General features: G+C 69.4%; 58 protein-coding genes and 1 pseudogene (2 of these 59 cut by a window edge). 33 read left to right on the top strand and 26 right to left on the bottom strand.

Going from position 1 to position 54,300, the window contains the following annotated elements:
• A protein-coding gene (locus tag ACWESM_RS22735; RefSeq protein ID WP_364430138.1) for a lipase family protein crosses the window boundary here: on the bottom strand, positions 1-1,226 show its 5' portion. The gene continues 184 nt to the left of window position 1, outside the view; only the first 1,226 of its 1,410 coding nucleotides appear in the window; its start codon is at positions 1,224-1,226; its stop codon lies off the left edge, out of view.
• A gap of 162 nt (positions 1,227-1,388) precedes the next feature.
• Here ACWESM_RS22735 and ACWESM_RS22730 point away from each other — a divergent pair, with 162 nt between their 5' ends.
• The 5 genes from ACWESM_RS22730 to ACWESM_RS22710 all read left to right on the top strand — a co-directional run bounded on the left by ACWESM_RS22730 (position 1,389) and on the right by ACWESM_RS22710 (position 7,232).
• Positions 1,389-2,048, top strand: coding sequence for a TetR/AcrR family transcriptional regulator (locus tag ACWESM_RS22730; RefSeq protein ID WP_364430135.1), 660 nt, complete (start codon positions 1,389-1,391; stop codon positions 2,046-2,048).
• Between the two features lie 55 nt (positions 2,049-2,103).
• Positions 2,104-4,137 carry a DHA2 family efflux MFS transporter permease subunit gene (locus ACWESM_RS22725; RefSeq protein ID WP_397279132.1) on the top strand — a complete coding sequence of 678 codons (2,034 nt, stop codon included), beginning with the start codon at positions 2,104-2,106 and terminating at the stop codon, positions 4,135-4,137.
• A gap of 63 nt (positions 4,138-4,200) precedes the next feature.
• Positions 4,201-4,845: a PadR family transcriptional regulator gene (locus ACWESM_RS22720; RefSeq protein ID WP_364430129.1), complete on the top strand. Its 645-nt coding sequence runs from the start codon at positions 4,201-4,203 to the stop codon at positions 4,843-4,845.
• A 182-nt stretch (positions 4,846-5,027) separates the two neighbouring features.
• Positions 5,028-6,230, top strand: a complete 1,203-nt coding sequence (locus ACWESM_RS22715; RefSeq protein WP_364430126.1) for an FAD-dependent oxidoreductase — start codon at positions 5,028-5,030, stop codon at positions 6,228-6,230.
• Between the two features lie 78 nt (positions 6,231-6,308).
• Positions 6,309-7,232 (top strand): LysR family transcriptional regulator, encoded by a 924-nt coding sequence (locus ACWESM_RS22710; protein ID WP_452493560.1) that lies wholly within the window; start codon positions 6,309-6,311, stop codon positions 7,230-7,232.
• 12 nt (positions 7,233-7,244) lie between these two features.
• Here the strand turns inward: ACWESM_RS22710 and ACWESM_RS22705 are convergent, their stop codons facing one another.
• Entirely contained in the window at positions 7,245-8,036 is a 792-nt protein-coding gene (locus ACWESM_RS22705; RefSeq protein WP_397279137.1) for a helix-turn-helix domain-containing protein, read from the bottom strand.
• An 86-nt stretch (positions 8,037-8,122) separates the two neighbouring features.
• Between ACWESM_RS22705 and ACWESM_RS22700 the strand changes: the two genes are divergently transcribed.
• Positions 8,123-8,566, top strand: a complete 444-nt coding sequence (locus ACWESM_RS22700; RefSeq protein ID WP_452493558.1) for a hypothetical protein — start codon at positions 8,123-8,125, stop codon at positions 8,564-8,566.
• The gene (locus tag ACWESM_RS22695; RefSeq protein WP_452493556.1) at positions 8,566-9,582 is read left to right on the top strand and encodes a zinc-dependent alcohol dehydrogenase family protein; all 1,017 of its coding nucleotides are present in this window, start codon (positions 8,566-8,568) and stop codon (positions 9,580-9,582) included. The genes ACWESM_RS22700 and ACWESM_RS22695 overlap by 1 nt, the downstream gene beginning before the upstream one ends.
• Positions 9,583-9,585: 3 nt before the next feature.
• On the opposite strand, the gene ACWESM_RS22690 is transcribed toward ACWESM_RS22695, so the two are convergent.
• Entirely contained in the window at positions 9,586-10,308 is a 723-nt protein-coding gene (locus ACWESM_RS22690) for an HNH endonuclease family protein (RefSeq protein ID WP_355075622.1), read from the bottom strand.
• 531 nt (positions 10,309-10,839) lie between these two features.
• On the opposite strand from ACWESM_RS22690, the gene ACWESM_RS22685 reads away from it, so the two are divergent.
• Both ACWESM_RS22685 and ACWESM_RS22680 read left to right on the top strand, forming a co-directional pair.
• A complete protein-coding gene (locus tag ACWESM_RS22685; RefSeq protein WP_452493554.1) occupies positions 10,840-11,862 on the top strand; it encodes a haloalkane dehalogenase in 1,023 nt (340 codons plus the stop codon).
• Positions 11,863-11,926: 64 nt separating this feature from the next.
• Complete coding sequence (locus tag ACWESM_RS22680; protein ID WP_452493552.1) at positions 11,927-12,787, top strand: RNA polymerase sigma factor; 861 nt, start codon at positions 11,927-11,929, stop codon at positions 12,785-12,787.
• A 17-nt stretch (positions 12,788-12,804) separates the two neighbouring features.
• On the opposite strand, the gene mmuM is transcribed toward ACWESM_RS22680, so the two are convergent.
• Both mmuM and ACWESM_RS22670 read right to left on the bottom strand, forming a co-directional pair.
• Positions 12,805-13,707 (bottom strand): homocysteine S-methyltransferase, encoded by a 903-nt coding sequence (mmuM, locus tag ACWESM_RS22675; protein WP_452493570.1) that lies wholly within the window; start codon positions 13,705-13,707, stop codon positions 12,805-12,807.
• Between the two features lie 49 nt (positions 13,708-13,756).
• Positions 13,757-14,419 (bottom strand): phosphate signaling complex PhoU family protein, encoded by a 663-nt coding sequence (locus tag ACWESM_RS22670; RefSeq protein WP_356966915.1) that lies wholly within the window; start codon positions 14,417-14,419, stop codon positions 13,757-13,759.
• A gap of 523 nt (positions 14,420-14,942) precedes the next feature.
• Between ACWESM_RS22670 and ACWESM_RS22665 the strand changes: the two genes are divergently transcribed.
• Together ACWESM_RS22665 and ACWESM_RS22660 are read left to right on the top strand one after the other, a co-directional pair.
• A complete protein-coding gene (locus ACWESM_RS22665) occupies positions 14,943-15,338 on the top strand; it encodes a nitroreductase/quinone reductase family protein (RefSeq protein WP_355075629.1) in 396 nt (131 codons plus the stop codon).
• Positions 15,339-15,407: 69 nt separating this feature from the next.
• Complete coding sequence (locus ACWESM_RS22660) at positions 15,408-16,499, top strand: calcium:proton antiporter (protein WP_364430106.1); 1,092 nt, start codon at positions 15,408-15,410, stop codon at positions 16,497-16,499.
• A gap of 119 nt (positions 16,500-16,618) precedes the next feature.
• On the opposite strand, the gene ACWESM_RS22655 is transcribed toward ACWESM_RS22660, so the two are convergent.
• Together ACWESM_RS22655 and ACWESM_RS22650 are read right to left on the bottom strand one after the other, a co-directional pair.
• Positions 16,619-16,999 (bottom strand): DUF5313 family protein, encoded by a 381-nt coding sequence (locus ACWESM_RS22655; RefSeq protein ID WP_452493549.1) that lies wholly within the window; start codon positions 16,997-16,999, stop codon positions 16,619-16,621.
• Entirely contained in the window at positions 16,996-17,487 is a 492-nt protein-coding gene (locus ACWESM_RS22650) for a MarR family winged helix-turn-helix transcriptional regulator (protein ID WP_356966920.1), read from the bottom strand. The genes ACWESM_RS22655 and ACWESM_RS22650 overlap by 4 nt, the downstream gene beginning before the upstream one ends.
• A 116-nt stretch (positions 17,488-17,603) precedes the next feature.
• Between ACWESM_RS22650 and ACWESM_RS22645 the strand changes: the two genes are divergently transcribed.
• The gene (locus ACWESM_RS22645; RefSeq protein WP_452493547.1) at positions 17,604-18,605 is read left to right on the top strand and encodes a DUF418 domain-containing protein; all 1,002 of its coding nucleotides are present in this window, start codon (positions 17,604-17,606) and stop codon (positions 18,603-18,605) included.
• A 2-nt stretch (positions 18,606-18,607) separates the two neighbouring features.
• Here the strand turns inward: ACWESM_RS22645 and ACWESM_RS22640 are convergent, their stop codons facing one another.
• The 5 genes from ACWESM_RS22640 to ACWESM_RS22620 all read right to left on the bottom strand — a co-directional run bounded on the left by ACWESM_RS22640 (position 18,608) and on the right by ACWESM_RS22620 (position 22,414).
• The gene (locus ACWESM_RS22640; RefSeq protein WP_452493546.1) at positions 18,608-19,810 is read right to left on the bottom strand and encodes an MAB_1171c family putative transporter; all 1,203 of its coding nucleotides are present in this window, start codon (positions 19,808-19,810) and stop codon (positions 18,608-18,610) included.
• 2 nt (positions 19,811-19,812) lie between these two features.
• On the bottom strand, positions 19,813-20,370 hold the full coding sequence (locus ACWESM_RS22635; protein WP_364430092.1) for a hypothetical protein: 558 nt from the start codon (positions 20,368-20,370) through the stop codon (positions 19,813-19,815).
• Between the two features lie 3 nt (positions 20,371-20,373).
• The gene (locus ACWESM_RS22630) at positions 20,374-20,817 is read right to left on the bottom strand and encodes a hypothetical protein (protein WP_355075641.1); all 444 of its coding nucleotides are present in this window, start codon (positions 20,815-20,817) and stop codon (positions 20,374-20,376) included.
• A 164-nt stretch (positions 20,818-20,981) separates the two neighbouring features.
• The gene (locus ACWESM_RS22625; RefSeq protein WP_364430088.1) at positions 20,982-22,148 is read right to left on the bottom strand and encodes a cytochrome P450; all 1,167 of its coding nucleotides are present in this window, start codon (positions 22,146-22,148) and stop codon (positions 20,982-20,984) included.
• A 71-nt stretch (positions 22,149-22,219) separates the two neighbouring features.
• Complete coding sequence (locus ACWESM_RS22620; protein ID WP_067802986.1) at positions 22,220-22,414, bottom strand: heavy-metal-associated domain-containing protein; 195 nt, start codon at positions 22,412-22,414, stop codon at positions 22,220-22,222.
• A 113-nt stretch (positions 22,415-22,527) separates the two neighbouring features.
• Here ACWESM_RS22620 and ACWESM_RS22615 point away from each other — a divergent pair, with 113 nt between their 5' ends.
• Genes ACWESM_RS22615 through ACWESM_RS22605 form a run of 3 tightly spaced genes read left to right on the top strand, consistent with a single transcriptional unit; the run spans position 22,528 to position 23,327 of the window.
• Positions 22,528-22,965 (top strand): hypothetical protein, encoded by a 438-nt coding sequence (locus ACWESM_RS22615; protein ID WP_356966932.1) that lies wholly within the window; start codon positions 22,528-22,530, stop codon positions 22,963-22,965.
• Positions 22,966-22,988: 23 nt separating this feature from the next.
• Positions 22,989-23,144, top strand: a complete 156-nt coding sequence (locus tag ACWESM_RS22610) for a DUF6131 family protein (protein WP_086006372.1) — start codon at positions 22,989-22,991, stop codon at positions 23,142-23,144.
• Between the two features lie 9 nt (positions 23,145-23,153).
• Positions 23,154-23,327 carry a CsbD family protein gene (locus ACWESM_RS22605; RefSeq protein WP_355075646.1) on the top strand — a complete coding sequence of 58 codons (174 nt, stop codon included), beginning with the start codon at positions 23,154-23,156 and terminating at the stop codon, positions 23,325-23,327.
• A 97-nt stretch (positions 23,328-23,424) separates the two neighbouring features.
• On the opposite strand, the gene ACWESM_RS22600 is transcribed toward ACWESM_RS22605, so the two are convergent.
• From ACWESM_RS22600 to ACWESM_RS22590, 3 genes are all read right to left on the bottom strand, one after another.
• Complete coding sequence (locus ACWESM_RS22600) at positions 23,425-24,153, bottom strand: VIT1/CCC1 transporter family protein (RefSeq protein WP_355075648.1); 729 nt, start codon at positions 24,151-24,153, stop codon at positions 23,425-23,427.
• 58 nt (positions 24,154-24,211) lie between these two features.
• The gene (locus ACWESM_RS22595; RefSeq protein WP_379254129.1) at positions 24,212-24,586 is read right to left on the bottom strand and encodes a hypothetical protein; all 375 of its coding nucleotides are present in this window, start codon (positions 24,584-24,586) and stop codon (positions 24,212-24,214) included.
• Positions 24,587-24,648: 62 nt separating this feature from the next.
• Positions 24,649-25,038, bottom strand: coding sequence for a PPOX class F420-dependent oxidoreductase (locus ACWESM_RS22590; RefSeq protein WP_355075652.1), 390 nt, complete (start codon positions 25,036-25,038; stop codon positions 24,649-24,651).
• A 156-nt stretch (positions 25,039-25,194) separates the two neighbouring features.
• On the opposite strand from ACWESM_RS22590, the gene ACWESM_RS22585 reads away from it, so the two are divergent.
• Complete coding sequence (locus ACWESM_RS22585) at positions 25,195-26,175, top strand: sigma-70 family RNA polymerase sigma factor (protein WP_452493542.1); 981 nt, start codon at positions 25,195-25,197, stop codon at positions 26,173-26,175.
• Between the two features lie 65 nt (positions 26,176-26,240).
• On the opposite strand, the gene ACWESM_RS22580 is transcribed toward ACWESM_RS22585, so the two are convergent.
• Both ACWESM_RS22580 and ACWESM_RS22575 read right to left on the bottom strand, forming a co-directional pair.
• Entirely contained in the window at positions 26,241-28,187 is a 1,947-nt protein-coding gene (locus tag ACWESM_RS22580) for a UvrD-helicase domain-containing protein (RefSeq protein WP_452493540.1), read from the bottom strand.
• 136 nt (positions 28,188-28,323) lie between these two features.
• Positions 28,324-29,397 (bottom strand): AraC family transcriptional regulator, encoded by a 1,074-nt coding sequence (locus ACWESM_RS22575; protein WP_364430070.1) that lies wholly within the window; start codon positions 29,395-29,397, stop codon positions 28,324-28,326.
• Between the two features lie 34 nt (positions 29,398-29,431).
• Between ACWESM_RS22575 and ACWESM_RS22570 the strand changes: the two genes are divergently transcribed.
• Positions 29,432-30,937 (top strand): flavin-containing monooxygenase, encoded by a 1,506-nt coding sequence (locus tag ACWESM_RS22570; RefSeq protein ID WP_452493537.1) that lies wholly within the window; start codon positions 29,432-29,434, stop codon positions 30,935-30,937.
• 20 nt (positions 30,938-30,957) lie between these two features.
• On the opposite strand, the gene ACWESM_RS22565 is transcribed toward ACWESM_RS22570, so the two are convergent.
• Positions 30,958-31,770, bottom strand: a complete 813-nt coding sequence (locus ACWESM_RS22565) for a DUF1460 domain-containing protein (protein WP_364430064.1) — start codon at positions 31,768-31,770, stop codon at positions 30,958-30,960.
• A gap of 165 nt (positions 31,771-31,935) precedes the next feature.
• Between ACWESM_RS22565 and ACWESM_RS22560 the strand changes: the two genes are divergently transcribed.
• A complete protein-coding gene (locus tag ACWESM_RS22560) occupies positions 31,936-32,313 on the top strand; it encodes a hemophore-related protein (RefSeq protein ID WP_364430061.1) in 378 nt (125 codons plus the stop codon).
• A 39-nt stretch (positions 32,314-32,352) separates the two neighbouring features.
• On the opposite strand, the gene ACWESM_RS22555 is transcribed toward ACWESM_RS22560, so the two are convergent.
• Positions 32,353-33,516: a sensor histidine kinase gene (locus tag ACWESM_RS22555; protein WP_364430058.1), complete on the bottom strand. Its 1,164-nt coding sequence runs from the start codon at positions 33,514-33,516 to the stop codon at positions 32,353-32,355.
• Positions 33,513-34,169, bottom strand: a complete 657-nt coding sequence (locus ACWESM_RS22550) for a response regulator transcription factor (RefSeq protein ID WP_355075668.1) — start codon at positions 34,167-34,169, stop codon at positions 33,513-33,515. Before ACWESM_RS22550 ends, ACWESM_RS22555 begins: the two co-directional genes overlap by 4 nt.
• 113 nt (positions 34,170-34,282) lie before the next feature.
• Between ACWESM_RS22550 and ACWESM_RS22545 the strand changes: the two genes are divergently transcribed.
• The gene (locus ACWESM_RS22545; protein WP_355075669.1) at positions 34,283-34,693 is read left to right on the top strand and encodes a nitroreductase family deazaflavin-dependent oxidoreductase; all 411 of its coding nucleotides are present in this window, start codon (positions 34,283-34,285) and stop codon (positions 34,691-34,693) included.
• 46 nt (positions 34,694-34,739) lie between these two features.
• On the opposite strand, the gene ACWESM_RS22540 is transcribed toward ACWESM_RS22545, so the two are convergent.
• From ACWESM_RS22540 to ACWESM_RS22530, 3 genes are read right to left on the bottom strand one after another with little or no spacing between them, the layout of a single operon-like run.
• On the bottom strand, positions 34,740-35,732 hold the full coding sequence (locus ACWESM_RS22540; protein ID WP_452493535.1) for a hypothetical protein: 993 nt from the start codon (positions 35,730-35,732) through the stop codon (positions 34,740-34,742).
• Positions 35,719-37,023 (bottom strand): hypothetical protein, encoded by a 1,305-nt coding sequence (locus ACWESM_RS22535; RefSeq protein WP_452493533.1) that lies wholly within the window; start codon positions 37,021-37,023, stop codon positions 35,719-35,721. The genes ACWESM_RS22540 and ACWESM_RS22535 overlap by 14 nt, the downstream gene beginning before the upstream one ends.
• The gene (locus tag ACWESM_RS22530; RefSeq protein WP_364430045.1) at positions 37,020-37,343 is read right to left on the bottom strand and encodes a hypothetical protein; all 324 of its coding nucleotides are present in this window, start codon (positions 37,341-37,343) and stop codon (positions 37,020-37,022) included. The genes ACWESM_RS22535 and ACWESM_RS22530 overlap by 4 nt, the downstream gene beginning before the upstream one ends.
• Positions 37,344-37,748: 405 nt before the next feature.
• Between ACWESM_RS22530 and ACWESM_RS22525 the strand changes: the two genes are divergently transcribed.
• The 4 genes from ACWESM_RS22525 to ACWESM_RS22510 all read left to right on the top strand — a co-directional run bounded on the left by ACWESM_RS22525 (position 37,749) and on the right by ACWESM_RS22510 (position 42,143).
• Positions 37,749-38,825: a sugar ABC transporter substrate-binding protein gene (locus ACWESM_RS22525; protein WP_355075677.1), complete on the top strand. Its 1,077-nt coding sequence runs from the start codon at positions 37,749-37,751 to the stop codon at positions 38,823-38,825.
• Between the two features lie 71 nt (positions 38,826-38,896).
• Positions 38,897-39,670 carry an ATP-binding cassette domain-containing protein gene (locus tag ACWESM_RS22520; protein WP_355075679.1) on the top strand — a complete coding sequence of 258 codons (774 nt, stop codon included), beginning with the start codon at positions 38,897-38,899 and terminating at the stop codon, positions 39,668-39,670.
• Positions 39,667-40,905, top strand: a complete 1,239-nt coding sequence (locus tag ACWESM_RS22515; protein ID WP_364430040.1) for a sugar ABC transporter permease — start codon at positions 39,667-39,669, stop codon at positions 40,903-40,905. The genes ACWESM_RS22520 and ACWESM_RS22515 overlap by 4 nt, the downstream gene beginning before the upstream one ends.
• Before the next feature lie 29 nt (positions 40,906-40,934).
• Positions 40,935-42,143: an ROK family transcriptional regulator gene (locus tag ACWESM_RS22510; RefSeq protein WP_356966961.1), complete on the top strand. Its 1,209-nt coding sequence runs from the start codon at positions 40,935-40,937 to the stop codon at positions 42,141-42,143.
• Positions 42,144-42,148: 5 nt separating this feature from the next.
• On the opposite strand, the gene ACWESM_RS22505 is transcribed toward ACWESM_RS22510, so the two are convergent.
• Positions 42,149-43,396 carry a phthiocerol/phthiodiolone dimycocerosyl transferase family protein gene (locus ACWESM_RS22505; protein ID WP_412806577.1) on the bottom strand — a complete coding sequence of 416 codons (1,248 nt, stop codon included), beginning with the start codon at positions 43,394-43,396 and terminating at the stop codon, positions 42,149-42,151.
• 226 nt (positions 43,397-43,622) lie between these two features.
• On the opposite strand from ACWESM_RS22505, the gene ACWESM_RS22500 reads away from it, so the two are divergent.
• The 7 genes from ACWESM_RS22500 (at position 43,623) to ACWESM_RS22470 (ending at position 49,101) form a co-directional block, all read left to right on the top strand.
• Entirely contained in the window at positions 43,623-44,309 is a 687-nt protein-coding gene (locus ACWESM_RS22500) for a crotonase/enoyl-CoA hydratase family protein (RefSeq protein ID WP_452493530.1), read from the top strand.
• 6 nt (positions 44,310-44,315) lie between these two features.
• Entirely contained in the window at positions 44,316-44,897 is a 582-nt protein-coding gene (locus tag ACWESM_RS22495) for a TetR/AcrR family transcriptional regulator (RefSeq protein WP_364430029.1), read from the top strand.
• A 288-nt stretch (positions 44,898-45,185) separates the two neighbouring features.
• The gene (locus tag ACWESM_RS22490; protein ID WP_364430026.1) at positions 45,186-46,538 is read left to right on the top strand and encodes a flavin monoamine oxidase family protein; all 1,353 of its coding nucleotides are present in this window, start codon (positions 45,186-45,188) and stop codon (positions 46,536-46,538) included.
• 58 nt (positions 46,539-46,596) lie between these two features.
• Entirely contained in the window at positions 46,597-47,046 is a 450-nt protein-coding gene (locus ACWESM_RS22485; RefSeq protein WP_355075693.1) for a universal stress protein, read from the top strand.
• A 60-nt stretch (positions 47,047-47,106) separates the two neighbouring features.
• On the top strand, positions 47,107-47,601 hold the full coding sequence (locus ACWESM_RS22480) for a fluoride efflux transporter FluC (protein ID WP_355075695.1): 495 nt from the start codon (positions 47,107-47,109) through the stop codon (positions 47,599-47,601).
• Positions 47,598-47,966, top strand: coding sequence for a fluoride efflux transporter CrcB (gene crcB / locus ACWESM_RS22475; protein ID WP_452493527.1), 369 nt, complete (start codon positions 47,598-47,600; stop codon positions 47,964-47,966). Before ACWESM_RS22480 ends, crcB begins: the two co-directional genes overlap by 4 nt.
• A gap of 133 nt (positions 47,967-48,099) precedes the next feature.
• Positions 48,100-49,101, top strand: a complete 1,002-nt coding sequence (locus ACWESM_RS22470; RefSeq protein WP_356966975.1) for a cation diffusion facilitator family transporter — start codon at positions 48,100-48,102, stop codon at positions 49,099-49,101.
• Between the two features lie 44 nt (positions 49,102-49,145).
• Here the strand turns inward: ACWESM_RS22470 and ACWESM_RS22465 are convergent, their stop codons facing one another.
• Entirely contained in the window at positions 49,146-50,564 is a 1,419-nt protein-coding gene (locus ACWESM_RS22465; protein WP_356966977.1) for an amidase, read from the bottom strand.
• A gap of 229 nt (positions 50,565-50,793) precedes the next feature.
• Here ACWESM_RS22465 and ACWESM_RS22460 point away from each other — a divergent pair.
• The 3 genes and pseudogenes from ACWESM_RS22460 to ACWESM_RS22450 all read left to right on the top strand — a co-directional run.
• Positions 50,794-51,903 (top strand): annotated as a pseudogene (locus ACWESM_RS22460) (FUSC family protein); the annotation flags it as partial.
• Between the two features lie 399 nt (positions 51,904-52,302).
• Complete coding sequence (locus ACWESM_RS22455; RefSeq protein WP_355075977.1) at positions 52,303-52,755, top strand: SRPBCC family protein; 453 nt, start codon at positions 52,303-52,305, stop codon at positions 52,753-52,755.
• 31 nt (positions 52,756-52,786) lie between these two features.
• Positions 52,787-53,440, top strand: coding sequence for an SDR family oxidoreductase (locus ACWESM_RS22450; RefSeq protein WP_397279175.1), 654 nt, complete (start codon positions 52,787-52,789; stop codon positions 53,438-53,440).
• Between the two features lies 1 nt (position 53,441).
• On the opposite strand, the gene ACWESM_RS22445 is transcribed toward ACWESM_RS22450, so the two are convergent.
• Positions 53,442-54,300, bottom strand: partial view of a cytochrome P450 gene (locus ACWESM_RS22445; RefSeq protein ID WP_452493524.1) — the 3' portion only. Its footprint extends 395 nt past the window's final position; 859 of the gene's 1,254 nt are visible here — the last part of the coding sequence; its start codon lies off the right edge, out of view; its stop codon occupies positions 53,442-53,444.

The following is a 54,300-nucleotide window of genomic DNA, read 5'->3' as shown; positions in this document are numbered from 1 at the left end:
ATCGGGTCCAGGGTCAGGTGCTCGCTGAAGTGGTCGCGGATGTACTCGACCCGCGCGCCCGGGTCCTCGGCATAGGTTCCGACGAGCTCGTTGACCGGTCCGACCGGGATCAGCCAGTCGGCATTGGCCTGGTACATCAGCATCGGCATGTCCGGCACGGCCTTGCCGAGCTTCGTCTTGTGCAGCACGTCGGCGACAGCGGGGTCGGTGAAGGGATTCTTCGCCAGCATCCCGAGGTTGTCGGCGAACGGGAACAGCGCGGCCTGGTAGCTGGCGCAGAGTTGTTCCTTGCCCGCGATCATGAGCTTGCCCAGGCCGTTCGCGTTCTCGTCGAGGAATTTCCGCAGCTCGGGATATTCGCGCGAGACGCCGAGCGCGCCCGCGAAGATCAGCCCGGCGGAGAGATTGCCGTTGGCCATCCGCAATGCGGCCGACAGGTCGGCGGGGATGCCGCCCTCCGCGGTGCCGACCACGTTGAGTTCGGGTGCGTAGTCGCGCTTCAGTTCGGCGGCCCAGCCGGTGGCGATCGCGCCGCCGGAGTAGCCCATCATCCCGACCCTGGTCCCGGTCCCGGACAGTTGCATCGGTGCGAAGTTCTCCGCGGCGCGAATGCCGTCGAGCGTGATCCGGCCCGCCAAAGGACCTGCGGCGTAAGCCGAGTCGGGCCCCTGGTGGTCGGGGATCACCGCGGCCCAGCCTTGGGCCAGTGCGGCCTGCACCTCGAGGAACTGGGCCGCCACCAGGGTGGAGCCGGTCAAGGTCGCGGGGATGGAACCCATCTGGAGTTGATACGACGGCATGCAGTAGTTGCCGGTCGAGTCTTCGGCGATCTGGTAGGAGAACAGCGGCCGGTCGGCGACGTAGCCGCGCGGCTTGATCACCGTGGCCACGGCGGGGATGGCCTCGCCGCGGGAGTTGGTGGAGCGGTAGGACAACTGCCAGGCGTCCACGTTCACCGGGAGCAGCGACAGGTTCGCCAGATTCACCTGGCGTGCGGCGATGATCTGGCCGGGGGACAAGTCGGTGTAGGTCTGCGCGGGCGGGCGATAGAACGCCGGGTCGAAGCCCGGCGGCAGCGGCGGCAGGGGGAACGGCAGTGCGGGCTGGACCACCGGATCGTCCGGCGCGGGCTCGGCGGCTGCCGAGGCGGGGAGGAAGGGCAGTCCCACCGCCACCACGGCGAGCGCCGCGAGCAGCTTCGGTGCGTGCTTGCGCGAAATGACCACGCGAGAACCTTTTCGTTCTGTGAGCCACATTTGTGAGCCCCATCGGTTTCAGACTGGACCCGAGTATGCGGCGTCATGACCCGGATCACAAGTACGAATCGGGCGGCGGCCAAGGCATGCGGGGTAGTTCGTGGTCGCCGGGATTTCGCTACGGTGAGAGATATGACGGCGACAGTGGGCAGGCAATACGGCGGGCGTGCCGTCGTGGAGCGGAAAGCCGAGCGGCGCCAGCGGTTCCTCGACGCGGCCACCCGGATCTTCGCCGAGCGCGGTTACGCCGATTGCTCGCTGGCCGACGTATGCGCCGCCGCGGGTCTGTCCAAGCGTCAGTTCTACGAGGAGTTCCAGACCAGGGAGGACGTTCTGGTCGCCGCGTACGACCGGATCCAGGACGAGGCCGCCGCGGCCGTGGTCGCGCGGATGGACGCGCTCGACCCGCGGTTCGACCTGCGCGCCGCGATGACCGCCGTGGTGACCGCTTATCTCGAGTCGATCGGCGCCGATCCCTACCGCGCCAAGGTCGCCTTCATCGAAGTGGTGGGCGTGAGCGAACGGATGGAGCGCCACCGCCGCGAACGCAGGCACGCGTGGGCTTCCGTGCTGGAAACCCACGTGGTTCCGGTGGTTGCTCCCGGTTCGCGGGTGCGCGGCACGCCGGGGTGGGGGGCGAGCGCCTTGATCGGCGCGATCAACGGGCTGGCGCACGAGTGGGTGCTCGCCGATCCGCGTCCGTCGGTGGCCGAACTCGTCGATCTGCTCGTGCCCATCGCGATGTCGCTCATCGAGCGGCCGGAGGAAGCGCCGGAGGGCGAACCCGGCTGATTCGCTGCCGTGTCGCTGGATATCCATCGACGCGGCAAAAGCCCATACTGGGCTGATGGCCGGTTCGGTTGCTGTCGCCGCGGACCCTGTTGCCCCGATGGGCAGGGCCAAGACAAACATCGTATTCGGCACCATCGTGCTCGGCATGCTCATGGCGGCGCTGGACCAGACCATTGTGTCCACCGCGCTGCCCACCATCGTCGCCGACCTCGGCGGGGCGGGGCACATGGCGTGGGTGGTCACCTCGTACCTGCTCGCCGAGGCGGTGGCGACCGCCCTCGCCGGAAAGCTCGGCGATCTGTTCGGCCGCAAGCTGGTGTTCCAGATCAGTGCGGTGATCTTCATCGTCGGCTCGATGGTCGCAGGCCTGGCGAACGGCATGCTGGTGCTGGTCCTCGCTCGCGGGATCCAGGGCTTCGGCGCGGGCGGACTGATGGTCACGTCGATGGCGCTGATCGCAGACATCATCCCGTTGCGGCAGCGGGGTAAGTACCAGGGCGCGCTGGGTGCGGTATTCGGCGTGACCACGGTGATCGGTCCGACGCTGGGCGGCCTGTTCACCGACCACGCCAGCTGGCGCTGGTGCTTCTACGTCAACGTGCCGGTCGCGGTGGTGATGATCGCGTTGGCGGCCCGCACCATCCCACGGGTGCGCGCGGCGGCCAGGCCGATCATCGATTACCTCGGCATCGGCTTGGTGGCGCTGGGCGTCTCCTGCCTGATCCTCGGCCTGGAATGGGGCGGGCAGCAGTACGCGTGGGGCTCGCCGACGATCGTCGGCCTGTTCGCCGCGGCGGCTTTCCTGCTCGTCACGTTCGTCGGGGTCGAGTTGCGCGCAGCGGAACCGATGCTGCCGATGGGGTTGTTCCGCAGCCGGGTGTTCACGGTGTGCTCGATCCTCAGTTTCATCGTCGGCTTCGCCATGCTCGGCTCGATGACCTACCTGCCCGCGTATCTGCAATACGTCGACGGTGTTTCGGCCACCATGTCGGGTGTTCGCACACTGCCGCTGGTGGTGGGCCTGTTCACCACCTCGATCCTGTCCGGGCAGGTGGTCGGCAAGACCGGGCGCTACCGGTACTTCCCTATCGCGGGCACGTTGGTCATGGCGCTCGGCCTGTACTTGATGTCGACGATGGGCCGGACCACCGGCACATTGCTGGAGTCGCTGTACATGCTGATCCTCGGCCTGGGTATCGGACTGGCGATGCAGGTGCTCACCATCGTCGTGCAGAACACCGTGCCCTACGCCCAGCTGGGTACCGCGACCTCCGGTGTCACGTTCTTCCGCACGCTCGGTAGCGCCTTCGGGACGGCCATCTTCGGCACGCTCTACAGCAACCAGATCGGCCCCAACCTCGCCGCCGCGCTGGCTCAGGTGCGCGTGGTGCCACCCGAGGTCGCGGCGGACCCGCAGGCGTTGCGCGCGTTGCCCGCCGAACAGTCGGCGCCGATCATCGATGCGTACGCGGACTCGATCGATTATGTGTTCTTCTGGGTCGTTCCGATCGTGCTGGCCGGATTCGTGGTCGCGTGGTTCCTGCCCGAGGTGCCGCTGCGTGACAGCGCGCGGGCGGGGGCGGGTGATGTGGGCGAAGGGTTCTCGGTGCCCGACTCGCCCGATCGGCTGGTGCAACTGGAACGCGCCATCGCGGGCACCATGCACCGAGCGGGGGCGGAGGATCCGATCGGCGCGCGCATCCTCGCCGACGCGGACAGCGACCTCACACGCGGTGAGGCATGGGCGCTCGGCCAGGTGTATCTGCGCGACCGGGTGCGCGGTGACGCCACGCTGGCCGGAATCGCCTGGGCGCACCGAGTGCCCCAGGAGGTGATCGAGCCGATCTACGACCAGGTCGGCGCGGAGGGCTATCTGACGCGAGAGGGTAAACGCTTGCGGCTCACCGATTCCGGTGCGGCCGAGATGGATCGGATCAAGGCGGCCTGGCGGCGCTGGCTCGACACCAGGCTCGACGACTGGAACGAGGCCGACCCGGCCGATCGCGCACTGCTGGATCAGGCGCTGACGAACATCGCCACGAAGTTGCTGGAGGACCACGCGCGTGAGCAGGAAACGGTGCCCGCCTGACCGCTCTTGCGGGCGATTACTCGTAGACGTATATTCGTAGACGAGTAAGGAGGAGGTGCCGCGATGAAGAAACGCAAGGTCGACAACCTGCTGGCGCTCGCGGTGCTGTCCGTGATCGTCGAGCGCCCCATGCATCGCTACGAGATCGCCCAGACCCTGCGTGACCGGGGCAAGGACCACGACATGGCGATCAAATGGGGTTCGCTCTACACGGTCGTGCAGAACATGGCCAAGGTCGGGTTCCTCGAGGTCGTCGGCAGTGAACGGGCGGGCGCCCGTCCCGAGCGAGTCATCTATCGGATCACCGACGAGGGTCGCGCCGAGATGGCCGATTGGACCAGGGAACTGCTGTCGACTCCGGAACCGGAACCGCACCGGTTCGTCGCGGGGCTGTCGATTCTCGCTGTGCTTCCGCCCGCCGAGGTGGTCGAACTGCTCGCCACCCGCCTCGAAGCGCTGGATCGAACCATCGAGACCGTACGTCGTGAACTCGGCGAACTCGCGGGCGCGTTGCCGCGATTGTTCATCGTCGAGTCCGAGTTCGGACTGGCGATGCTCGAAGCCGAGGCGGCGTGGACGCGCTCACTGCGCGCGGAACTGACCGAGGGCACCTTCCCCGGACTGGCGCAATGGCGCGAGTGGCACGAGCGCGGCGCGCTGCCGTCGGAGGTCGCCGAAATGGTGGAGAGGGGGATGGCCGAGGACTAGCCGAGAAACCGGGCCCGGCGAAGGTGCGGCAACACCGCCGCCGGGCCCGATCGAACAGTCTCGAACCGCGCCCGCGAACGCGCACCCGGCTACAAGGCTGGCAACCACAGGATAACCGGGTGGGTGGCGCGTGTGTCGGTCCGGGAACCGAAACCCATATCGCACGAATCCTGGAGACACCCATGTCCACAACACGTACCGCCCTGGTGATCGGTGGCGGCATCGCCGGCCCCGTCGTCGCGACGGCCCTGCGCAAAGCGGGCATCGACGCCCGCGTCTACGAGGCCTATCCCGGCCCTTCCTATGGCATCGGCAGCGGACTCGCGCTCGCGCCGAACGGCGTCGCCGCGCTCGACATCATCGGGGCGGGCGACCCGGTCCGCGCCATCGCGCTTCCGGTCCGCAACATGAACATGTCCGTCGGCGCGAAGGTGCTGGCGATGCCCGGCATCCCCGATATGCCGCCGCTGCAACTGGTCGATCGCAGCGAGCTGCACCAAACGCTGCACCGGCACGCGGTCGCGGCGGGCGTTCCGTTCGAGTACGACAAGCGCCTGGTCGATGTGCGCGAGGACGCGTCGGGCATCACCGCCCAGTTCGCCGACGGCAGCACAGCCACCGCCGACGTGCTGATCGGCGCGGACGGCATCCGCTCGCGGGTGCGCACGCTGATCGACCCGAAGGCGCCCGGCCCCGACTACACCGGCATGCTCGGCTTCGGCGCGACCACCGAGTGCGACGCCGACATCCCCCCGGACACCATGACCTTCGCGTTCGGCAAGCGGGCCTACTACCTGTACTGGCCGCTCGGGGACGGGCGGGTGGCATGGGGAGCGAACCTGCCGCACAAGGAGTATCTGTCGCTCACCGCCGCGCGGGCGGTGCCGAGCGCGCACTGGTTGCGCATCCTGCGCGAGGTCTACGGCGACGACACCCCTGGCGGCGAGCTCGCTCGGCGCACCACCGAGGAGCAGTTGGAGGTGGTCGGCGCGCTGCACATCATGCCGCCGGTGCCGCACTGGTATCGCGGGCGGATGGTGCTGGTCGGCGATGCGGTGCACGCTCCGTCCAACAGTTCCGGTCAGGGCGCGTCGCTGGCGATCGAGAGCGCCGTGCAGCTGGCCCGCTGCTTGCGTGATCTGCCCGCTCCGGAGGCGTTCGCGGTGTACGAGCGCTTGCGGCGCGAGCGGGTGGAAGGCGTCGCGGCGCGCGCGGCGAAGATCAATCACAGCAAGACGCCGGGGCCGGTGGGACGCAAGGTCATGCAGTTGCTCATGCCGGTCATGGCCAAGACCGTGATGAAACCGGAGAAGACCATGGGCCCGGAGCAGCGCTACCGGATCGACTGGGACGCTCCCGCCGAGCACGAGCTCGCGTCGGTCTGAGTCGGCCGGAGGTCCCTCGGGTCCGAGCGACCCGGGGGACCTCCGGTGCGGCTATCGGCGGCGGAATAGAGTTGCGTGGTGAGCGATAGGGATTCCGATGGAAATCTGGATCTGAACCAGTTGCGCACCTTCCTGGCAGTGCACCGGGCCGGTTCGATCACAGCCGGGGCGCGGCTGGTCGGCTTGTCCCAGCCGACCGTGACCGGCCAATTGCAGGCGTTGGAGAAGCGGCTCGGCGCGCGACTGTTCGACCGATTGCCGCGCGGCGTCGCGCCGACCGCGGCGGCGACCGAGCTGGCGGCGCGCATCGCCGCGCCGCTGGACGCGCTGGACACCGTGGCGGGTCCGGTCCACCGGGCCGAACCCGCGCCACAGCCCGCCGTTCGTCTCGCCGGACCCGCCGAGTTCCTCGCGGTGCACGGGCTCCCCGCGCTGGCGCCACTGGTCGAGCGAGGGGTTCGACTGGCGGTCCACGCGGGGCTGACCGACGACTTGCTCGGCGGGCTCCGGGCCGGGCACTTCGACCTGGTGGTGTCGACGGTCCGGCCCAGAGGCCGGACGGTGGTCGCCGAACCGCTGGGTGACGAGGAGTTCGTGCTCGTCGCCGGGCCGCAGGTCGCCGCGCGCGTCGACGGCGACCTGTTGCGGACCAAGGGCCCGGTCGCGTTGTCCGATGTTCCGCTGGTCAGTTACGCCCCGGATCTGCCGATCCTGCGCCGGTATTGGCGGCACGTCTTCGGCGTCCGGCTCGCCGCCGAGGCCGCGGTGGTCGTCGCCGATCTGCGCGCGGTCGCCGGGGCGGTCGCGGCGGGCGCGGGGATCAGTGTGCTGCCGCGATATCTCTGTGCGGCCGAACTGGATTCGGGATCGCTCGTCGCGCTGTTGGAACCGGAGGACCCGCCGATCAACACGGCATTCCTGGTGCGTCGGCCCGGACCCGCTGTCCGCCCGCACGTCGAGCTGGTCCGTCAGCGGCTGACCGCCGCGGCGCTGCACTGGTGAGCGCGGGCCCGCTCAGTATCGCGCCGCGCGGTCGCGCAGAATTCGCGCGGTCCGCTCGTCGCCGGGCAGGAACGCCTCCAATTGCAACTCGGCGAGCGTGACGTCCACCGCGGTGGCGAAGGAGGTGAGCGTGGTGATCAAACGCAATTCCCCTTCGGCGCAGCGCAGGCGCAGCGGCACCGCGAAACCGAGATGGTCCGGTCCCGGTTCGGCCTGGGGCAGATACGTCTCCAGCTCGGCGATCAGCTCGTCCAAGGCGGGATCGGGGCTGCGGGCCATCCGGTTGCGCAGCGCCTCGGTGACGTGCCGTCCCCATTCCGGCAGGTTGACCACGCGGGCGGCCAGTCCCTGCGGGTGCAGCGCGAGCCGCAGCACATTGACCGGCGGTTCCAACAGCCACGGCGCGGCCCCCTCGGTGAGCACCTCGAAGGCCGAGTTGGCGGCGAGCAGGACGCCGTGCGGCCGGACCACCAGCGCCGGGTAGGGCAGGTGGCCGTCCAGGATCGCCCGCAACGCCTCCAGCATCGGCGCCAATTCCACGGTATCGAGCGCCGATTCGGGGAAGACCGGCGCGTAACCCGCGGCGAGCAGCAGTCCGTTGCGCTCACGCAGTGACAGCTCCAGTGATTCGGCCAACCGCACCACCATCGTGCGTCCGGGGCGTGAGCGGCCCTGTTCCAGGAAGCTGAGATGACGCTGCGTGGTGTCGGCGCGGATCGCGAGATCCAGCTGGCTGACCCGTCGCAGCGTGCGCCAATGCTTGAGCTGCCGGGCGAACCCGGTGGACTCGGCCGCCGTCGTCATGGCAGCAGTATCGGGCGTCGGGCGGCGGCTTCGCCATACCTTGCGGGGAATCGCGCAGGCTCCGAACGACGGCAAGACTCCGTCCCATGAGCAATCAACTCGATGCACAGGAACTGTCCCGATTCGCCGATCGCTACATCGCGCTGTGGAACGAATCCGACGCGCAGGCCAGGCACAAGCTGATCCGGGAACTGTGGTCCGAGGACGGCGCCCAGGTGCTGGTGGATCCGCCGCAGGAGATGCGGGAAGCGCTTGCCCGACTGTCCTTCCCGATCCCGACCGTGGAGATCCGCGGCTACGAAGCGCTGGACCGGCGCGTGGATCGCGCCTACGAGGAATTCGTCGCCCCTGGTGGGCACGTGTTCGTACCCAAGGGGCGGGCGGTTCGTCTGTCACTGAATCTGATCGGCCTGACCTGGCACATGGTGACGAAGACCGACGGGGCGGTCGTCGGCGGCGGATACGACGTCATCGCGCTCGACGACGCGGGCCGGATCCGGTGGGACCACCAGTACATCGGTGTCGCGTGATGCGGGCCGTCGCCTACCATCTCGACCCCGCGCGCGGGGCGGCCGCGCTGACCGTCGCGCCGCAGGAGATGCCAGAGCCAGGGCCACGCCAAGTGGTGATCCAGATGCTGGCGGCGTCACTGAATCGTCGCGATCTCATGTTGCTGGACGGAACGTATCCGCTGCCCGCGACCCCGGGCGTCGTCCCGCTCAGCGACGGTGTCGGCGCGGTGATCGCCGTGGGCGAGGAAGTGACGCGCGCCGCGCTGGGCGACCGGGTGACCGCCTCCTACTTCGTCCGCTGGATCGACGGGCCACAGCGCCAAGCGCACGTGGTCGAGCAGTACGGCGCCACCTATCCCGGCATGCTCGCCACGTACGCGGTGCTGGAAGAGGATTCGGTGGTGCACGTGCCCGACCATCTCACCGACGTGGAGGCCGCCACGCTGACCTGCGCCGGAGTGGTGGCGTGGGCGGCGCTGACCACGCCGCTGCCGGTGCTGCCCGGCGAGACCGTCTTGACCGTCGGCAGTGGATCGGTGGGCCTTTTCGGTGTGCAGCACGCGAAAATGCTGGGAGCTTATGTCATCTCGGTGACCTCGAGCGCGCGAAAGGCCGAGCGGCTGCGCGCGCTGGGAGCCGACGAGGTGATCGATCGGAGCCGGACACCGGACTGGGAGCTGGCCGTGCTGGACCGCACCGGAGGCGACGGTGTGGAACACATCCTCGACGCGGTGGGCATGCCGACCCTGGCGAAATCCGTGCGGTCGGGCGGATACAACGCGCGGATCACGATGATCGGTGCGTTGCCCGCCACCGACGCGCCCGTAGGCAACCCGTTCGGGACGTCGTATCTGTCGATTCGCCGCATCGCGGTGGGCAGCCGGACGCAGTTCGAGGCGATGAACCGAGCGATCACCGCCCACGGGATGCGTCCCGTCATCGACCGCGTGTTCGCGTTCGAGGAAGCCGAAGCGGCCTACCGGTATTTCCGCACCGGAGACCCCTTCGGGAAGGTGGTGATCGAGTTCCCCTAGGACTCAGGGGCAGGCGGTGAGAATCCGCGTCATGGCGTCCTTTTCGGCCGCGGTGACCCAGAGTTGGTAGGCCGTCTTCACCTGGATCTGCCTGGTCACGTAGGCGCAGTGGTAACCCTTGTTCGGCGGCAGCCAATCGGCCGCGTCGGAGTCGCTCTTGGACTGGTTGGTCGGACCGTCCACGGCCTGCAGGTTCAGCGGGTCGTTGGCCAGGTCGCGGCGGCGTTCGGCGGAAAGCTTCTGTGCGCCTTTCTGCCACGCGTCCGAGAGCGCGACGACATGGTCGATCTGCACGTCGTCGGAGGACTTCGTGCCGCGCTTGAAGTCGATGGTCTTTCCCGTGTAGAAGTCGGCGAGCGTTCCGGTCGCGACGATGCACTTGCCCGACTTGAACGTCACGTCGGTCATGTCGCGCTGGAGGATGTCGTTGCGGGTGTCGCAGCCGTTGTTGCCGCCGGGCACCGAGACGTTGTCGGACCAGGGCGGCCCGAATTCGTCACGGCTGTATCCGGTCTTGGGCGCACGGTCGGCCACGCGCAGCGCGTTCAACAGCGCGAGCGCGTCGCGCGAGGGAATCGGGGCGGGCGCGTCGGCGCAGGCCCGTCCGCCGGAACCGCAGCCCGACGCGGTCGACTGGCCGGGCGGAACGGTTGTGCAGGAGACCAGTCCGATGGAAGTCGCCACCATGATGCCGATCAGAGCCAGCCGTTGCACTGTGGACTTCATCGAACTTCCTAACGCCGAATCCCTTTGAAACTGTAACCGGCGAAAAGGTATCCAGTGACCGGCTTCGCGCAACCGATCGGCGCGTATGAGATTCGGCACAGCTGGCCGGTAACGGGCCGTGCGCCAGAGCTGCCGAGCCGGAGAACGGGGCCGCCCCCGAATCGCCGTGCCGGCGCCGATTCGGGGGCGGTGATCACGAGGAGGCCGGTGGAGCCGCGCGGTTGTGCGGATGGTTGTCCACTCCGAAGCCCGCACTGGGACGACACCACGGGGCTGATGAGGGGGAGGTCCCGAGGTGTCGAGCCGCGCCTGCTCCGGACTCACTCGTGATGATCAGGGGTGATCGATGTCCGGCGGGCGCCGGTGACCAGGGAAGCCGCTCTCCGGTTGCAGCACGCATCCGCTCCGTCTCGATCACGCTTTGTTCTACGTATCAAGACAGTAGATAGATGCCGCGCGAATTGGCAAGTTCGTTCGGACGGTTCGAAAAGTTTCTCAGCCGATCTTCAGTTTCGGCCACACATCTACTGCATGAGTACGGATGTATCCGAGAGTTGCCGCCCTCGCGACGACCGGTTCGACGGGCCTGTGACGATGCTCACTCCACATCCGGTCACAGGCGGTGTGATTCCTGTGTCCAAACGGGTGCAGGCGAAAAGCCGGACCCGAAAGGACCACATCATGCCCACCGTCGACGTCATCGACTCGTTCATCAATTACCGCGACACCGGTGCGGGAGAGATCCCCGTCGTGTTCCTGCACGGCAATCCGACCTCCTCGCATCTGTGGCGCAACGTCATTCCGCACGTGGCCGACCGGACCCGAGTGCTGGCGCCGGACCTGATCGGCATGGGGGAGTCGGGCAAGCCGGACAGCGCCTACCGTTTCACCGATCACGCCGCCTACCTCGACGCCTGGTTCGACGCGCTCGGGCTGGACCGAGTGGTGCTGGTCGGACACGACTGGGGCGGCGCGCTGGGCATGGACTGGGCCGCGCGGCATCCCGGCCGCGTGCGCGGGATCGCGCTGATCGAAACGTTCTTGCGGCCGATGCGCTTCGACGAGCTGCCTCCGCTCGGCGCCGAGCTGTTCCGGAAGTTTCGCTCGGCGGAAGGGGAGCGGATGATCCTGGAGGAGAACATCTTCATCGAGTTCAACCTGCCGAAGGGCGTCGCCGACCTGTCGCCCGAGGACCACGACGTGTACCGGGCGCCGTATCCGACCCCGGCCTCGCGCAAGCCGCTGCTGGTGTGGCCGCGGGAGTTCCCGCTGGACGGCGAGCCCGCCGACGTGGTCGCCCTGGTGCGGAACTACGACGATTGGGCGGCCGCGACGCCCGAGGTGCCCAAGTTGCTGATGGCGTTGGAGAACGGCGTCGGGCTGGGATCGGCGGAGGCGATCGACTGGGCCGCGAGCACCTTCGCGAGCGCCGAGGTCGTCGCGATCCCTCCGGCGGGCCACCACGCGCCGGAGGATCGGCCGGACGAGATCGGCCGGGCGGTCGCGCAGTGGCTCGATCGGCACGCCTTGGTCGGTGCCGCCGCTCGCGCGTGATCTCGGCCGCGCTGTGACCCGGCAGTGCTTGCGCCGACCGCGGCGCGGGCCGAATGATGGCCGGATGGGCACGGAGCACGAGCGGGTCGCGGCGGACGAGAAGGCCATGGTCGCCCGCGCGGTCGCGGGCGACCGGGACGCCGTCGCCGAGGTGGTGCGCCTGTTGCAGGACCCGCTGTACCGGCTGGCGCTGCGCATGGTCTGGCGGCCCGCGGAGGCCGAGGACGCGACGCAGGAGATCATGGTGCGCGTCCTCGATCATCTGCACACCTGGCGCGGCGAGGCGAAGCTGCTCACCTGGGCCTACCGCATCGGCGTCAACCACCTGCTGAATCTGCGGCGGCAGACCCCGCAGGAGGCCGCGGAACTGAGCTTGGACGCCTACCGGGACGGACTGGCCGACGGTCTGTCGGAGGCGGACTATCGCGGACCGGAAGCGGTGCTTCTAACTGCCGAGGTGCGGCTCACCTGTAGTCAAGGCATGTTGCAATGCCTGGCCCGGGACGAACGGATCGCGTTCGTGCTCGGCGACGTGTTCGAGCTGAACTCCACCGAGGCCGCCTGGATCCTCGACATCACCCCCGCCGCCTATCGAAAGCGGTTGGAGCGCGCCAAGAAACGGCTCGGGAACTTCCTGAACTCGACCTGTGGCCTGGTCGACCCGACGGCGTTCTGCCGCTGCTCACGCCGCGTGGACAAAGCTCTGGCGCTGGGACGGGTCGACCGGAGCCGTCCGGTGTACGCGCGCCATCCGGTCAGCGCGGGCGGGCGCACCGCGGCCGAGGCCGAACGGCAGATGATCCGGCTGCACGACGCGGCGTCGGTGCTGCGCGCGCATCCCGACTACGCCGCGCCGCAGGCGAAGATGGACGCGATCGCGGGGCTGCTCGGTTCGGGGCGTTTCCCCATGCTCGAGGAGACGTGAACCCGCCGCGTCGGTGATCAGCCCGGTGCTTCCGCGTCGGGTGAACCGGTGGCGGGTGAGGTTCCTCGTAGTTCCGTTGCCAGGCGTGTGATCTGCGCGGGGCCGACCCGGCAGCAGCCGCCGATGATCCGTGCGCCTCGGGCGAACCAGTCCCTGGCTTGCCCTGCGGTGAACCGGGTGGGGCCGGTCCAACGGTGGCGCGCCGCATCCCAGTCCTCACCGCTGTTCGGGTAGGCGACCACGGGCTTGCCGGTTCCCGCGGCGAGTTCGACCGCGGCGGCGACATCGGCGGGCGCGCAGCAGTTCACGCCGATCGCGACGATCGAGTCCGAGCCCGCGGCCACCGCGAAGGCATCGGTGAGCGGTTGCCCGGCTCTGGTGCGCGCGCCGTCGACGGTGTAGCTCAGCCATGCGGGCACGCCGAGGTCGTTCACCAGGTCGACCAGCGCTTCGGCTTCGTCGACGTCGGGAACGGTCTCCAGGGCCAGCAGGTCGGCGCCCGCCTCCGCGAGCACCTCCATGCGCGGTCGATGCCAGGCCCGCAGTTCGGCCACGGTGCGCCCGTAGCGGCCACGGTATTCCGATCCGTCCGCCAGCGCGGCGCCGTAGGGGCCGACCGAGGCGGCGACCCAGCGGCGTCGATCAGCGGTCTCGGCGTCGCACGCGGCACGAGCCAGCGCCACGCCACGTCGCCACAGCTCCACCGTCTGCGCCTTGGTCAGCCCGCGCGCGGCGAAGCCATCGAAAGAAGCCTGATAGGTGGCGGTGGTCGCGATGTCGGCGCCCGCCCGGAAATAGACTTCGTGCGCGGACCGGATCGCGGCGGGATCGTCCACGAGCAGACGGGCCGACCACAACGCGTCGGACAGGTCGTGGCCGCGCGCCTCCAGCTCGGTGGCCAGTCCACCGTCCGAGATCAGTGCCCCCGCCGCAGTGTCGAACAGCACGGCTCCACTGTAGGACGCGGATTCACTCGTCGTCGGTGGGCTGGGCGGTCGGGGGTACCCCGGTGTCGAGGAAACGGATGAGCCGGTCGATGCGCGCGGTGTGGTCGGCACAGCGCTCCAAGTGGTGTCCCAGCAGTGCGTTGTCGATCGCGACTTCGGTGGACGGCTGGGACGCGGGGTCGCGCAGCGCGGAATGCAGTTGCCGGTGCAGCGTTTCCATCGAATGGTCCGCGGGCGTCTCCTCCTCCGGCAGCGGGTGCCGACCGGCGACCGCTCGCCCGGCCGAAGCCGTACGCTCGGCCGCCAGCTTGCCCATCGCGGCGAGGATGTCCAGGATGGGTTGCTCGGCAGCGTGTCCGGGGTGACTCTGATACACCTTGTCGGCGACCCGGCTGGCGAGCCAGCCGATGCGGGACAGCTCACCGGCGATCTGGATCGCGGTCACCACATGCCGCAGGTCGCGGGCCACCGGAGCCTGTAGCGCCAGTAACACCACGGTGCGCGCCTCGCAAGCGCCGTACATCTTCTGCAACTGCTCGTCGAGCGCGAAGACCTCGTATGTCGCGGTGAGGTCGGCGTCGACGAGCGCGTCGGTGACACGCTCGACGGCGTCGTGGGCCAGCGTGCACATCAGCGTCAGATCATTGGTCAACGCGATGAGCTCGGCAGTGAACTGGGTGCGCACCGCCAAATTCTCACCTATCGACCGGGGCGGGGTCGATTCCTTGTCGGATGTTCTTCGGTAACGACATCGCCTCGACATGCCGTCGCGGACGGGAACGCTGGACCACGCGCGATCGCTTCGCCAGCAAAACGACGGGAAAATACAGTTGAGGCAGTGCTTTTCGCGGCCGGAACACGCTATGGCGGATCGGGCGCACCGGCGCGCGCGACGGCGGGCGGCACTCGCGCACGCATGCCGGCCGGGGCAGCGGAGGAGATGCATTGCCCGATCGGGGATCTATGGCGCGCATCACATTGCGCTGTTGCGGCGCATGGCGACTCGCGTGGTTGCTCGTCGCGTGCCCTGTTCGGCTCCGTGCGGCGGCGTGGACGGTCGATACTGCGCGACGCGATGGGCGGGCGTTTGCGTCCCGGTTCCTGTGGCTGCCGCGGTCCGCCGTGTGCGGGTCCGTGCCCTGGTCAACGCCCGAATCGCACACGCGGCGAAGCCAGCCGACAGGTGCGCCCGGTGTTACGGTCGCGGCATGCCGAACTTGCGCGATATCCAGCATCGTGTGGTGACGACGTTCCAGCGCCGACTGGGTAATCCGATCCTCAGTACGCTGCCCGGGCAGACTCTCCTGGAGACCACCGGCCGGGTGAGCGGTCAGCCGCGGATCACTCCGATCGGCGGACGAAAGATCGGCCGGGAATTCTGGCTGGTCTCCGAGTTCGGCGAGCGATCCCAGTATGTGCGGAACATCAAGGCGGACAATCGAGTCCGGCTGCGGCTGCACGGCCGCTGGCACGCGGGCACCGCCCACCTGCTGCCCGACGACGACCCGCGTGCCCGGTTGGCGGCCCTGCCGCGCGCCAACAGCGCGGCCGTCCGGTTGGTCGGCACCGACCTGCTCACGCTGCGCATCGATCTGGACGACTGAACCCGCGGCGGGGCGGGGACATTGGTCGCCTGACCTGGATGCGGGCGATTTGCTGGGACCATGGTGGGCATGATCCGTCTGTTCACCGCCCGTTGGACCGTGCTCGTACCATTGCTCGCCGTCGTCGCCCTCGCGGTCACCTGGGGCCGAAGTCTGCCCGGTGTCGCGGTGACGGTTGTGGTGGTGGCGTTGATCGGGGCGGTGCTCTCGGCGGTTCATCACGCGGAGGTGGTGGCGCGCCGGGTCGGTGAGCCGTTCGGCTCGCTGGTGCTGGCCATCGCGGTGACCGTGATCGAAGTCGCGCTCATTCTCACGCTGATGACCCAGGGCGGTGACAAGACCGCGACCTTGGCCCGCGACACGGTCTTCGCCGCTGCGATGATCACCTGCAACGGCATCCTCGGTCTCTGTCTGCTGGTGGGGGCGTTGCGCAGGCGCGTGGCGGTGTTCAACGCCGAAGGCACGGGTGCGGCGCTGGCCACCGTCGCGACGCTGGCGACGCTCAGCCTGGTGTTGCCGACCTTCACCACGAGCAAACCCGGCCCGGAGTTCTCGCCCGCGCAGCTGGCCTTCGCCGCGGTGGCCTCGCTCGCGCTGTACGGCTTGTTCGTGATGGTGCAGACCGTGCGCCATCCGGACGACTTCCTGCCGGTGGAGGCGGACGGCGTCGTCGCCGAGGACGACGAGCGCGTCGAGCCACCCAGCGTGCGCGACGCCGTCACCAGTCTCGGTCTGCTGCTGGTCGCCCTGGTCTGCGTGGTTGGGCTGGCGAAGGTGGTCTCGCCCGCCGTGGAATCGGCGGTCCAGTCGGCGGGTCTGCCGCAATCGGGGGTCGGCGTGGTGATCGCGTTGCTGGTGCTGCTGCCCGAGACGATCGCCGCGGTGCGGGCCGCGCGCCGCGACCAGGTGCAGATCGGTCTCAATCTGGCGCTGGGTTCGGCCATGGCGAGCATCGGCCTCACCATTCCGGCGATCGCCGTGGCCAGCATCTGGCTGGACGGCCCTTTGGTGCTCGGCTTGGGGGCGACGCAGATGGTGCTGCTGGCGCTGACCGTCGTCGTCGGTGGGCTGACGATCGTTCCTGGACGGGCGACGCTGCTGCAGGGCGGCGTCCACCTGGCCGTGTTCGCCGCCTTCGTCGGCCTCGCCGCCAGCCCCTAGCGGGCGGCTCAGACGAGCGCCTCGACGCGGTCACCGCCGAATCGGTGCGGCGCCAGCGGTGCGAACACTTGGACGCCGGACGGGCGACACCCCGCCTTCGGTGGTCGCGAGCCGCGCGCTCAGTGTGGGTGCTGAGCCGCGTATCTGGCTCGTTCCAACGCTCGGCGCCGCGCGCGCTGCGGATTCTCCAGATCCGCGGGCAAGCCGTGCTTCACGAGCCGATGCGCGCGGTTCATCGGCATGAAAGCGATCGTGTAGAACAGGGCCAGCAGCAGCGCCAGCAGGACCATCGCGCCGCGCAGCCACAGCTCGCCGGGGAAGAGCAGGAACACCGCGAACAACGGTGTGAACGGCACCAGTCCGCGCAGCACGTGCCGGGTGGCGGCGAACCTGCCGGTCAGGTCGTCGCGCACCCACTCACGCATCGAATCGGGCAGGCGGCGGCCGAAGGCGTAGCCGATCCACTGGATCGGACCGGGCCGTCGTTGCTCTCGGGTCATGACCGGGCTCCTGGGTTCGAGGACGGGGCGTGGGGCTCGGCGAGCACCGACCGGCGGGCCGCCTCGTTCACCCGGGTGAGGACATCGCGCAACTGCTCGAGGTCGGCCAGGGTCACGCCGAGGCGTTGGACGACGGCGGGCGGTATCCGCTCGGCCTTCGCGCGCAGTTCGGCTCCGGCCGGGGTCAGGTTCACCACGAGGTTGCGCTCGTCTCGGCTGTCGCGTTCGCGACTGATCAGTCCGGCGGCTTCGAGGCGTTTGAGCAGCGGGGACAGTGTGGGGGAGTCGAGCTGGATGGCCTCGGCGATCGCTTTCACCGACATCGGCGCCTCGCCCCAGAGCGCCAGCATCACCAGATACTGCGGGTGGGTGAGCCCGAGCGGTTCGAGCAGCGGACGGTAGACGGCCAGCACCGCGCGATTGGCCACGGCCAGCGCGAAGCACACCTGCCGGTCCAGGCGCAGCGGATCCTCGATCTCGGTCTCCATCGGTCCTCCTTGTCCTCCCTTAAATTAGCGCATGAATAGTTAGTGCGTTAATCAATGTGGGCGACATCTCGGCGCGAGATACCGGCTTCGGGGCCGCCGCTGGATACCGTGAATCCATGCACCACGACGCGGGTCCGCTACGCATCGAGGAACTCGACGCGGTTCGTGGCTTCGCGCTGTGCGGCATGCTGGTGGTGAACATCTGGCGGATCACCGACATCGCGGCGACGGACGAATCGGGCGTGGTGCTACCGATCCGGCACACGCTGTCGGTGGTGTTCGAGGGACGGTTCTTCCCGATCTTCTCGTTCCTGTTCGGAATCGGCTTCGCACTGCTGCTGGACAGTGCCGAGGAACGGAGCGAGCGCCCGCGACTGGTCCTGATCCGCCGCTTGCTCGCGCTCGGGGTGATCGGCCTGGTCCATCAGCAGTTCCAGCCGAGTGAGGCGCTGCTGCCGTACGCGTTGGCCGGGCTGGCGATCCTGCTGCCCGCCTCGGCGCTGCCGAACTGGGCGGTGCTGCTAGCGGGACTGGTAGGGACCTTCGGCGTGGCGCTGGCCCTCGGCGGCGGGCTGGCCCTGGCGCCAGGGTTGTTCCTGCTCGGCCTGGCCACCGCGCGCGCCGGGATCGTGGACACACTCGATGAGCGGGGCTGGCAGATCGCCGCGGTCTTCGCCCTCGCCCTGCCCGCCGCGATAGTGGCGGGCAGGTGGGAATACCGCACGCCGTATCTGGAGCTGTGGTCCACTCCCGCCGTGGCTGTCGCTGGTCTACTGGGCGCGCTGGCCTATGTCACCGGGCTGCTGCTGTTGCTGCGCATCGAGCCGGGCCAGGTACTGGCGGAGGTGTTGCGGCCGCTGGGTCGCCTGGCTTTGACCAACTACGTCGGCGCCACCGCGCTGATCCTGCTCGCGGCACCGCGTCTCGGCCTGTCCGGCTCCGGCAGCTACGCGGCGGTGCTCGGGTTGGCGGTCGGGATCATCGCGGTGCAGGCGGTGTGCAGTGCCGTGTGGTTGCGGTTGTTCGAGTACGGCCCGCTGGAATGGGTGTGGCGTTGCGTCACCTGGTGGACCGTGGTGCCGATCCGGCGGACGCGCGTGCCGAGCCGCCCGTACTGAGTTCAGCGCGGGGCCGCCGGATCGCCGGTGTTCTCCAGCTCGGCCAGGGTCGCCGAAACCAATGGCCCCGTCTCGAATTGGACGGCGACCTCGACCAGCCAGGCCGACTCGGCGGCCAGCGTGGGTCGACTCGGTTCACGGAACGACTGGTCGTCGCCGGTGGGCGGCAGACCGAGCCGGTGCGCCCGTAGCGCCGCGGCGATGCGGGCGGCCTCGATCGCGGCGGCTCTGCTGCGATCCGGGATCGCCAGTTCGGTCGCCAAGCGCTCGGCGATCGCCACCGCTTCGGCGGACAGATGCGGTCGCAACCGCAACAGCCAGTCCCGTATCTCGATCACCCTGCGGTACACCCGATCTCGGGCCGCCGTGCCGCGCCGGTCCGGCGGATGCGCCAGTTCCGGGTCCACCTCGCGCAGGGCCAGCCACAACGGGCGCAGCCGCGGCAGCGCCCGCAGCCGGGCGGTGGTGTGCAGCAGCCACGGCGCCAACGAGGGGCACAGGTAGCCGACCAGCATGACGGTGGCGCCCAGGCTCGCGAACGCGGGCGCGATATCGGTGTTGAGGAGACGCAGATCGATACCGGCCCACGCCGCGCCGATCGCGATCACCTTGCCCACGCTGTAGCCGAGCGCGACGGCGCTGCCGAGCGCGAGCAGCCGCAGGCCGCGGCGCAACCAGATTCGATCGACCTCGCCCATCCACCGGCGGCACAACACGATGATGCGGATCAGCGCCGCAGAGTAGACGGTGAGGTAGACGCCGAAGAACGCCACCGCCAGCGGGACTTTCGCGTAGTGGTCGTCGAAGTCGGTGGGATGACTCTCGTCGTGCACCGGCGCCGCCGTGAACAGCGCCGCCAGCACGACGGGCACGAGCACCGGCGGGACGAGCACGCGCCGTGCCGCGCTCGCGTCCGGTTCCCGCTCCGCCACCATGAACCCCGTCCAGACCACTTGGGCGAGCACCGCGCCCGCGATGGCTCCGTACACCACCAGAGACGCCAGGTTGGGCACGCCGGAGACGTCATCGATCCAGGTATAGGTGCGCGGCACAGCCGCTTCGAACCCGATGCCCGCCGCGAGGATGGCGAACGCGACCGCCCAGCGCGCGGGGTTGCCCGGGTTGCGCAGGGCCAGACCGGTTCGCCACAGGAACGCCGCGAAGGCGAAGACGCCCACGCCGCCGTACACCAGCGCGAACCACATGCTCAGCTCGGCCCCGGCCCCAGCGCGTCCAGCAGTCGGCGCGCGGCGACCGGCGCGGAATCGGGCAGGACCCACTCCTCCCGTGCCGTCCACTGCGTGATGTGGTGCGTCATCAGCATATTCGCGAGGTGTTCGGCCTCGCGTTCCTGCGGCTGCGCGTAGCTGGTGCGCCCGAGCATGCGCCGCACAACCGCGGGGTCGATGTTCGGCGCGAGCAGCCGCACGGCTTCCGCGCCGCGCACGTCGACGGTGCGGTGGCCGGCGAGCAGATGGCCGAGTTCGTGACAGACGATGTGATCCTGATGCATCTTGGAGGTGTTGCGCTGATAGGCGATGAAATCGATCGCGTCGGTGACCAGCAGGCCGCCGGTGAGGCCGGTGACCGGGAAGCTCTCCGGGCGCAGCCGCAGGGGACGGGCGCGCCGCTCGGCGACGGCCTCGGCCAGCTCGCCGACGGTGAACCGCCCGGGCAGTCCCATGGCGCGCAGCTCCCGGCGCAGCCAGCGACGATCCAGCACCGGCTGGTCACCTCCGTCCTTGCTCCAAGCCGCGATCCGCATCGCTCACCCGTTGTGCTCGTTCTCGATGCGTCGCAGGATGTCCAGCATCGCCAGCACCGATTCAGCGCGGACCGTACCCTGTTGCAGCCCGTCGCGCAGCACCAGTTCGAGTACCTCGTGTTCGGCATTTCCCTTGAGCGCGTTGATCAATGCCAATTCGCTGCCGCGCGCTGCCGCCAGTCGCGGGTCGGTGAACGGATCCAGGCTGTCGAGCCCGAAGTAGCCGCGCAACACCTCCAGCGTCTCGTAGGACGGGTTCACCGCCTGCCCGGTGCGCAGCTTCCAGAGGTAGTTGGCGGACAGGCGCGTTCCGGTGGTGCGGTGGATGTCTTCGGCGAGCGCCCGGTGGGTGATCTCCTGCGGTCGCCCGTCTTTGCCTGCGGGCGGGTGTATTCCGTTGATGAGCGTGTTGAGAGCCCGTGTAAACGGGTGTAAGCCGTCCCCCATATCAGCGTGTCTCCTGTGGTTGACAGGGCCTGTGGCGTAGATCATACTCGTCCCTGCTCCGCCAGCACATGCCGGTGTGGTCGCCCCCGAAGGGGCGTCGGCCACGAGAGGCCCGGCATCCCAGAGCGGTAGCAGGTGGGGCGATCATCGTCGCTCGCCCCATTTCATCGGAGCCGCACCGGTAGTGTCAGTGGTCCGCGATGGCGGAAACCGGAGCGCCAGGCGATCTCTCGTTCGTCCACCGCGAGCGCCGCATCCGGCCATCGCGTGAGGACGTGCTCGAGAGCGGCCGCGGTGAGGGTGTGTACCAGCGCGTTCCCCAAGCAGGCGTGCATGCCGTAGCCGAGCGCGAGCTGGTCCGCGCGGTCCCTGGCGAGGTCCGGTACCGCTGGGCGCGGGAAGATTTCGGGATCGTGGTTGGCCGATGCCAGGCACAGCAGTACCGTCTGTCCCGCGGCGATCGTCGTGTCGCCGATGACCAGGTCGGTGGTCGCGAAGCGCGGTCCGGCCAGCACCTGCGGGGAGAGGTGCCGCAGCAGCTCGTCCACGGCTGATCGCTTGTCGCCCAGGGCGTACCACGTCTGCCGCAGGCCCGGACTGCCGAGCAAGGTGAGCACCGAACCGGCGATCAGATCGGCGAGCACTTCATACCAGACGAACAGCAGGTAGAACAGCAGCCCGGTCAGCTCAGCACCGGTCGGCGACCCGCAGGCCCGGTGTGCGCCTACCCAGCGCCCCAGCGCGGTGTCGGAGCGCGGTGCCCGCGCGGTGGCGTCCGCGATGATCGCGAGCATGGTGGCCAGGGTGTCGCGGGCGCGCGGTGGTGCGGCCGACGGCAGGAGCGTCGAATTCGCCCAGCCGCGAAGGCGTTCGGCAGTGTGGTCGTCGAGGCCGAGTAGTTCGCCCAGCACGGCGGCGGGAAGCGGCACGGCAAGACGCTCGACGAGATCGACGGTCTCGCCCGAATCATCCTCGTGCAGCAGCGAATCCACCAAGCGGGGCGCGCGGTCGGTCCACTCGGCCAATCGGCGTGGCGACAACTCGGAGGTCACCAGACCGCGCAGGCGTGCATGGTCGGCCGGCGCGGCACTGAGCATCGCGTCCAGCGGTGGCGGCACCGAGAAGCCCCGGTAGTCGTCTCCCTGGGCATACCGGACCCGGGTGGAGAGCCGCTCATCCAGCAGCCCGGCCCGTACGTCGCGGTATCGCGTCACCAGCCAGGCCGGTGGCCCATCGGGCGTGCGAACGCGGTGAACGCCCCCTTCGATGCGCAGTCGCTCGAGCGTGGGCCACGGGTTACGGGCGAAGTCGGAGTCGAACACATCCGTCACTCGCCCATCATCCCGCACTGTGTCCTGGGGACGGAGGCTGCCGAGGGCTGCCGGTGCGTGCTGCGCGCCGATCAGGAGGCGGCGGCTCCGGTCTGCCGGATCGCGTCGAGGACTTCACCGTAGGTCAGCGTGGTCGAGTTCACGAGCGCGCGCTCCGAGGCCACGTCGATGTCGACGGAATCGATACCGTTGACGCCGCGCAGTGACGATTCGATCGCGGACGCGGACTCGCGGGTAACGTTGTGCAGAGTAACCGTGTACGTCATGTAATTCGCATTGACCGATCGCGCTCGCTCAAACTTTCCTTTCCGTCCCGTTTGATCGTGGAGACCCCGGGAATAGCCGGGTTGTCAAACGACTCGACGCAACAGGGATTGCCATGATCATCATCATCGGGCTCATCGCCTTGATCGCGGCCGTGATTATCGGAGTGGCCGCGGTAGTGGGCAACACCGGCCCCGCTCAGCAACTGACGAGCGATTTCGCGGTATTCGACTATCACTTCCACGGTTCCACCGGAGCACTGTTCGGTTACGGAGTAACGCTCGGTGCGATCGGGGCGTTCGGACTGGCCCTCGTCCTATCCGGCGCCTGGCGGGTCACCCGCCGCGGCGTGGCCGCGCGTCGTGAACTCGCACAGTCCCGTCGCGAGATGGCGGCGGTGCGGCGCGATCTGGCCGCAGGCACTACCGCGCCGGTGGAACGCACCTCGCAGGAGCCGGCTTGGCGGCGGTGGTTGCGCACAGGCGGTTCGGGTACTGCCCGCACCGATCGCGGCGCCACGGTATCGACCTCGAAACCCGTGACCGCGAAATAATTGAGAAGAAAAGGAATACGACAATGATCATTCTCGGCCTCATCCTCCTGGTCTTGGGTTGGCTGCTCGGAATCGGGCTGCTCACCACGGCGGGCATCATCGTGCTGATCATCGGGCTCGTGCTGCTGGTGGCCGGTTCGGTGGGCCGTCCGGTGGGTGGCCGCCGCTGGTACTACTAGGGATTCCGCATGAAGTTCGAAGATCGCCTCGCGCATCAAGTGCAAGCGACCAGGGGCAGCGTGAAGAAATTCGTCGGCCGTGCGACCGGCAACTCCCGGCTGGAGGCCGAGGGGCGGCGGGAGCAGGCCCGCGGCAATCTGAAACGCGCCGCGGACAAGGTGCGGGACGCGTTCAAGCGCTGACCGCGCACCGCTCGACCGGTGCCGGGCGAAGGCCGATGGCCTCCGCCCGGCATTGTCGTGTTCTCGCGAAGGAAAAGTTCGAATTCTCGCGTGCGCGTCAGACTCCGGCGATTCCGGCGAGTTGTCCGATGCCGTAGGTGACGGCCATCGCCAGCGCGCCGCCGAGCACCACCCGGACCACCGCCCGGCCACGGGCACTTCCCCCCAACCGGGCGCTGACCGACCCGGTGAGCGCGAGCGCGGCGAGCACGGCCGCGAACGTCACCGGAATACGCGCGTCGACCGGCGGCAGCAGGATGGCCAGCAACGGCAGCAGCGCGCCGAGGGTGAAGGCCACCGCCGAGGAGAACGCCGCCAGCCAGGGGTTGGTCAGCTCGGCGGGATTCAGGCCCAGTTCGGCCTCCGCGTGCGCGGTGAAGGCGTCGTGCGCGGTGAGTTCCTCGGCGACCTTGCGCGCCGTTTCGGGCGTCAGCCCTTTTGCCTGGTAGATCCCGGTGAGCTCGATCAGCTCGTAGTCCGGCTCGTCGCGCAGCTCCCTGCGCTCTTTCGCCAGCAGAGCCCGCTCGGAATCGCGCTGAGTGCTGACCGAGACGTATTCGCCCACCGCCATGGAGATCGCGCCAGCCGTCAGACCCGCGATGCCCGCGGTGAACAAGGCCGGTGTATCGGTGGTGGCCGCCGCGACGCCGACGACCAGACCCGCGGTGGACACGATGCCGTCGTTCGCGCCGAGCACACCGGCGCGCAGCCAGTTGAGTTTGGACGCGAAGCCGTTGCCGTGCGGTTCGTGCGGATGTGCGCCGGAGGCGTCGGTCGTGCGATCCATGAAACGCACCCTAATCACCACCGTGTGACGCGGGCGGGAATCGCGACAGCTCGAACGGTTAAGCGCGGGGTTGGCGGGGGACCGCCAACGGATGCGGCGGCATCGTGCGGTGGATGATCTGGAGAATCAGCAGGAACAGCACCGAGAGTCCGGCGGTGGTGAAATCCCCGACCAGAACCGCCAGTACGGCGAACGCGCCGAACACCGGAAACTCCAGCACGGCGCACCAGCGCAGGATCCGCAGCCGCCTGGCGTTGGCGGCCAGCCGTTGCACACCGTCGTCGATGATGGTCAGCGCCGTCTCGTAGCGCACCATGCCGTCGCCGACCTGGACGAACATGTGCACGGCCTGGTCGCGGCTGAGCTCGCCGAGCCAAGCCCGGTCGATCAGCCGCTTGCCCTCCTCGGCGACCTCCTTGATAACCGCGTCCATGCGGCCCCCTTCCCAGTCGTCCGGAGAGTCTAGCGGCCGAATCGCGCCTTCCCAGTGACGATTCAAGCGGGCGGGAAGACGTAGACGCGCTCCGGCACGATCCGCACGATCACCCGCCGCGCCTCCGGTTCCGGTGGCGGCGTCGCGCCGCCCATGTACTTGGCGTACATCGCGGTGAGCAGGGTCTTGTCCGGGTCGTCGGTGAGCTCCACCCGGCCGCGCACCTCCGCGTAGCGGCCGTCGGCGCGGCTGAGCACCAGCAGGCTCACCCGCGGATCGCGCCGCATGTTGCGGGTCTTCAGGCGTCCTTCGATCGTGCTGAACAGCAGGGTGTCGCCGTCGTGGTCGACGAAGATCACCGAGGACTGCGGACGGCCGTCCGCGTTCGCGGTGGCCAGTACGGCGGCGTGCGGGCCGTCGATCAGGGTGCGCACGATGTCGTCGAGTTGCATCGGAAGTCTCCTCGGTCGGTGCGGAATCACGGTGATTCCCGTAATGCTGACTTCCGCCGCGATCGGAAGGAATCGCCCAGAGCGATTCTTTTTCGGGTCCCGTCCGGTCCATATCTGCGACGGCTCACGCGTAGTGAACCGGGAAAGGACTCGCGGATGACCTCGACCAGTGCGCTACCGGACGCCGAATTCACTCGCAGTACTCAGCCGTATCGCCGGGAACTGCTCGCGCACTGCTATCGCATGCTCGGCTCGATCCACGACGCCGAAGACGTGGTGCAGGAGACCTATTTGCGGGCTTGGCGTTCGTTCGGCGCCTTCGAGGGCCGCTCCTCGGTGCGGACCTGGCTCTACCGGATCGCCACGAACGCGTGCCTGACCGCGCTCGAGCACCACGGTCGGCGCGTGCTGCCGTCCGGTCTCGGCGCTGCGGGCACGGACCCGTCGGCGCGGCCCGTGGCCGCGGCGGGCGTACGGTGGCTCGAGCCGCTGCCGGACACCCTGGTGACGCCGGACTCGGCGGACCCGGCGGGTGTCGCGGTGGCTCGCGACAGCCTGCGCCTGGCGCTGATCGCATGCCTGCAACACCTGAACGGCAGGCAGCGTGCGGTGCTGTTGCTGCGCGACGTGCTCGGTATGCCCGCGGCCGAAGTCGCCGGAGTGCTCGACACCAGCACCGCGGCGGTGAAGAGCACATTGCAGCGCGCGCGAGCCCGGTTGACGGAGGTATCGGCGGCGGCCGAGCAGGCGGTGCCGCCGAGCGAGCCGGGGCAGCGCGCGCTGCTCGAGGAGTATCTGACGGCCTTCCGACGCGCCGACCCGGCCGCCATCGAACGACTGCTGCACCGGGACGCCGTGCTGGAGATGCCGCCGTCGGCCACCTGGTTCTCGGGTAAGCGGACGTGCGTCGCCTACCTGGCCGAGCACGTCCTCGGCGCTCCCGGCGCGTGGTTGCTGTTCCCGGCCGCGGCGAACGGGCAGCTCGCCGCGGTCGCCTATCACCGGCAATCGGATTGCGTCTACCGCGCTTTCGGCGTCGCGGTGCTCACCACGACCACGGACTCGATCATCCGGATCACCGCGTTCGGCGACCCGGATCTGGTCACCGCGTTCGGATTCGCCCCGGTCCTCGAGTGAACGAAGGTCGCGATACTCGCACGTGCGCGGTACTTCTTGCCGGGAGTCGGATCGGTCGTGGAGAGCTATCGGCCGCGCTGGATCTCCGGCCGGTCGTCTCGAATTCCGATCCAGGCGTAATCCCGCGCCCTGGTGATCGCGACGAGCTTCTGCCGTTCGGCGAGTTCGGCTCGTTCGCCTCCCGCGCCGGTGCGTGAGTCCGCGCCCGCGGGCCAGGTCGGATGGAAGACCGCCGCGAAATCGAGCCCCTTGGCGCGATGCACCGTGCCGACCTTGACCGCCGCCCGCGGTGTTCCGTCGTAGTCCTCCAGGGGCAGTGTCGCGATGCCGACGGCCTCCAGCGCCCCGGCGAGCCGCCCGGCCTCGTGCCGCGTCCGGGTGAGTACTGCGATATCCGACAACGGCTTTCCGCATCCGCGAATACCGTCGACCAGCGCGGCCTCCAGGTACTGATCCGGTCCACGCCAGATCCGCACCACGCCGTCGGGCAGGGTGACGTCGGCATCGCGCAGCGGCACGCCGGGCGCGTCGTCGAAATCGCCGAGCTCGTTCACCGCATCGATGCCCGCGGCGTTCTCCCAGACGCGGCGGCGGTTGCGGTAGTTCACCCGCAGGATCTCGCCGCGGCCGCGCAGATCGATGCCCGCCTCGGCCATGCGCCAGCCTCCGGCGTACACCTGCTGCTGGCCGTCGCCGAGCAGCAGCAGCGGACTCGACCCGTTGCCGCCCGCGATGGCGTGGGCCAGCCGCAGCCCGGCCAGCGTGATGTCCTGCACCTCGTCGACGACGACCGCGTCATAGGGTTCCGGGAGCGGTTCGTTGCGGATCTCGGCCAGCGCGATGGCGATGACGTCGCTGTAGTCGGAGATGCCCCGCTCGCGCATCTCGCTGACGTACGGCACGTACAGCTTGTGCCACACGTCGGCGCGCCGGTCGTCGCCGAGACGAACACCGTTGCGCCCGTATCGGTCCGCGCGCTGGTAGACGTCCAAGTCGTCGATCTCGCGCCCCTTGATCACCCGGTCGATCTCCTCCCGCCAATAGCTCGCGCGCGGCTCGATGTCCTCGAAGTCGGCCCTCGCCCGTTCCCAGACGCGGCTGAACACGCGGTCGGCTCCGTGCGGGTCGAGTTTCGGCGCGGCGATCCGCTGTGCGAGGAAATCCAGGGCCCAGGCGTGCAGACCGGCGAACTGGACGCGGCTCTCGGTTCCCGGGGCGAGCCTGCGGAAGTAGGTCTCCTGGCAGTTCGCGAGCGTCTTCACGAACGTCGTGTACAGCTGACGGCCGGTGGATCGCCGCGCCTGCCTGGCCATTCGGTGCAGCGCCACGACGGTCTTCCCGGTGCCCGCAGGGCCGGTCAGCCGCGCGGGGCCGGTGTAGTTGCGCGCGACCAGGATCTCCTGTTCGGGATCCAGGAAGGTCATCCAGTGCTGGAACGGCCTCTGCAACGCCGTATTCCGCTGCGGCGCGAGCACCTCCGACCGATCGAGCAGAGCGGGATCCGCTGCGCCCTGCGCCGCTTCCTCGAACTCCAGCAAGTCGTATTCGCGGGCCGACTGGTGGGCGACGGTGTTCGCGATGGCCTGTACCCGGGTGGGTCGCAAGTGCCGCTGCCGTGCGCGGATCACCCGATCGAGCTCGCCCGGCCCGGCCACGGCGAACCGGCCGTCCACGCGCACCCCGATTCCGGCGGGTACGAGCAGGACGAGCTGCACGTCATGGGGGACCAGCTTCTCGCGCCCGAACTGCAATCGGCCGAATCGCGCCTCGACGTCGCGGTGGATCTCGTCGAGTTCGGCCGGGACGCCCTCGGCGAAGCGCAACGCGAAAAGTCCTGTCCCGCAGAACAGCAACGCATGGGCGTGCGTGGCGGGCAGGTCCACGGGGTCGCGATGGACGAGCAGGTATCGGCCCGGTTCGGCCAGCGCCTCGGCGAGAAATGTGCGCTGGTGCGATGTCAGGCCGGGAATGCGGGTCAGCGTGTCCGTGACACGCGAAAGCCAGGCGTTCATGGAGTCCCCCTTCCGGTGCACACCTACCCCGTCTTCGACGGTAAAGACACCGCGTCGAGGAGGGAATGCGCCGAGGGCTTTCCGGGACAACCGTTATCGAAACAGGCGGATCGGACACCGGACCGTTGTCGGCCTGTCACCCGAAAGTGTTGTGCTGCTGTGTTCTTCCGTCGGATTCCACGCGGCGCAGGGTGGTCGGCGTTGTGCCCCACCATCTTCGGGCACATCGGGTGAAGGTCGCTTGTTCCGACAGCCCGATCAGCGAGGCGACCTGACTCATCGGCATATCCGTCGTGGTCAGATAACGCCGGGCCGCGTCCCGGCGGACCTCGTCCAGGATCGCGGCGAACGAGGTGTGTTCGGCGGCGAGGCGTCGTTGCAAGGTGCGCGGGTGCACGGTGAGCAGCCGTGCCACCGCGCCTATCTCGGGCGCGGATGTACCCAGGAGCTGTTGTACGGCGGCGCGCACCTGCGGGGCGAGCGCCGCCGCCGCGTCACCGGACTGCTCCGCGAGGAAGGCCATCGCCAGCCGGTGCAGATTCTCGTCACCGCCGGTGAGCGGCGTGCCCGCCAGGCTGCGCGGCATACGTAGCGCCGCGAAGGGCCGCTCGACCCGCACCGGGGCGCTGAAGAATTCTTCGTAACCGGCGAGCGCGGCCTCGGGCCGATAGGGCAACTCGACCGAGCGCAACCCGTATCGGTCGCCCACCAAGCGCTGAATGGTGCGATGCACGAACGCCAAGCCCAGGTCGGTGCCCTGGACGGGGGTGGGAAGTCCCGGCCGCACGCTGTAGCGCAGCGCGATCACGCCGCGATCCCCGTAGGGGTCCGGTTCCAGCGTCAGGCTCAGCGACCGCGCGTGCAGGAACAGGTACCGCGCCGTGCACTCGAGCACGTCGGCCAGCGACGGCGAATTCCGGATGGCCAGCGCCAGCGGGCCGAGCATGTCCAGATCCTGCCGCTGGGAGATCCGCAGACCCAGATCGGGGCAGCGCAGCTGGTGCGCGGCCAGTTCCAGGACGGCCGCGACGCGCTCGTCCGGCACGAGCAGATCGTCGGCGTCCAAGGCGGCCACCGGCAGCCCGCACGCCGTGGCCAGCGCCTCCGCGTCGCCACCGAGTTCGGCCACGGTCGCGCGGAAACCGCGCAGCCCTGCGGATCGAATCACCGACATGTCGTCGAGGATCAAATAGTTGTCGCGCAAAGTCAAGATAGCGACCCCGTAGGGCTCGCACACTGGACACATGACGCAGACCGACACAGCACCGGAACACCTCGATGTCGTGATCGTCGGCGCGGGACTATCCGGTATCGGCGCTGCCTACCGCTTGCAGACCGAGTGCCGTGGCAAGACCTACGCCGTCCTCGAGGCCCGCGACACGCTGGGCGGCACCTGGGACCTGTTCCGCTACCCGGGCATCCGCTCGGACTCCGACATGTTCACCCTCGGCTACCCGTTCAAGCCGTGGCGGGACGCCAAGTCGATCGCGGACGGTCCGTCGATCCTGCGCTACATCACCGAGACCGCGACCGAGAACGGCATCGACCGGCACATCCGCTTCCGCACCAAGGTCCTCGCGGCCGATTGGGACAGCGGCGCCGCGCGCTGGACGCTGACGCTCGAGCAGCGCGACGCGACCGGCTCCACCGAGACGCGCACGCTGACCTGCGGCTTCCTCTACGCCTGCGCCGGGTACTACAACTACGACCAGCCGCACGCACCGGAATTCCCCGGCATCGCGTCGTTCGCCGGCGAGGTGGTGCACCCGCAGTTCTGGCCCGAGGACTTCGACTATCGCGGCAAGCGCGTCGTCGTGATCGGCAGCGGCGCGACCGCGGTCACCCTGGTCCCGGCGATGGCGGAGCAGGCGGAGCTGGTGACGATGCTGCAACGCTCGCCGACCTGGATCAGCGCCGTCCCGGGGCGGGACAAAGTGGCCGACAAGATCCGCGAGCTGCTACCGCCGCGCCCCGCGCATCGGCTGATCCGAACCAAGAACATCCTGTTCGGCATCGGCTTCTACCAGTACTGCCGTCGCAGGCCGGAGGCGGCGCGCAAGCTGCTCACCGGCCTCACCACGCGCATCCTGAAGGACGAACAGGCCGTCGCCGAGCACTTCACGCCCAGCTACAACCCCTGGGACCAGCGTCTGTGCGCGGTCCCGGACGCGGACTTCTTCAAAGCCATGAAGAAGGGCAAGGCCGAGGTCGTCACCGATCACATCGACAGCTTCGTGCCGGAGGGCATCCGGCTGAAGTCCGGTCGGGTGCTGGAGGCGGACGTCGTGATCACCGCGACCGGGCTGCGACTGCTCGCCTTCGGCGGCATCGCGCCCAGTGTCGACGGCGTGCGGGTCGACTTGTCCGAGCAGTTCGTCTGGCAGGGAGCCATGCTCACCGGCGTCCCCAACTTCGCCGTGTGCATCGGGTACACCAACGCGTCGTGGACGTTGCGCGCCGACCTCACCTCTCGGCTGGTCTGCAAGGTGCTCAACCACATGGACCGCAAGGGTTACGCCTCCGTGGTGCCAGAGCCACGGGGCACGCTCGAGGAGCACCCGCTGCTGGATCTGGCCTCCGGTTACGTCCAGCGCTCCATCGGCGACTTTCCCCGGCAAGGCGGCCGTCATCCGTGGAAGGTGCGCCAGAACTACCTGCTCGACTCGGCGACCACGCTGCGCACCGACTTGGACAAGACGCTCACCGCGACGCCGAAATCGGCCGTCCGGCGGCCGGTGCCCGTCGCCTGATCCGTCACGGAGGAGTGGGGTCAGCGCGCCCGGAGTACGACGATGCCCGGTGTCGACCGCACGTACTCCGCGAAGGGCGAGTCCACCACCTTGTCATTGCCCGCGAGCGAGGACGCGTTCCGGAAGACCGGACCGGCGTCGGTCATGACGAAGATGCCGACGTGGGTGACGTCCAGGCCCGGTTGGTCGGCATAGGCGCCGATGTAGTCGCCGGTGCGCAGCCCGCTCACGACGTCCTGGCCGACCGCGGCGCTGGGAATGTAGGTGATCGCGCGATCGACCACCGGCAGCCCCGGAAGATAGGTGCCGCCGTCGGCTTTCGCGTTGAGGTGTTCGGTGACGGTCACCGCAGCGGCGCTCAACGTCGCCGTGATGTCGGTGGCCGCGACGTCGGGGACGTTCGACCAGTCGGTGAAGAAGTGCTTGCGCTGCTGGAAGTCCACGCGGCCGCCCGCGTAGCGCGTGCGGATCAGGTTCGTCGTGAACTGCTCGCGGTCGGTGGAGCGGGTGAGCGCCTCGACGTAATCGAGGAAGGTGAAGCAGTCCACCCGGCGCAAGTCGATGACCAGCTGTTCGGGCTGGGTCGCCGATCCGACGAGCATGTTCGCGCCGTAGGGCGTGCCGAGGAACCGGCGCGACAGCAGCTCGATCAGTTCCGCCTTGCTCGCCGCCGCGGGCGCCTGAGCGCGCAGCGACAGCAATTCGTCGAGCTTTCTCGCGGTGACGTCGTCGAGGCGCACGGCCTCCGGAGCGCCGAGCGCCACGGTCGGTGTGGACACCGCGGCGCAGACAAGGGCCACGAGGACGAGCAGTACACGAGCGATGGTGCGCAAGACGCCTCCAGCGGAGTGGGCCGGCCGATCCGTACACGACAGCGACACCAACGGTAGGTGACGAGGGTCGGCAAGACCTAGCGCCGTCCAAACACCCCTTCTGGTGGACTGAACGCCGGGTCACGAGGTGGTGGCCCCACGTCCCCACCGAAAGGGTTATCCGACATGACGAGAATCGTTCGAGCCACCTTCGCTCTGGGCGGTCTGCTCGCCGCGGGCGCGCTGCTGGTTCCGGCGACCGCCTCCGCGCAGCCGCAGCCGGGCGGACTGCTGGAGACGACGTGCAGCTTCGCCCAGATCGATGCCGCCGTCCATGCCCAGTTCCCCGACGCCGCCGCCCGGCTCGACGCGCACCCGGACCGGAAGGCGAAACTCCAGGAACTCCTGAGTCTCCCGGTCGAGCAGCGCAAGCAGCGCGCCAAGGAATTCCTGGACAAGCACCCGGAGGCCAAGGCCAGGTTCGAGGAGCGCCGCAACTCGCCGGAGGCGCAGCAGCACCGCGAGAAGCTGCGCGTCATCGCCGACACCTGCCACAACTACTGAGCACGCTGCGGGCGAGGTGTCGGACTCGCCCGCACCTCGCTACGCCCGCGCGCGGGGGAGGTCGACGGTGACCGCCAGACCGCCCTCCGGGCGGGCCGTCGCGTGAACGACGCCGCCGTGGGCCTGTGCGACCGAGCGCACGATCGACAAGCCGAGCCCGGCGCCGCGGGTATCGGAATCGGCCGAGCGTTCGGCGGTGGCGAGTCTGCGGAACGGTTCGAAGAGACTGTCGACTTCGAACGCGGGCACCGGGGGACCGCTGTTCGCCACGGTGAGCACCGCGCGCTGGCCTGCCGTCCTGGTCCGGATGCTCACCCAGCCGTTCTCGGGCAGGTTGTAGCGCACGGCGTTGTCGAGCAGATTGTGGACGAGGCGTTCCAGCAAGAGCGGATCTCCCTGCACGGGCGCGGTTTCGAGATCGGCGGTGATCTCGGCCCCTGGCCGTTCGGCTCTGGTCCCGACCGCGTCGGCGGCGAGGTCGGCGAGGTCGGCGCTGCGGTGTTCGGTCAGCCGCTGTTCGCTGGTGGCCAGCACCAGGAGGCCGTCGATGAGCCGTTCGTGACGGCGGTTGACCTCGAGGAGCGTGGCGCCGAGCCTGCGGGTGGACTCGGGAACCTCGGGGTCTTCCAACGCCACCTCGATCAGGGTCCGGTTGATGGTCAGCGGTGTGCGCAGTTCGTGGGAGGCGTTCGCCACGAATCGGCGCTGTCCGTCGAAGGCCCGGTCCAGGCGCTCCAGCATCGCGTCGAAGGTGTCGGCCAGATCCTTGATCTCGTCCTGCGGACCGTCGAGGGCGATGCGCTCGTGCAGGCTGGTGTCGGCCACGCGCCGCGCGGTCGCGGTGATCCGCTGCAAGGGATGCAGGGCACGTCCGGCCAGCAACCAGCCGAACCCACCCGCGGCGATCCCCACCGCGCCCAGAGATACCAGCGACCACACCAGCATGGCGCGCAAGGTGTCCCGCCGATTCCGCTGGGCTTGCTCGCCGAGCGCCTTGAACAGTTCCGCGGACACCGGAGCACGGTTGCGCTCCGCCCGCTCGAGGAGATACTCCCGCACCACTTGCTGCGCACCGCCGCCGGGCCGTCGCTCCAGCGACTGATTCAGGTAGAAGTACATCAACGCGATCAGTACCGCGCCGGCCAGGAAGAACGCCGTCGCGTACAGCAGCGTGAGCCGCAGCCGGATCGTGCGCCCGCTCATCGGATCCGGTATCCGACGCCGGGCTCGGTCTCGATCAGCCGCGGGTCGCCCAGCTTCCGCCGCACGTTCATGATCGTGTACCGCACCACGCCGGTGAACGGGTCGATGTGCTCGTCCCATGCCTTCTCCAGCAGCTGCTCGGCCGAGACGACGCCGCCGTCCGCGCGCAGCAGTTCGGCCAGCACCGCGAACTCCTTGCGCGACAGGGTGACCGGTTCACCGTTCCTGGTGACGGCGAACCGGTGCTGGTCGAGCCGGATACCGGACCGCTCCAGCACCGGGGGAGCGGCGCTGCGTGCCCGCCGCCCGAGCGCCTGGATCCGGGCGACCAGCTCGGCGAAGGCGAACGGCTTGGTCAGATAGTCGTCGGCGCCAAGCCCCAGACCGGCTACCCGCTCCGCCACCGCGCTCGCGGCCGTCAGCATCAGGATCCGGGCCGAGCCGCCGGACTCGATCAGCGTGCCGCACACCTCGTCGCCGGAGACGCCGGGCAGATCCCGGTCGAGTACCACCACGTCATAGTCGTGCACGCCGGTACGTTCCAGCGCCGCGGTGCCGTCGTACACCACGTCGACCGCCATGGCATGCCTGCGCAACCCGTCGGCGATCGCGTCGGCCAGCAATCTCTCGTCCTCGACAACAAGCACCCGCACCCCGCCATCGTGCCCTCTACCGCTGTTGGGTGGACGTTAGTCCGGCCCCGGCGGGCAGATCTGGGTAGGCTCGCGGACGAACCGGCGCACCCGACTCCCAGGAGAGACAAGCCATGGCAGGCGACTGGAACACCCAGATCATCGAGGAATTTCGCGCCAACCAAGGCAAGGTCGGCGGCCCCTTCGCCGGTCGCGAATTGCTGTTGCTGACCAGCACCGGCGCGAAGTCGGGTCGCCCGCGCACCAATCCGCTCGCGTTCGTTCGCGACGGCGACGACATCGTGGTGATCGCTTCCAAAGCGGGCGCTCCGACCAATCCCGACTGGTTCCACAACGTGCGGGCGAACCCGGAGGTCACGCTCGAGATCGGCACCGAGACCCTGGCGGCGACCGCGACTCCGGTCACCGAAGGCGCTGAGCGCGACCGTCTCTACGCCGCGATGGTCGAGGTGATGCCCGGCTTCGCCGAATACCAGGAGAAGACCGACCGGGTGATTCCCGTCGTCAAGCTGACGCCGCACTGAGCGGAGCTGGGGCGGCGCCGTTCCCGGTCGTGGCCGAACGGAAGCGTCAGCCTGCCGTGATTCCGGTGATCAGCGTTTGATCCGTGCCGGTACGGGTCGTGATGAACTGCGTGAAGGTGTTCGCCTCCTCGCCGGGGAACTGCTGCGTCAAGCGGACTTCCCACCGTGCCTGGCCGTCGGGTCCGTCCCCGGCCCGGGAAATCTGCACGCAGTATCGGGTGCCCGCAGGCACCTGGTTGATGCCGCGCTGGATCTGATCGGCGGGCGATACCGCCGCGTCGGGGGCGACCACCGCGCGAGCCCGGTACCCGGATCGTTCGGCGTAGTAGGCGTACTCGAAGGCGAAGATGGCGTCGGGGCCGTTGCCGGTGCCGCCCGGATCGGTGCCGGAGACGACGTCGGCGGTGCGTTTCTGCTCGCATCCCGGCGTGGCGATGGCCCACGGCGGCCTGACCCGTGAGGTGGACGTCGAGGTGGTCGGCGCGGGTCCGGCCGCGCGCGGCGGTGATGTCGCCGCCGCTGTGCGCGAATTCGCCTCGGAGCCATAGATCATGGCCAGGCCGATCGAGACGGTGGCGATCACGATGGCGAGCACGATCAAGACCGTCAGCGAGCGGTTGCCGCGTTGCTGTTCGGTGCGCCGCGGGTGGCGCACCGGGGTGCCGGGATGAATGCCGGATCGGTTGACGATGGCGGGCGCCGTGACGTGGCCTTCCTCGGGCTCGGCCCGCACCGGCTCGGTGGGTGCGCCGCGCTGCTGCGGGGCAACGGGTTGCGGCGGTCGCACCGCGGCGGGCGCGGGTTCGAGCCATTGCTCCCACTCGCCGAGGCGCGGCCGGGTGTCTTGCCGCTCCGGCGGGCGCGGTGGCTCCGGCGCCTCGTACTGCGGCTCACGACGACGAACCTGCTTGCGCCGGCCGGGTGAACGACGTCGTTTGGACGGCTTGCCTGCCGGAATGCGCAGCATCGGCAGACCCGTGTCGAACGGATTGGTCTGGCTCGCGCCCTGACTGGGATGCTCCCGGTCAGGGGGCGTCATCGTCGAATTCGCCCAGCACCGGTACGACCGCTGTCACGGCGGACGGGATGGTCACGCCGAGTTGTCCGTCGCGCGGCTTGTGCTCCTGGTCTTCGCCGCCCGGCGGCGGAGCGGGCGGTACCACCATGCCGCCGGTCGGGCCGGGATGAGCGGGATGGTCCGGGCTGCTCGCGGGCGCGGGTGGCGCGGAGTCGACGGCGGGCGGCGCGACCGCGGGCGCGGGCCTGCTCTCCGGTTTCGGCGCATCCGCTCGCGCGGCGGGCGACGAATTGCCGGGCGGGATCAGCGAACCCGGGCCGCTGGTCGACGACTTGTGCTCCGGCGATCCACCGAAGTCGAACAACTTCGAGGAATTCTTCGAGTCGTCGCCGGTCGTGCCGGAGTTGGTGGTGGAGCCCGGGTTGATCAGCTCCGGGATCGCCTTGTCCGCGGCCGCGGCGACGGTGTCGATGCCGTGGATGCCGACTTCGGCGATCTTGTCGATGATGTGCGTGCCGATGTCGACGCCCGCGTTGATGGCCGTGGTGCCGAGGTCCACCCCCGCGGAGATGAGCTGCTGCTGCAATTGCAGTTGCGCGACCATGGCCGGGTCCATGGGCTGTGTGGTGGCGGGTGTCGTGGTGCCGGGCACGACTTGCCCGGTGCTACCGGGATAGACGGCTTGCCCCTGGCTGACGCCGGACGGCGTGGTGACCGTGAGCGGTCCCATCTCGTCGAGTTTCCTGGTGTGGTCGTCCATTTCGGTGCGCGCGGCCGTCACGGTGGTGAGCGCGTCGCGCAGCGCCTGGGTGGCGCGGGTGATGACGGCGTCGGTCTCCGGTGCGGAGGTCGCGTTGTCCAGGATCTCCCGCGCGTCGCGCCGGAAGTCGGCGATGATCTGGTCGACGCGCCGCGCCGCGCGCCCGGAGGTGGCGTGCGCGTCGGCGAGAACGGACAGGTAGGCCGGACCTCGGTCGGAGATGTCGCCGATCTGGGTCTGCGTGGTGCGCATCGCGGGCACCGCGCTGTCGGCGGCCTGGGAGGTCCAGGTCGATTCCAGGGCGTGCAGCCCTTCGCGGTGCGGGCCTTCGGTGTCGGCCGCCTGGGCGGATGCGGCCGAGAGCGCCCCGGTCGCGGCCGCGCTCGGCACGCCGACACCGGTGCCGAGTGCGGAGCGCAGCGTCAGCAGTGGCTTGACCAGCGCGGCGACGATCGGCGGATCGACGCCAGGTTCGGTGCTCACCGGCCTGGTGGTCTCGGCGGCGGGCTGGGTGGTGTGGGTGCGTTTGCGCAGTCCCATCAAGCTTCTCATGCCGGTGCCTCCCCGGACCGCGCGATCGCGCTCGCCGTCGCGGCGTCGACATCCTGCGCGTTCTCGCTGTAACCGCGCAGCACTCGGCCGTATGCGCTGACCAGCTGTCCGGCCGTCGACAACGCTTCGGCGTGTTCGGACACGGCCGCGGAGAAGCGCGCCGCGAATTCCGCGCCGACGACGCCGAGATCGGCGGCCAGCCGTTCCGGATCCACCGCGCCGGAGGCGACCGTGGCCGCCGACGCCAATTGTTCGGACACCGCGTCCGCGATCGCGGTGTAGGCGGCCACCGCCGCCGGGTCGAGCCTGAGCGTATCCACTGTTCCCCTCCCGGATCCCAGTCTGTCGCTACCGCGCCATGATTCACCGCCAAGGGTACTGTGCCGAAGCCCCGCCATGCGCCTGTTCCTCGGTGGTCGGTTTCGCGCGTAGGCCACGCTTTCGCGTGTCCGACCGTCCGCGCGGCGCGGGCGGCATCTCGAAGCGTCCGCGGGCGCGTCCTGGCGCGACGGCCGACCTCCCTGTTCACGAGCCCTCCTGTGTCCCTTGCCGATCCGGCCGGAGTGGCGTCCACCCGAGCGAACGCGTGCGTGTCGAGATTGTTATTCGGAACAACAAATTAGCTGTTGTGCGCTGCGTCACAGTCCAATATGTTGCTGTGAACAACATTTGTTCCACTCCGACCGGCCGGGGCATCGTCCCGGCCGGTGATGAAAGGCCCACTTATGCGTAAGGGCATCCTCAGCGCCGCCGCGCTGTCGTTCGCGCTCCTGGCCGCCACGCTCACCGCGTGCGGCGACTCCGGGGACTCCGGCGGCAAAACCCAGATCGGCGTGATCCTTCCGGACAGCAAGACCTCCGCCCGCTGGGAGACGGCGGACCGCAAGTACCTGCAACAGGCGTTCGAAGCCGCTGGCGTCAAGGCCGATATCCAGAACGCCCAGGGCGACAAGAACGCCTTCCAGACCATCGCCGACCAGATGATCACCAACGGCGTCTCGGTCCTGGTGATGACCAACCTGGACAGCGGCACCGGCAAAGCGGTGATCCAGAAGGCGAAGTCGCAGGGCGTCACCGTGATCGACTACGACCGGCTCACCTTGGGCGGCGGCGCGCAGTATTACGTCTCCTTCGACAATGTGAAGGTCGGCAGCTTGCTCGGTGCGGGAGTCGCGCAGTGCCTGACCGATCGCAACGCGGTGCGCCCGGTGGTCGCGTACCTGAACGGCGGACCGACCGACAACAACGCCGCCCTGCTGAAGACCGGCTACGACGGTGTGTTGAAGCCACGATTCGACGCGGGCCAGTACGTCAAGGGCCCCGATCAGGCTGTCCCGGAGTGGGACAACACGACAGCGGGCACCATCTTCGAGCAGATGCTCACCGGCAGGCCGGATATCGGAGGCGTCGTCGCGGCCAACGACGGATTGGCCAACGCCGCGATCGCGGTGCTGAAGAAGCAGAAGCTCAACGGTCAGGTGCCGGTCAGCGGGCAGGACGCCACGGTGCAGGGACTGCAGAACGTGCTGGCGGGCGACCAGTGCATGACCGTCTACAAGGCGATCCAGAAAGAGGCCGAAGCGACCGCGAAACTGGCGGTGGGCCTGGTGAAGGGGGAACCCGGCACGACCAACGGCACCGTGCGCGATCCGGAGTCGAACGCCGACGTGCCGTCGGTGCTGCTGGAACCGAAGGCCATCTACCCGCGCAACGTCAAGGACGTGGTGGCCGACGGTTATGTCACCAAGACCGAGTTGTGCACCGGCGAGTTCGCGAAACTCTGCGCGGACAACGGGATCTGATATCGCACGCCCCTTCCGCGGTTCGATGAGGGGATTGCGGAAGGGGCTCCATTCTTCGGAGGAGCCACCCCATGTCCGAACTGCCGGTCATCGAATTACGCGGATTAGAGAAAAGTTTCGGTCCGGTCCACGTCCTGCACGAGGTCACCTTCAGCGCCTTCCCCGGCGAAGTGACCGCACTTGTCGGCGACAACGGCGCGGGCAAGTCCACGCTGGTCAAATGCATCGGCGGTACCCATCCGATCGATGCGGGCGAGTTCCTCTTCGAGGGCGCGCCGGTGCAGGTGCACAGCCCGCGCGACGCGGCGGCGCTGGGCATCGAGATCGTCTACCAGGACCTCGCGCTCTGCGACAACCTCGACATCGTCCAGAACATGTTCCTGGGCCGGGAGCGCAAGCGCGGTCTCGTGCTCGACGAGTACGCGATGGAGGAACTGGCCGAGAAGACGTTGGCGAGCCTGTCGGTGCGCACCGTCAAGTCGGTCCGGCAGCAGGTCGCCAGCCTGTCCGGCGGCCAGCGCCAGACGGTGGCCATCGCGAAAGCCGTGCTGTGGAACAGCAAAGTGGTGATCCTGGACGAGCCGACGGCCGCGCTGGGCGTCGCGCAGACCCAGCAGGTGCTCGAACTGGTCCGCAAGCTCGCCGACCAGGGCCTGGCGGTGGTGCTGATCTCGCACAACATGAACGACGTCTTCGCGGTGTCCGACCGGATCGCCGCGCTCTATCTCGGCCGGATGGCCGCCCAGGTACGAACCTCCGACGTGACGCACGCGCAGGTCGTCGAATTGATCACGGCAGGCCGTAGCGGCGCGCTCGGCCTCGAGGCGAGCGGAGCGACCCGATGACCGCGGTGACCACCGAGCGGCGACCGGTGGCGGCGCCGGTGACCGACCTGATGAGCGACTACGTCGGCCGCGTGCGCGGCGGCGACATGGGGGCGTTGCCCTCGGTGATCGCGCTCGTCGTCCTGTCGGCCGTCTTCTGGGCGGCGCGCCCGGTCTTCATGTCCGAGGCCAATTTCGCCAATCTGTTCACCCAGGGCGCGGCGATCGCGGTGATCGCGATGGGGTTGATCTTCGTGCTGCTGCTGGGGGAGATCGACCTGTCGGCCGGGTTCACCAGCGGGGTCTGCGCCGCCGTGCTCGCGGTGCTGCTCACCGACGAAGGGTGGCCGTGGTATTCGGCGGTGCTGGTCTCGTTGCTCACCGGGATGGTGATCGGACTGGTGATCGGCACGGTCGTGGTGAAGATCGGGATCCCGTCGTTCGTGGTGACGCTGGCGGCATTCCTCGCGTTGCAGGGTGTGGCGCTGAAGATCATGGACAACGGCCGCAACATCTCCATCCGCGACGAGACGATCGTCGCCATCGCGAACAAGAACGTGCCGCCCTTGCTCGGCTGGGCGCTGTACGCGGCACTGGTCACGGGTTTCGCCCTCGTGCAATACCGGAAGTGGCGGGCGCGCACGAAACTCGGGCTCACCGGCACGACGGCGCGGGTGGTCGTGGTGCGAGTCGTGCTGCTGGCGCTCGTGGCCGGCGCGGCGGTGCTGGTGCTCAACGGCGAGCGCAGCCGCAATCCCGCGGTGCACTCGCTGACGGGGATGCCCATCGTGGTGCCGATGATCGCCGCGCTGTTGCTGCTGTGGACGTTCGTGCTGGACCGCACCGCGTTCGGCCGGCACGTCTACGCCGTCGGTGGCAACGCGGAGGCCGCCCGGCGCGCGGGCATCGCGGTGGATCGAGTGAAGATCACCGCCTTCGTGCTGTGCTCGACGATGGCGGCGGTGGGCGGACTGATCGCGGCCTCGCGCGCCAACTCCGTCGACCCGAACACCGGCGGCAGCGACGTGCTGCTCACCGCGGTCGGCGCGGCGGTGATCGGCGGCACCAGCCTCTTCGGCGGCCGCGGGCGGATGCTGGACGCGGTGCTCGGCGCCGCGGTGGTCGCCGTGATCAACAACGGCATGGGGCTGATGGGCTACAGCGCGGGCACGAAATTCGTTGTGACAGGATTTGTGCTGCTCTTGGCGGCCGGAGTGGACGCCCTCTCCCGTAAGCGTGCGCTCCCGCGGCGATGAATCCCAGCCCTGTGACGAAAGCCCGGTGAATGCGAGCAGCACCTTCGCCCGATGAGATCCGCACGCGCAACCTCGCCGCGCTGCTGCGGCACGTCCACCGTGACGGGGCGGTGTCGCGTGCCGCGCTCGCCGAGCGAATGGGATTGAATCGCAGCACGATTCTCGCGCTCACCACGGATCTGGCGGCGGCAGGCCTGGTCAGCGAGGAATTGCCGGGCCAGACCGGACGGGCGGGCAGGCCGTCGCTGGTGGTGCGTCCGCAGGCCGAGCGGGTCTACGTCGTCGCGCTGGACGTCGGCGCGGACCGGCTCGCCGCCGCACGCGTCGGGCTGGGCGGGTCGGTGCTCGAGCGCACCGCGACCGCCCGTCCCGGCGGCGCGTTCGACCCGGACGACGTGATCGCCGCGCTCGCGGCGATGGCGCGGGAGATGATCGCGGCGGCCGCGCCGGACGCTCGGTGCGTCGGCGTCGGAGTCGCGTTCTGCGGCATGGTCCGCGAGGCGGACGGCGTCGTGCGGTACGGGCCGAATCTCGGCTGGGTGGACGTCGCGTTCGGCGCCGAGCTGACGCGAGAACTCGCACTCGGCCTCCGCGTCGCGGTCGGCAACAACGCCAACCTCGGCGCGCTGGCCGAACGCGAACGCGGTGTGGGCGAAGGCTTGGCGAACCTGATCTATCTGCACGGTGATGTCGGCATCGGCGGCGGCATCATCATGAATGGCGAATTGCTCGGCGGGGAAGGCGGTTACGGCGGGGAAGTCGGGCACATGATCGTGAATCCCGGTGGGCGGCCGTGCGCCTGCGGTTCCCGCGGCTGCCTCGAGGCCGAAGCGGGTGAACTCGGGTTGATCGCCGCGGCGGGACGGACCGATCCGGCGGGACAGGCGGCGGTCGACGCGATCGTCGAGTCCGCCGCCCGCGGCGACGCGGTGGCCCGCGACGCGCTGCACCAGGTCGGTGAATGGCTCGGCTACGGCGTCGCCAATCTGGTGAACATCTTCAATCCGTCGATGGTGGTGTTCGGTGGCGTGCTGCGGGAGATCTATCTGGCCTCGGCGGCCCAGGTGCGCAGCCGCGTCGCGGTGAACGGCCTGCAAGCCGTCCGCGAGCGGGTCAGGTTGCGCACCAGCGCGCTGGCGGGCGACGCGACCTTGATCGGAGCCGCGGAACTGGCCTTCACCGACGTGCTCACCGATCCGTTGCAGACCTTGTCCCGCAAGCAGGCCGCGCGCGCTTGACGGGTTCAGGCGGCGCCCGCCGCGCTGAACTCCGACAGGTGGGTGGTGAGCAGTCGTACCCGCACCCGCTGTTCCTCGGTGGTTTCCTCGGGGTGGTGGATCTCTATGCTCAGCCGGTCGTCGAAGGTGCTGATGATGATGGTGCCGCTCGGCTGCTGGAGCCGGTGCCCGGTCTTGTCGGGCTTGCCGAGCATGATCGAGCGGAAGTCGGTGATCCGCAACTCGTCCGGCACCTTAGGCCTGCGCACTCGTCCCCAATTGGTGGCCAGCACGATTCCCGGTGCGCGCGGCGGGGGACCGGCGGCGATCTCGGGTATGTGCAGTGGGGTCTGCTGCACGATGCCGGTGTCCAGGCCGGCGCGCAGCGTGTCGCTGATGCCGCGGGCCAGTTCGACCAGTGTCGTGCCGGTCCGCGGCGCGGGGATGAAATTCGCGAAGCCGAGCACGTTGGTGCCTTCGGTCATCCCGATCGGCGGGGACACCCGGGTACGCAGGTCGACCGAGTAGGTGTAGGCCAGCTCGGTCAGCGGCAATCCGCGCAGCTCGGCCTCGGTGAGCAGGATCGCGGCCGAGGCGAGGCCGTTGATCGTGGTGTGCTCCCGGTGCCCGAGTTCGATCAGCGCGGTGGTCTGCTGTCGGGTCAGTCTGCAGCGCGCGGTGCGCGGGACGAGGTAATCGGGATCGTCCGGGCCGGAGTAGCTCCGAGCGACGCCCACCGGGCGGTGCGGCATGACCGGTGTGTCGATCTTCCGCACGCCGCGCTCGCGCAGCAGGTCCTCCACCGACCGCGGGAAGCCGTGCGGCGGCAGTTCGGCGGATCGCCTCTCGGTGCGGTCGGTGTAGCACGACCACAGCTCGCCGAACACGGCCAGCGAATGATAGGCATCCGCGACGCTGTGGTGGGTCACCAACGTGATTCCGGCGGTATCGCCGTCCCGCACCACGCACAGCGAGGAGAGCGCCCTGCGCTGGTCCAGCCTGGCTCCGGTGAGCAACCGCTCGGGATCGCCCGCGGCGACCGTCAGCTCCGGTGTGGCGCCGTGGGATTCGAGCAGCAGGTGGCCGCCGCGGCCGTCCGGCTCGAGGTGGGCGCCGAGGATGGGGCGGGAGCGAACCACGGCTTCGAACGCCGCCGACAGCGCGGCGAGATCCAACCGACCCGCGACCCGAATCGAGTAGCCGACGAGTACTTCGCTGTTGGCGAAGATCGCCTCGCTCGGCGCCAGCGGGCGGATGACGGTTGCTGCGGTCATGTCGCTTCCTTCACCTGAGCCTGTCCAGAGGCTAGCCCGAAGCCCGGACGCGCCAGGCTTTTTCGGCAGCATCGTGTGTTTCCTGTATCGGGCGGCCGTTGGCCGCTGTTTCGCGTCGTTGTCACAACGACACCTTGCTCGGGTCCGGTCGTCCGACCCCGCAGCTCGCGGTTAGCCAGCAGCCCCTAGAGTGATACTCTAGAGTCCTGCTCTAGAGGAGGCTGCCATGACCGAACTCGTCACCTACCGGCTGGACGGCGGCGTCGCCACGATCACGCTGGACGACGGCAAGGCGAATGTGATGTCCGAGAACATGCTCGGCGCCATCGCCGCCGCCCTGGACCGGGCCGAGGCGGACCGGGCGGTCGTCCTGTTGACCGGCCGCGCGCGCGTTTTCTCCGCCGGCTACGACCTGGCGACGTTCTCCCGATCCGCCGACGACATCCGCCGCACCTTGCGTGCCGGCGGCAACCTGGTGCACCGGCTGCTCGGCTTCCCGTATCCCGTCGTGGCGGCATGCCCTGGGCATGCCATCGCCCAAGGCGCGTTCACGCTGCTGGCCACGGACGTACGGTTCGGCGTAGCGGGGGATTTCAAGCTGGGTCTCAACGAGGTCGCGATCGGGCTGACCATTCCGCACTACGGTGTGGAGCTGGCGCGGCACCGGCTCACCGCGCCTGGCTTCGACCGGGCGGCGAACACCGGGATCCTGGTCGCGCCCGAAGAAGCCAGAGAACTGGGCTTTCTCGACGTGCTCAGCACCGATGCCGACGACCTGCGCACGCGCGCGACGGCCGAAGCGCACCGGTTGACCGGAATCGACTCCGCGGCGCACACGGGTACGAAGCTGCGTGTGCGCGCTCAGGTGCTCGCCGCGGTCCGTTCCGGCATCGATGCCGAGTTCGGCGGGTAGCTCGCCGTGCGCACCCGCGAGCGCATTCTGGCCGAAGCCACGGAACAGCTCCTGGCCAAGGGGTATGCGTCGTTCACGGTGGCCGGTGTGCGGGATCGGCTCGGTTTGTCCAGCGGCAGCATGTTCCACGCGTTCGGTTCGAAAGCCGAATTGGCCGCCGCGGTCTATGTCTCCGGGATGCTCGACTACCAGCGGACCATGCTGGCGTGCCTCGATGCGCCGGATGTCGGCGCCGAGCAAGCGATCCGCGCGATGCTCGCGGCCCATCTCGGCTGGGTGGAAGACCATCGCGACCTGGCCCGGTTCCTGTTCGCCACCTTGCCGGACGAGGTGACCGGATTCGCGGAACCCGAACTCGCCCAGCACAATCGGGTCTTCTTCGATGCGCTGGCACGCCGGTATCGAGAGTTGCTCGGAACCGCGGAACCGGGTGGCGGCGGCTATCCGGTGGCCCATGCGATCTGCGCCGGACCGGCGCAGGAGTACTGCAGGCAATGGGTGCGCGGACGTGTCACGGCGCGGCCGCGCACGCTGACGGCGATCTTTCAAGAGGCCGCCATCGCCGCCCTCGCCACGCTGACTCGCTAGGCGGCGGCCGCCGTAGGCCAACCGGCGCAGCGGGTTCGGGTGGCGATGCGGCGAACACCGCGATTCCCACGGCTTCGGCCGAGTGGCGCGTCCCGCCTCGGCGAGCCCGAGATGTGCAGCCGTCGATGACACCGAACCGCCGGTCGGTCTCGCGTGCAGTCGGACCGCGCCGGGCGGCGGGGAGTCGGGAGCGTCGGGGCCCCGTCGATGCGCGGCGAATCGGTTGCGGAACGGCGACGGGTGATCAACAGTGGTTGTCGAGTTTCGGTGCTGCGACGGGAGGCCACCATGGACCGTACGGACGTCGTTGTCGTCGGTGCGGGATATGCCGGGCTGTGCGCGGCGCGGGCGTTGCGAGCGGTAGGCCGGGATGTCGTCGTCCTGGAGGCGAGCGATCGCGTCGGCGGTCGCACCCGGACCGCGCGGGTCGGCGCCGGATGGGCCGTCGACCTCGGCGGCCAGTGGATCTCGGGCGCGCACACGCGATTCGCCGCGCTGGCCGAAGAGTACGGGGCCGCGACGTACCCACCGCCGGAAGGAGTCGACCTGCTGGTCGAGGGCGTGGTCCGGCGGCGCTTCACCGGAGCCCGCCCACCGCTTCCGACGTTCGTCCTCGTCGTGCTCGCCCAGGCGATGTGGCGGCTGGAACGGATGGCCGCACGGGTGGATCTCACGCGGCCATGGGCCGCGCCGGGCGCCGATCGGCTGGACGCGATGACGGCGGCCACCTGGTTGCGCCGGAATCTGCCGGAGCGGCGGGCGCGGAACCTGGCCGAGGTAATGATCGGCGAGGAGTTGTGCGTTGACGTCGGCAGCATCTCGATGCTCGGTCTGCTCACCACGATCCGTTCGGCGGGCGGCGTCGAGGCCGGGGTCGCCGCCGAGACGGTGAACCGCCTGTTCGTCGACGGCGCCGACGGGCCCGCGCTGGCCGTCGCCGCCGAACTGGGGGACGCCGTGCGTCTCGGTGTGCCGGTGACGGGTATCCGCAGGCGAGCGGATGGCGTTGTGGTGAGTGCCGACTCCGGTGACGTGCACGCCGAGCACGTGATCGTGGCGGTGCCGCCCACCCTCGCCGGACGTATCGCCTACGATCCGCCGCTGCCCGCCGCGCGCGACCAATTGACCCAGCGCATGCCGATGGGCTCGGTGCTGAAAGCGTTCGCCGTCTACGAGCGGCCGTTCTGGCGGGACGACCTGCTCACCGGCCAATCGCTGAACCTGCACGATCCGGTGCCGGTCACCTTCGACGCGACCCGGCCCGGCGGTCCTGGCGTACTCGGCGCGCTGGTGCCCGGCCGGGCCGCTCAGCGGCTCGCCGCCCTGCCCCCGGCCGAGCGTCGCGCCATGATCATCGGTTCGCTCGTCCGAGCCTTCGGGCACGCCGCCCGCGAGCCGATCGAGTGGCACGAGAAGGTATGGGCGGACGATCCGTACACGCGCGGCGGCTACGGGGCCTTCTTCCCCCCGGGTGTCCTGACCACCGCGGGCTCCGCGCTGCGCGACCCGGTCGGTGCGATCCACTGGGCCGGAAGCGAAACCGCGACGGAGTGGTCGGGCTACATCGAGGGAGCGATCCGCTCGGGCGAGCGCGCGGCCGCCGAAGTGCTCGCGTCCGATCGCTCCACGGCCACGGCGTGATTGCCGCGGTGTTGCTGGAACGCTGGCTCTGACCCAGCCGAGGGCTCACAATGGAGAGGTGTTCCAGCGGATCGTGGTGGGTTACGACGATTCACCCGGCGCCAGGGCCGCCTTGACGATGGCGCTCGAGTTGGCGACGGTGCACCACGCCACGCTCACGGTAGTCGCGGTCGAGGAGTACCTGCCGCACTACGGACCGGTGGTCGGCGAGATCGAGGACGAACGCTCGATCGGCGAGGTCACCTGCCGCCGCTGGCTCACCACGGCGGCCGAGACCGCCGAACAGCACGGCATAGCGGTGCGGGCCGAGGTGCGGGCGGGTCAGGCCGCGCGCGAACTGGCCACGGCCGCCGCCGATCACGATGCCGACCTGCTGGTGCTTGGGCGCACCGGGCACTCGGGCATCTGGGGACGGTTCATGGGCAGCACCGCGGAGAAGGCCGCCCGGCACGTCGGTTGCTCGGTTCTCGTCGCGCACGACGGCGACGCAGGGGCCGAGCGCCGGTGAGTGCGGCGGCAGTGGTGCCCGGCGGTGGCGCCGCCGCGGACGGTCGGGTAGAAGTTCTGCGTGGCGGGTGAACTGACCGAGGAACCGACCGGCATCGCCGATCGCGCGGCCGGCCGCGCTCGCCGGTGGGAATTCTGGCGTACCCACGGCCCGGTATCGGTCGTCGTCGCCTTCGGCGGGGCGCTCGGCGCGCTCGCCCGCTACGGCCTGGCGCAGGGGTTGCCCGCTCGCCCCGGGCACTTTCCGCTGGCCACCTTCATCACGAATGTCGCGGGCTGTTTCGCGATCGGAGTGCTCATGGTCGCGGTAACCGAGATCTGGGCTGCTCATCGGTTGCTGCGTCCCTTTCTCGGAGTGGGTGTGCTGGGCGGGTTCACCACCTTCTCCACCTACGTCAACGAGATCCGCGCCCTACTGCGGCCCGGCACGATCGTCGTCGCGGCCGGTTACCTCGCGGGCACGCTGATCTGCGCCCTGTCGGCGACCCTCGCCGCCATGTGGCTCACCAGGGCGGGATACGAACGCCTGCGACGCGCGCGAAAGGCGGCTCGATGACGGTGTTGCTGGTCCTGGTGGGCGGCGCGATCGGCGCACCGCTGCGGTATCTCATCGATCGCGTGGTGCAGGATCGCCGCGACAGCCTGTTCCCGTGGGGCACCTTCATGGTCAACCTGATCGGGTGTCTCGTCCTCGGCGCCCTCAGCGGAGCGGGATCGGCGCTGTCCTCACCGCTTTTCCTGCTGGTCGGCACCGGGTTCTGCGGAGCGCTGACCACGTACAGCACGTTCAGCTACGAAACCGTGCGACTGGCCGAGCGTGCCGCGTATTTCTACGCGGCGATGAACGTGGTCGTCAGTGTCTCCGCGGGGTTGATCGCCACTGTGTCGACTTATGTGTTGGTGCACGCCCTGTTCGGGTGAGGCGTTCCGTCGATTACCTCTGCGACGTGATCCAGCTCACTAGGCTGCTCTGTCGCCCGCCGCTGGTGGTGGGTTAAGCTGACGGAACAGATGCAGATATGCGCATACATCAGATGTGGGAAGGGCTGGGTCGATGGGACACGAACACGGTCACGCGCACGGGCACGCGCTCTCCGGTCAGGCCGATCGCCGGTGGCTGACCATCGCGCTCGCCCTCATCGTCGGCTTCATGTCGGTCGAGGTCGTGATCGGTCTGCTGGCCAACTCGCTGGCCCTGCTGTCCGACGCGGCGCACATGCTCACCGACGCCGCGTCCATTGTCCTCGCGCTCGTCGCGATCCGGCTCGCGGCGCGTCCGGCGAACGGCAAGTACACCTATGGCTACAAACGCGCCGAGATCCTCTCGGCGCAGGCCAACGGCGTCACGCTGCTCGTGCTGGCGGGCTGGCTCACCTACGAGGCCGTGCGCCGCCTGCTGGAGCCGCCCGAGGTGACCGGCGGGCTCGTGCTGGCGACCGCGCTGGCCGGTGTGGTGGTCAACATCGCGGCCACCTGGGCGATCAGCAAGGCCAACCGCGCCAGCCTCAACGTGGAAGGCGCCTTCCAGCATGTGCTCAACGACCTGTACGGGTTCATCGCCACCGCCGTGGCCGGCCTCGTCGTGCTGACCACCGGCTTCGCCAGGGCGGACGCTATCGCCACGCTCATCGTCGTCGCGCTGATGGTCAAGGCGGGGCTCGGGCTGGTACGCGAATCCGGCCGGATCTTCCTGGAGGCCGCTCCCGCGGGCGTCGATCCGGACGCGTTGGGGCGCGGGCTGGTGGGCATCGACGGCGTCGACGAGGTGCACGATCTGCACGTCTGGCAGATCACCTCCGGTGACATCGCGCTGTCGGCGCATGTGCTGGTCCGGCCGGGCGCCGACTGCCACGGCCTGCGCCAGCGGATCGAGCACCTGCTCGACCACGACTACGGCATCACCCACACCACGTTGCAGGTCGACCACTCCCATGCCGTCGCCTCCTCGCCCGCGGTGGACGCGCAGCGCCTGCTGCCGGTGCTGGAGGACCACTGCGACGACGCCCACGGCCCGGTGCACCGCGACCGTCCGTCGTCCGCGGCGAATGTCGTCTGACCCACCGACCGCCACGCGCACGGACGACGCGAACATCGGATGGCTCAGCGATCCAGGCGGGGGAACGGTCGTTCGGCCTCGATCAGGTAGGCCAGCTCCAGCAGGGTGCGCTCGTTGCCGCGGGTGGCGGCGAACTGTACGCCGATCGGCAGTCCCGCGTCGGTCAGGCCCGCCGGAACCGTGATCGCCGGTGTTCCCGTGATGTTGTTGATCGGCGTGAAGCAGACGTAGGCGCGCAACCGCTCGATGAGTTCGTCGAATGGCACGGTCGGGCTGAGATAGCCGAGCTCCGGCGTGGTGTGACCGAGCGTGGGGAGCAGCACCGCGTCGTAGGGTCCGAGCGCCCGCTCGTAGGTGGCCGCCGCCGCGCGGAGCCGGTAGAGCGTGAGCGGGGCGTGCAGTGCCCGGCGCAGGAACAAGGCGCGCAGGCCCACGGTCAGGTCGTCCACGCGGCGGGCGTCGAACCGGCGGTCGAGGAACCGGCCCGTCGTGGTGATCGCGGCCGCGAGCAGGCCCCAATAGTGCAGGAAGGCGCTCTCGATCGCGGCGTCGAACGGCAGCGGCACCGGCTCGACCGAATGGCCGGCTGATTCGAGTGTGCGCGCGACATTTTCGACGGCCGCCCGGGTGGGCCCGGCGGCCAGCGGCCCCGCGAGATTGTCGAGCACCAGCGCTACCCGCATGCGCCGGGTCGGGGGACCGTCGACGCGGCCGATCGGCCGGAGCGCGGGATTGCGCCAATACTGTTCGGCCGCAGCGGCGTACGCGGCCGTATCGCGCACCGTCCTGGTCAGCACACCTTCGCTGACGATGTCGACCGGCAGCGTGCGGGCCAGCCCGGACACCACGTGCCGCCCCCGCGTCGGCTTCAAGCCGACCAGCCCCGCGCACGCCGCCGGAATCCGGATCGAACCGCCGCCGTCGTTGCCGTGCGCGATCGGGACGACACCCGCCGCCACCAGCGCGGCCGCCCCGCCCGACGAGCCGCCCACGGAATGGCCGGTGTGCCACGGGTTGCGCGTGGGCGCGAGATGCGGGGTCTCGCTGCTGGCGTTGAAGCCGAATTCGGGCATGGCGCTCTTGCCGAGCACGGTGAGGCCGGTGCTGAGGAACTGCCGGGTGTAGCCGCTGTGCGCGCGGGCGGGCCGCGCGCGGAACGCGGCTGTGCCCTGATTGGTCGGCATGCCCGCGACGTCCGTGTTGTCCTTGACGAAACTGGGCACACCGTAGAAGGCGCCGGTCCGCTCGGCGGGCAGCAGCGGCTCCGCGTAGCTCCGGTAGGCGACGGCCGCCAGCTGTTCCACCCGCTCGGCGCGCGCCACCGCGGCGGCGGCGAGTTCGCGCGGCGACACCGCACCGTCGCGCACCAGCGTGGCCAGGGCGACGGCGTCGTGATCACCGAGTGCGTCGTCGGCGAAGGCGTGGACGCGCGAGGGTAGCGGAAGATGAGCGTCGGCGGTCATGACCCGAATCTAATGTGTCCAGCAGGTAGATCGTCCAGAACAGAAAGGACAGCAGGTGGCCGCGACATACCCGGATCCGGTGCCACCGAAGGGCCGAGTCGGCTCGCTGTTGTTCGCTTTGCCGCCCGCGGGCCGACGGTGGAGCGTGGCGTTGCGTGCCGCGCTCGCGTTCGCCGCTCCCGCCACGATCATCACCGGTCTCGGCCATCCGGATGCGGCGGTGTTCGTCATGTTCGGCGCCTTCGCCGTGCTCTACGGCGAAGGGCGGCCGTTCCGGGTGCGCGGCCGGGTGGTCCTCGCCGCGGGCTCGGCGCTGCTGGCCGCCTGCGGTGTCGGTGCGGTGGTCGGCAGTCTGCTGGACACCGGGTTCGGGTCATCGCTGCTCATGGTCGTCGTGGTGTCGGCGATCGCGGTCGTGGCCGTGTTCGTCATCGATGCGCTGCGGCTCGGTCCGCCCGGTGCGCTGTTCTTCGCGCTCGTCTGCGCGGGCGCGATGAGAGCCGCCGAGGTCGGGACCTCAGTGTTGACGTTGTTGTTCTGCACGGCCTGCGGTGTCGTCGCGTCGATCGTCGTCTCGATGGCCGGGGTGCTGCGGGATCGTCGCAAGCCCGAACGGGTGGCGGTCGGCGCTGCGGTTCGGGCGGTCGACGCCTATGTCGCGGCGCGGGAGGCCGGAACGCCCGCTATCGACCTGCGCCACCGGGCGGGAGCCGCGATGGCGGACGCGTGGGCCGCGGTCTACGACGCGGGCCTGCCCTCGGACCCAGGGGAAGCCGAGCTGCTGGCGACCTTGCAGGAGGCGCGGCGCAACCTCGCCGGGCACGCCCCCGACGACGACACCGACGATCTGCTGGTCGATCCGTTGGTCTCGTTCGCCCGCCCGGGCATCGGGTTCCGGCTGGAGCGTTCCCTGTCGTTCTCCTCGCACGCGGCGATCAGCGCGATGCGCGTCGCCGTGGGCTGCCTTGGCGCGGGTGCGCTCAGCGCGCTGCTCGGTCTGGAGCGGCCGCACTGGGCGGTGCTCAGCGCCCTGATCGTCTTGCAGACCGGACCGGATCGAGTGCGCGGACAGGTGCGGGCCATCCACAGGTTCGTCGGCACCATCGCGGGCCTCGGTCTGTTCGCGCTCATCTACCAGCTGGGGCCGACCGGTTACGCGCTGATCGCGCTGGTCGCCGCGCTGCAGTTCTGCATCGAACTGTTCGTGCCGCGCAATTACGCGCTGGCCGTCGTCTTCATCACGCCGGTCGCCCTGATCGCGGGTGGAGTCGCCACGACGGGCGGGCCGATCGCACCCGTGATCCGTGATCGGTTGTGGGAGACACTGCTCGGTGTCGCCGTCGCCGTGCTCGCGCTGCACGGCGTCGCACCCCACGGCCACCGGCGCACCTTTCGCCGGCTGGAACACCGGGTGCGCACCACCGCGCGCACCCTGCTCGACCGGCTGCGCCGTAAGCCGATGGACGCCGAAGCGTGGGTGCTGGTCCAGCATCTGCAATTCGAGTTGGTCGGCGTGGTGCGCAGCGGCATCGACTCGGCGACCGACGATCCGGAGTGGACCCGCGAATACTGGCCGGAGCACACGGCACTGGCGCACTTCGGTCATGACCTGCTCGCCGCCTGCTGGGTGCTGCGGCCGGGCCAGCGGCTGGCGGACGTGGACGGCTGGGCGGCCCGCTTGGCCGCGGCCCGGTCGGAGCCGGGAGCGGCGTCCGGACCGCCTGCTAGCGTTCGGCGCATGCACGACAGCGTCACGGTCCGGATGGCCGCCCCGGCCGACAAGATCTGGGAACTGGTCAGCGACATCGAGAACACCGGGCGATTCAGTCCGGAGACGTTCGCCGCCGAGTGGCTCGGCGGCGCGACAGGGCCCGCGGTCGGCGTGAAGTTCCGCGGCCATGTCAACCGCAACGGCTGGGGACTGAAATACGCGACGGTGTGCCGCATCGTCGCCTGCGAGCCGGGTCGCGAGTTCGCCTTCACCGTGCTGGGACCACAGGGCATGCCGATCAACACGTGGCGCTATGTTTTCCGGCCGGTGGACGGCGGCACCGAGGTCACCGAGTCGTTTCAGCTGCACAGCAATCCGGTGCTGCGGCTGTATTGGTTGCTGGCCGGGTGGGCGCGCGGCAAGACGAACGTCGAGGGAATGCGCGAGACCCTCAACCGGATCAAGGCCGTCGTCGAATGATCGGGACGCACGAGACCCGAGGCGGGAAAGCATGACCGCTCCCGTGCTCCTCGTGCTCGGCGCCGGTCCCGGCGTCGGGCTGTCGGTCGCCCGCCTGTTCGCAGCCGACGGCTTCACCGCCGTGCTGGCCTGCCGGTTGCCCGAAGAGGCCGAGCCTCTGGCCCAACAGTTGCGGGAGCAGGGGTTCGACGCGGAGGGCATCGGCGTGGATCTGCGTGATCCCGCCGACGTCGCCCGAGTCGTCGCGGGGGTGGGTGAGCGGCACGGCCGCATCGACGTGCTGCACTTCAATCCCAGCGTCTTCCGTGAGGCCGATCCGTTGCGGCTGTCGGTCGCCGAGTTGCTCGAGGACCTCACCGTGGGCGCCGGGGCGCTGCTGCCCGCCGTGCAAGCGGCGCGTCCCTTCCTGTCCGAGGGCGCCCGCGTGCTGGTCACCGGCAGCGCGGCAGCGGACAAGCCCTGGCATCGGGCCGCTTCGCTCGGTGTCCAGAAGGCGGCGGTGCGCAACCTGGTGACCAGTGTGGACGCCACCCTCGCGCCCGAGGGCATCCGAGCGGTCGCGGTGCAGATCAACGGCGTTCTCGGCGAGGGAGCGTTCACCAGGGACCGGGTCGCCGGGGCGCTGTACGCGGCGGCCACCCGCCCCGCCGAGGGATGGACGCCACACGTCTCCTACGACGGCTGACCTACCTGGGCCGGATCGCCGTGAACTCGATGGGCAGGTGCGCGGGCCCGCGCAGATTGACGTGCTCCCGATACGGTGGCGGGTCGACCGTCAGCCTCGGTGACTCGACTCGTTGCGCGAACCGGGTCAACGCCACCCGCGCCTCCAGGCGGGCCAGGGGAGCGCCGACGCAGAAATGAGCCCCGAGGCCGAAGGCCAGATGGCGGTTTTCGCGCGCCGGGTCGAATCCGTCGGGGTCGCCGAACATCGCGGGGTCGCGGTGCGCGGCGGCGATCAGCAGCACAACCAGATCGCCGCGCTGAATGTCCGTGCCTCCTATGGTCAGATCGTCGGCGGCGATGCGCGGGATCAACTGGACCGGCGGGTCGAAGCGCAGCGTCTCCTCGACGACGCCGGCCGCGCGGTCCGGTTCCGCGCGGAGGGCGGCGAGTTCGTCCGGCCTGCGCAGCAGGGCGAGGGTCGCGTTGGCGATCAGGTTGACCGTCGTCTCGTGCCCGGCGACCAGCAGCAGCGCGCAGGTCGAGATCAGTTCCGCATGGGTGAGCACGTCTCCGGCGTCTTCGGCGGCGATGAGTTCGGACAGCAGATCGGGGCCGGGAGTGTGGCGGCGGCGGTCGGTGAGTTCTTCGAAGTAGGCGTACAACTCGGTCCCGGCGCGCTGGATCTCCGCCGGGTCGGCGCGGAATTGGGCGGCCGCGCGAGAAGTCGGGTCGAGCGTGCGGGACAGCAGGGCGGACCAGGCGCTGAGCTTGGCTTCGTCCGCCAGCGGGACGCCGAGTAGTTCGCAGATCACGGTCACCGGCAGGGGATAGGCGAAGTGATCGACGGCGTCGAAGCTCCCCGCGCGGGCGCGCTGGTCG

It is taken from the genome of Nocardia sp. NPDC003999 (genome assembly GCF_053604885.1).
The sequence above is the reverse complement of the archived record's forward strand: the minus strand, read 5'-3'. Positions and strand labels throughout refer to the sequence as shown.

Bases quoted from the DNA above. Each gene is read 5' to 3' on its own strand.
- ACWESM_RS22730 (WP_364430135.1), top strand. From the start codon at position 1,389: ATGACGGCGACAGTGGGCAGGCAATACGGCGGGCGTGCCGTCGTGGAG.
- ACWESM_RS22725 (WP_397279132.1), top strand. From the start codon at position 2,104: ATGGCCGGTTCGGTTGCTGTCGCCGCGGACCCTGTTGCCCCGATGGGC.
- ACWESM_RS22720 (WP_364430129.1), top strand. From the start codon at position 4,201: ATGAAGAAACGCAAGGTCGACAACCTGCTGGCGCTCGCGGTGCTGTCC.
- ACWESM_RS22715 (WP_364430126.1), top strand. From the start codon at position 5,028: ATGTCCACAACACGTACCGCCCTGGTGATCGGTGGCGGCATCGCCGGC.
- ACWESM_RS22705 (WP_397279137.1), bottom strand. From the start codon at position 8,036: ATGACGACGGCGGCCGAGTCCACCGGGTTCGCCCGGCAGCTCAAGCAT.
- ACWESM_RS22700 (WP_452493558.1), top strand. From the start codon at position 8,123: ATGAGCAATCAACTCGATGCACAGGAACTGTCCCGATTCGCCGATCGC.
- ACWESM_RS22695 (WP_452493556.1), top strand. From the start codon at position 8,566: ATGCGGGCCGTCGCCTACCATCTCGACCCCGCGCGCGGGGCGGCCGCG.
- ACWESM_RS22690 (WP_355075622.1), bottom strand. From the start codon at position 10,308: ATGAAGTCCACAGTGCAACGGCTGGCTCTGATCGGCATCATGGTGGCG.
- ACWESM_RS22685 (WP_452493554.1), top strand. From the start codon at position 10,840: ATGAGTACGGATGTATCCGAGAGTTGCCGCCCTCGCGACGACCGGTTC.
- ACWESM_RS22680 (WP_452493552.1), top strand. From the start codon at position 11,927: ATGGGCACGGAGCACGAGCGGGTCGCGGCGGACGAGAAGGCCATGGTC.
- ACWESM_RS22665 (WP_355075629.1), top strand. From the start codon at position 14,943: ATGCCGAACTTGCGCGATATCCAGCATCGTGTGGTGACGACGTTCCAG.
- ACWESM_RS22660 (WP_364430106.1), top strand. From the start codon at position 15,408: ATGATCCGTCTGTTCACCGCCCGTTGGACCGTGCTCGTACCATTGCTC.
- ACWESM_RS22655 (WP_452493549.1), bottom strand. From the start codon at position 16,999: ATGACCCGAGAGCAACGACGGCCCGGTCCGATCCAGTGGATCGGCTAC.
- ACWESM_RS22650 (WP_356966920.1), bottom strand. From the start codon at position 17,487: ATGGAGACCGAGATCGAGGATCCGCTGCGCCTGGACCGGCAGGTGTGC.
- ACWESM_RS22645 (WP_452493547.1), top strand. From the start codon at position 17,604: ATGCACCACGACGCGGGTCCGCTACGCATCGAGGAACTCGACGCGGTT.
- ACWESM_RS22640 (WP_452493546.1), bottom strand. From the start codon at position 19,810: ATGTGGTTCGCGCTGGTGTACGGCGGCGTGGGCGTCTTCGCCTTCGCG.
- ACWESM_RS22635 (WP_364430092.1), bottom strand. From the start codon at position 20,370: ATGCGGATCGCGGCTTGGAGCAAGGACGGAGGTGACCAGCCGGTGCTG.
- ACWESM_RS22630 (WP_355075641.1), bottom strand. From the start codon at position 20,817: ATGGGGGACGGCTTACACCCGTTTACACGGGCTCTCAACACGCTCATC.
- ACWESM_RS22620 (WP_067802986.1), bottom strand. From the start codon at position 22,414: ATGACGTACACGGTTACTCTGCACAACGTTACCCGCGAGTCCGCGTCC.
- ACWESM_RS22615 (WP_356966932.1), top strand. From the start codon at position 22,528: ATGATCATCATCATCGGGCTCATCGCCTTGATCGCGGCCGTGATTATC.
- ACWESM_RS22610 (WP_086006372.1), top strand. From the start codon at position 22,989: ATGATCATTCTCGGCCTCATCCTCCTGGTCTTGGGTTGGCTGCTCGGA.
- ACWESM_RS22605 (WP_355075646.1), top strand. From the start codon at position 23,154: ATGAAGTTCGAAGATCGCCTCGCGCATCAAGTGCAAGCGACCAGGGGC.
- ACWESM_RS22600 (WP_355075648.1), bottom strand. From the start codon at position 24,153: ATGGATCGCACGACCGACGCCTCCGGCGCACATCCGCACGAACCGCAC.
- ACWESM_RS22595 (WP_379254129.1), bottom strand. From the start codon at position 24,586: ATGGACGCGGTTATCAAGGAGGTCGCCGAGGAGGGCAAGCGGCTGATC.
- ACWESM_RS22590 (WP_355075652.1), bottom strand. From the start codon at position 25,038: ATGCAACTCGACGACATCGTGCGCACCCTGATCGACGGCCCGCACGCC.
- ACWESM_RS22585 (WP_452493542.1), top strand. From the start codon at position 25,195: ATGACCTCGACCAGTGCGCTACCGGACGCCGAATTCACTCGCAGTACT.
- ACWESM_RS22580 (WP_452493540.1), bottom strand. From the start codon at position 28,187: ATGAACGCCTGGCTTTCGCGTGTCACGGACACGCTGACCCGCATTCCC.
- ACWESM_RS22570 (WP_452493537.1), top strand. From the start codon at position 29,432: ATGACGCAGACCGACACAGCACCGGAACACCTCGATGTCGTGATCGTC.
- ACWESM_RS22560 (WP_364430061.1), top strand. From the start codon at position 31,936: ATGACGAGAATCGTTCGAGCCACCTTCGCTCTGGGCGGTCTGCTCGCC.
- ACWESM_RS22555 (WP_364430058.1), bottom strand. From the start codon at position 33,516: ATGAGCGGGCGCACGATCCGGCTGCGGCTCACGCTGCTGTACGCGACG.
- ACWESM_RS22545 (WP_355075669.1), top strand. From the start codon at position 34,283: ATGGCAGGCGACTGGAACACCCAGATCATCGAGGAATTTCGCGCCAAC.
- ACWESM_RS22540 (WP_452493535.1), bottom strand. From the start codon at position 35,732: ATGACGCCCCCTGACCGGGAGCATCCCAGTCAGGGCGCGAGCCAGACC.
- ACWESM_RS22535 (WP_452493533.1), bottom strand. From the start codon at position 37,023: ATGAGAAGCTTGATGGGACTGCGCAAACGCACCCACACCACCCAGCCC.
- ACWESM_RS22525 (WP_355075677.1), top strand. From the start codon at position 37,749: ATGCGTAAGGGCATCCTCAGCGCCGCCGCGCTGTCGTTCGCGCTCCTG.
- ACWESM_RS22520 (WP_355075679.1), top strand. From the start codon at position 38,897: ATGTCCGAACTGCCGGTCATCGAATTACGCGGATTAGAGAAAAGTTTC.
- ACWESM_RS22515 (WP_364430040.1), top strand. From the start codon at position 39,667: ATGACCGCGGTGACCACCGAGCGGCGACCGGTGGCGGCGCCGGTGACC.
- ACWESM_RS22510 (WP_356966961.1), top strand. From the start codon at position 40,935: ATGCGAGCAGCACCTTCGCCCGATGAGATCCGCACGCGCAACCTCGCC.
- ACWESM_RS22505 (WP_412806577.1), bottom strand. From the start codon at position 43,396: ATGACCGCAGCAACCGTCATCCGCCCGCTGGCGCCGAGCGAGGCGATC.
- ACWESM_RS22500 (WP_452493530.1), top strand. From the start codon at position 43,623: ATGACCGAACTCGTCACCTACCGGCTGGACGGCGGCGTCGCCACGATC.
- ACWESM_RS22490 (WP_364430026.1), top strand. From the start codon at position 45,186: ATGGACCGTACGGACGTCGTTGTCGTCGGTGCGGGATATGCCGGGCTG.
- crcB (WP_452493527.1), top strand. From the start codon at position 47,598: ATGACGGTGTTGCTGGTCCTGGTGGGCGGCGCGATCGGCGCACCGCTG.
- ACWESM_RS22470 (WP_356966975.1), top strand. From the start codon at position 48,100: ATGGGACACGAACACGGTCACGCGCACGGGCACGCGCTCTCCGGTCAG.
- ACWESM_RS22465 (WP_356966977.1), bottom strand. From the start codon at position 50,564: ATGACCGCCGACGCTCATCTTCCGCTACCCTCGCGCGTCCACGCCTTC.
- ACWESM_RS22455 (WP_355075977.1), top strand. From the start codon at position 52,303: ATGCACGACAGCGTCACGGTCCGGATGGCCGCCCCGGCCGACAAGATC.
- ACWESM_RS22450 (WP_397279175.1), top strand. From the start codon at position 52,787: ATGACCGCTCCCGTGCTCCTCGTGCTCGGCGCCGGTCCCGGCGTCGGG.